The sequence below is a fragment of the Pseudogulbenkiania ferrooxidans 2002 genome, from assembly GCF_000174355.1.
Classification (GTDB): Bacteria; Pseudomonadota; Gammaproteobacteria; order Burkholderiales; family Chromobacteriaceae; genus Pseudogulbenkiania; species Pseudogulbenkiania ferrooxidans.
The window spans coordinates 495,169-550,492 of record NZ_ACIS01000001.1 but is presented as its reverse complement, the minus strand read 5'-3'; the positions used below and the strand labels follow the sequence as shown (position 1 = coordinate 550,492).

Here is a 55,324-nt window from a genome sequence, read left to right as displayed (position 1 = left end):
GAAGATCGACACCGTCAACAGCCCGGAAATCCTGGTGCGGCTACAGGAACTCAAGACCGACATCGCCGTCTGCCAGGCCTTCCCTCCGCTGGCCGGCATCGAGATGGAGCCGCTGCTGGAAGGCAACGTGCTGTGCGCCATGCCGGCCTCGCACCCGCTGGCCAAGAAAGAGATGATCGTGCCGGAGGACCTGCACGAGCAGGATGTCATCGGCTGGCTGCCGGAAGGCCCGCTGTCGCGCGGCATGGAGGAGGTTTATTTGCCCGACCGCTCGATCCGTCCGCGCTACACCATCCGCACCCACACCTCGCATACCCGTTACGCCATGGTGGCGAGCGGCTTCGGCATCTCCATCGTCGAGCCGTTCGCCGCGCCGGTGTGGCTGCCGCACGGCGTGGTGGTGCGCCCGTTCCAGACCGAGGTGCGCTACCAGTACGTGCTGGCCTACCCGAGCACCGGCATCCGCTCCGACATCGCCCACGATTTCCGCGAGGCCGCGCTGACCGTGGCACGCGAACACGACTTCGGCCACGTCACGCGCAAGGATTCGGCACAGCCCGTCTGATGCCCGGCGCCGGATGGCCTGAGCCGGCATGGCTCAGGCTTGCTTCAGCACCACGCTACCGACCGAGTAGCCCGCCCCGAACGAGCAGATCACCCCCACATCATTAGTTCGTAGCCGATCTTTATGTAAATGGAAAGCGATGATCGAGCCGGCGGAGCTGGTATTGCCGTAGCGGTCCAGGATCACCGGCGCCTCGTCGGGACCGGCCTCACGGCCGAGCACGCGCCGCGCGATCAGCTGGTTCATCGCCAGATTGGCCTGGTGCAGCCAGAAGCAGCGCACGTCGTCGGGCCGGATCGCCAGTTGTTCCAGATGAGCCACGATGTGCTCACCGACCATCGGACAGACTTCCTTGAATACCTTGCGACCTTGCTGGTGGAACAGCTTGTCCGGCCGGCCGATGCCGCTTTCGTCGCAACGGTTGAGAAAGCCGAAGTTGTTGCGGATGTTGTTGGAAAAGGCGGTGGCCAGGCGCGTCCCCAGCACTTCGTAGACGTTGGCCGAAGCCGCCAGGTCGGCACGCTCCAGCAGCACCGCGGTGCAGGCATCGCCGAAGATGAAGTGGCTGTCGCGGTCGCGGAAGTTGAGGTGGGCCGAGCAGATTTCCGGGTTCACCATCAGCACCGCGCGCGCCTGCCCGCACTGGATGGCATTGACCGCGCTGTGGATGCCGAACGTCGCCGAGGAGCAGGCCACGTTCATGTCGAAGGCGTAGCCCTGGATGCCGAGCGCCCGCTGCACCTCGATCGCCAGCGCCGGGTAGGGCCGCGGCAGGTTGGAGCAGGCAGCGATCACCAGGTCCACGTCTTCGGCCAACCTTCCGGCCTGGGCCAGCGCCTCGCGCGCGGCGGCGAGCGCCATCTCGGCCTGGAGCGACAGGGCCTCGTTGCCCCGCTCGGGCAGGCGCGGCGCCATGCGCGCCGGGTCGAGCACGCCCGCCGCGTCCATCAGGAAGCGCTGGCGGATGCCCGAGGCCTTCTCGATGAACTCGGCGCTCGACGCCGCCAGCGGTTCGACCTCGCCGGCGGCAATGGCCTCGGCCTGCTCGGCGTTGAAATGGGCGGCGTACTGGTTGAAGGCCGCGACCAGCTGTTCGTTACCGACCGCATGGGGCGGGGTAAACAGGCCCGTGCCGCTGATGACCACCTTGTGCATTGCTCACTCCCAGCCGGCGGCAGTGGCCGGCGCATCAAAATCAAACAAATGTTCGACTGATGATACACCAAGCAACCACGGATCATTAAGAAACACATGCCAGCCTCACTAAAACCAAGTAAAATAGTCAAGTTATAGCCGGTGTCGACGAAACGGTTTCTGCCCGTGCCTCAATGCAGATGAGCAAACTTGGCCGACCAGTAGTTGACTAAATTACTCGGAAATTAGGTATAATCCGGATAACCATTCCCAACGGAAACTGAGATCATGCGTTTGACCACCAAGGGACGCTTCGCCGTCACCGCCATGCTGGATCTGGCCTTGCGCCATGGCAACGGCCCCGTCACGCTGGCGGGGATCAGCGAACGGCAGAGCATCTCGCTTTCCTACCTGGAACAGCTGTTCGGCAAGCTGCGCCGCGCCGAACTGGTGGAAAGCGTGCGCGGTCCGGGCGGTGGCTACACCCTGGCCAAGAGCGCCGAACAGATTTCGGTGGCGGACATCATCACCGCCGTGGACGAGCCGGTGGACGCCACCCAGTGCGGCGGGCGCGAGAACTGTCACGACAACCATCGCTGCATGACCCACGACTTGTGGACCAACCTCAACGCCACCATTTTCGATTACCTGTCCAAGGTGACGCTGTTCAGCCTGGTAGCCGAGCAGCACGCCAAGGATGTCAACGTCATGCAGGACAAGCGCGAAGCCACGCCACAGCGGGCTCGCGTCACGCCGACCGGCGCCATGTGAACCGGACGCCTTTTGTGGAGATATTAAGAATGAGTCAGCTCAAGCTTCCGATCTACCTCGACTATTCCGCCACTACGCCGGTCGACCCGCGCGTGGCGGAACAGATGGTGGTCTACCTGACCGAGAAATTCGGCAACCCGGCGTCGCGCAGCCACAGCTTCGGCTGGGAAGCGGAAGCCGCGGTGGAACAAGCCCGTGCTGACGTGGCCGCGCTGGTGAACTGCGACCCCAAGGAAATCATCTGGACCTCCGGCGCCACCGAGTCCGACAACCTGGCGATCAAGGGCGCCGCCCAGTTCTACAAGAGCAAGGGTAAGCACATCATCACCGTCAAGACCGAACACAAGGCCGTGCTCGACACCTGTCGCGAACTGGAACGCCAGGGCTTCGAGGTGACCTACCTCGGCGTCAAGGACAACGGCCTGATCGACCTCGACGACTTCAAGGCGGCGCTGCGCCCGGACACCATTCTGGTATCCGTGATGTACGTCAATAACGAGGTCGGCGTAATCCAGGATATTCCACAGATCGGCGAGATCTGCCGTGAGAAAGGCATCGTGTTCCATGTCGACGCCGCCCAGGCAACCGGCAAGGTCGATATCGACCTGAGCCAGCTCAAGGTCGACCTGATGAGCTTCTCCGCCCACAAGACCTATGGCCCGAAAGGCATCGGCGCGCTGTACGTGCGCCGCAAGCCGCGCGTGCGCCTGGAAGCGCAGATGCACGGCGGCGGCCACGAGCGCGGTTTCCGCTCCGGCACGCTGGCGCCGCACCAGATCGTCGGCATGGGCCAGGCCTTCCGCATCGCCCGTGAAGAGATGGCGACCGAGAACGAGCGCATCCGCATGCTGCGCGACCGCCTGTGGAACGGCATCAAGGATATGGAAGAGGTCTACATCAACGGCGACATCGACGCCCGCGTGCCGCACAACCTCAACGTCAGCTTCAACTTCGTCGAAGGCGAATCGCTGATCATGGCGGTGAGGGACCTGGCGGTATCGTCCGGCTCGGCCTGCACCTCGGCCAGCCTGGAGCCGTCCTACGTGCTGCGCGCACTGGGCCGCAACGACGAACTGGCGCACAGCTCGATCCGCTTCACCATCGGCCGCTTCACCACCGAGGAAGAGATCGACTACACCATCAAGCTGATGCGCGAGAAGATCGGCAAGCTGCGCGAACTGTCCCCGCTGTGGGAAATGTTCAAGGACGGCGTCGACCTCAACAGCATCGAGTGGGCCGCTCACTAAGAACCCGTTCACGATCTGTCGCGAGCGGCCCTCAGCGGGGTGAAGAGCAGCGCAGGAACCGGAATGTACTGGAGTACATGAGGATTTCGAGCAGCACATGAGCCCCGATCAGGGGTGCGCAGCAAGATCGTGAGCAGGTTCTAAACCAGATTACCGGCGGGAGGCAGTCCCTCCCGCACGCAAGGAGAACTACACCATGGCATACAGTGAACAGGTCCTGGACCATTACGAGAACCCGCGCAACGTCGGCTCCTTCGACAAGGGCGACGACAGCGTCGGCACCGGCATGGTCGGCGCCCCGGCCTGTGGCGACGTGATGAAGCTGCAGATCAAGGTCAACGAGAACGGCGTGATCGAAGACGCCAAGTTCAAGACCTACGGCTGCGGCTCGGCGATCGCCTCGTCCTCGCTGGTGACCGAGTGGGTCAAGGGCAAGACGCTGGACGAAGCCATGTCGATCAAGAACACCGAGATCGCCGAAGAGCTGGCGCTGCCCCCGGTGAAAATCCACTGCTCCATCCTGGCCGAAGACGCCATCAAGGCAGCAGTGAGCGACTACAAACAGAAACACGGCAAGTAAGCGGATGGCAGGCTCCGCCTGCCCTCTGCCCCATCGGCAGGAACGACTATGGCAATCACTCTTTCCGAACGTGCGGCCGACCATGTCCGCAACTTCATCGCCAAGCGCGGCAAGGGCCTGGGCATCCGCCTCGGCGTGAAAACCTCGGGCTGCTCGGGCATGGCCTACAAGCTGGAGTTCGTCGACGTCGCCAGCGACGAGGACGTGACCTTCCAGAGCCATGGCGTGACGGTGTTTACCGACGCCAAGAGCCTGGCCTACCTCGACGGCACCGAACTCGACTACGCCAAGGAGGGCCTCAACGAGGGCTTCCAGTTCAACAACCCGAACGTCAAGAACGAGTGCGGTTGCGGCGAGAGCTTCAACGTCTGAGTCACCTTGAGAGCCATGCTGCCGGAACCGACCTTCGTGGTCGGTTTTGTCTGAAAAGCAGGGCGCTGTTTGCGAGATGCCATGAACTTCGACTTCAAGCAGGACCATTTCAGCCTGTTCGGGTTGCCGCGCCGCTTCGCGCTGGACGCGGGCCAGCTCGATAGCGCTTGGCGCACCGTGGCGGCGCAGGTCCATCCCGACCGTTACGCCAGCGCCGGCGACGCCGAGAAGCGCGCCGCCCTGATGATGGCGACACACGCCAACGAAGCCTACCGCACCCTGAAATCGCCGCTGGCGCGAGCACGCTACCTGCTGCTGCTGACCGGTGTCGACACCCGGGAAGACACCAATACCAGCATGCCGGCCGATTTCCTGATGGCGCAGATGGAATGGCGCGAAGCGATCGGCGAGGCCAAGGACGACCACGACGTGGAAGCGCTGGAGAAGCTGGCGCGCGAACTGCATCGCGACGCCGCCGCCCTGCAACAGCAGCTCGGTGTGGCGCTGGACGACGCCGGCGATCTGGACGGTGCCGCTGTCCTGGTTAGAAAATTGCGCTTTCTGGAAAAACTCGAACAGGAAATCGGCGACGCCATCGAAAGCCTGCTGTTCTGACCCCACAGGTTGGCCGAAGCCGCCTCTACAACACGATTGACCACCATGGCCCTCTTGCAAATTGCCGAACCCGGCCTCTCCGCCGCACCCCATCAACACCGCCTCGCCGTCGGCATCGACCTCGGCACCACCAACTCGCTGGTGGCCACCGTGCGCAGCGGCGCGGCCGGCGTGCTGCCGGATGAGCACGGCCGCAGCCTGCTGCCCTCGGTGGTGCGCTATCTCGACGGCGGCGACGTGGCGGTGGGCTTTACCGCGCAGGCCGAGCAGAGCCGCGACCCGCACAACACCATAGTGTCGGTGAAACGCTTCATGGGACGCGGCCTGGCCGACATCAGCGAAGCCGCCGCCCAGCCCTACCGCTTCGTCGACGCGCCCGGCATGGTGCAGCTGATCACCCGCGCCGGCCCGAAGAGCCCGGTGGAGATCTCCGCCGACATCCTGCGCGCGCTCAAGCAACGCGCCGAAGATTCGCTCGGCGGCGAACTGGTGGGCGCGGTGATCACCGTACCGGCCTACTTCGACGACGCCCAGCGCCAGGCCACCAAGGACGCCGCCCGCCTGGCCGGACTTAACGTGCTGCGCCTGTTGAACGAACCGACCGCCGCCGCCATCGCCTACGGTCTCGACAATGGCTCGGAAGGCATTTACGTGGTATACGACCTGGGTGGAGGCACCTTCGACGTCTCCATCCTGAAACTGACCCAGGGCGTGTTCGAGGTACTCTCCACCAGCGGCGACTCGGCACTCGGCGGCGACGATTTCGATCACCGCGTGTACTGCTGGACCCTGGCCCAGGCCGGCCTGTCCGGCCTCAATGCGCACGATTCGCGCCTCTTGCTGACCTGCGCGCGCGAAGCCAAGGAAGCGCTCACCGAGCACGCCAGCACCCGGCTGACCGCGCTCCTGTCCGACGGCCAGGCCATCGACCTGACGCTCGACCAGGACACCTTCCGCGACATCACCAAGACCCTGGTCGACAAGACCCTGCTGCCGGTGCGCAAGGCGCTGCGCGACGCCCGCATCGGCGTCGACGACGTCAAGGGCGTGGTGATGGTGGGCGGCGCCACGCGCATGCCGCACATCCAGAAGGCGGTGGGCGACCTGTTCGGCCAGACCCCGCTCACCAACCTCGACCCGGACAAGGTGGTGGCGCTGGGCGCCGCGATGCAGGCCAACGTGCTGGCCGGCAACAAGCAGGACGACGACTGGCTCTTGCTCGACGTGATCCCGCTGTCGCTCGGCATCGAGACCATGGGCGGGCTCACCGAGAAGATCATTCCGCGCAACAGCACGCTGCCGATCGCGCGCGCCCAGGAATTCACCACCTTCAAGGACGGCCAGACCGCGATGTCGATCCACGTGCTGCAGGGCGAGCGCGAACTGGTGAGCGACTGCCGTTCGCTGGCGCAGTTCGTGCTGCGCGGCATTCCGCCGATGGTGGCGGGGGCGGCGCGCATCCGCATCACCTTCCAGGTGGACGCCGACGGCCTGTTGGCGGTGTCGGCACGCGAACTGACCTCGGGGGTGGAAGCCCACATCGAGGTCAAGCCGTCCTACGGCCTGTCCGACGAGGACATCACGCGCATGCTGACCGACTCGCTGGCGCACGTGCAGGACGACATCGAGGCGCGCAAACTGCGCGAAGCCATCGTCGACGCCGAAAGCCTGGTCGACGCCACCCGCGCCGCCATCGCCGCCGACGGCGACCTGCTCAGCGCTGACGAGCTGGCCGGCATCGAGGCCGGCCTCGGCACGGTGGCCGACGCCATCGCCGGCAACCGCACCGTGGCGATCAACGAAGCCGCCCACCAGCTCAACCGTCTCACCGAAACCTTTGCCGCCCGCCGCATGGACCGCAACGTACAGCGCGCGCTCAAGGGTCACAACATCGCCGAATTGTAAGGATCACCCATGCCAAGAATCATCGTGCTGCCCCACGTCGACCTGTGCCCGGAAGGCGCCGTGATCGAGGATGCCGAGAGCGGTAAGAGCATCTGCGACGTGCTGCTCGAGAACCACATCGAAATCGAGCATGCCTGCGAAATGTCCTGTGCCTGCACCACCTGCCACGTGGTGGTGCGCGAGGGCATGGGGTCGCTGAACGAGGCTGACGAGCTGGAAGAAGACATGCTGGACAAGGCGTGGGGGCTCGAAGCCAACTCGCGCCTGTCGTGCCAGGCCATCGTCAGTGACGAGGACCTGGTGGTGGAGATTCCGCGCTATACCATCAACCTCGCCCGCGAGAACCACTGAACGCTTGTGAATAAATCTGCTGCGCGTCCCTGATCGGGGCTCATGCGCACTGCGTGCGAATCTATCGCTCAGCGATCAGGAATCCTCATGTGCTCCAGTACATTCCGGTTTCTGCGCTGCTCTTCACCCCGCTGAGGGTCGCGCGCAACGATTTCTTTTACAAGCTCTGAGGAGAGCCGAACCATGAAATGGACCGACATCCACGACATCGCCATCGAACTGGCCGATGCCCACCCCGAGGTGGACCCGACCGCGATCCGCTTCACCGACCTGCACAACTGGGTGGTCGAGCTGCCGGAGTTTGACGATGACCATCAGCGCGGCGGCGAGAAGGTGCTGGAAGCGATCCAGCAAGCCTGGATCGACGAAGTGGCCTGATAGCTTGTGAATACATCCGCTGCGCTCCCCGATCCCAGTCCTGTCATGCTCGCCGTACCGCTTGTACGGCGGCGCTTCTCGCACTGGCCTCATGGCGCGGCGATGACCGCCGGGAATCCCTGTGGGACGATTTCGTTCACCAGCCCTGAACTTTCCCCAAACGCCCTGCCTTGCCGCGGGGCGTTTTTGTTTCCACAATGAGGAGTGCACCTGTCATGAAAGAGACTCCCATGTTCACCCTGGTCATCGGCAACAAAAACTCCTCCTCCTGGTCGCTACGCCCCTGGCTGGTGCTGAAGATGCTGGACGAGCCGTTCAATGAACAGCTGATTCCCTTGTTTCAGCCCGATACCAAGAGTCGCATCCTGGCCGCCAACCCGTCCGGCAAGGTCCCGGTGCTGCTGGACGGCAAATTGCGGGTATGGGATTCGCTGGCGATCTGCGAATATCTGGCCGAATGCTTCCCGGCGGCCCAGCTGTGGCCGCAGGACCTTGCCGAGCGCGCCCTGGCCCGCTCGGTCGCCGCCGAGATGCACTCCGGCTTTGCCGCGTTGCGCCAGCACCTGCCGATGGACATCGTTGCGCGCCACTGCGGTTTCGTCGTGCCCGAGGAGGCGGCGGCCGACATTCGCCGCATCGTCGAGCTGTGGGAGGAATTGCTGCACCGTCACCAGGACAACGGGCCGTTCCTGTTCGGCCATTTCACCATTGCCGACGCCATGTACGCCCCGGTGGTGACACGCTTTGTCAGCTACGACGTGGAGTTGCCGGCACGCTCCCAAGCCTACGCCGACCACATCCTGGAGCTGCCGGCGATGCAGCAATGGTACGACGATGCCGAAGCGGAAGTAGGAACACCTCTCGCCTGACGCCGCCCCTGCTCCGTCCGCCGGGACCTCGCCAGCGGCGGTATCCGGCCGTGACCGCATGCCTCGCAGGCTCTAGAATGGCGCGTGTTTGCCCGACGGTACGCCCGCCATGACCCCAGCCCCACCTCCCCCTTTCATCATCGGCATTGCCGGCGGCAGCGGCAGCGGCAAAAGCACCGTGACGCGCCGCCTGGTCGAGGCCATCGGTCGCGAGCACGTGGCCCTGCTGGTGCAGGACAACTACTACCGCGACCAGCCGCAGCTCTCGGCAGAGCAGCGCGGCCAGACCAACTACGACCATCCCGACGCGTTCGACTGGATGCTGCTGCGCGCGCATCTCACCACGCTGGAGCAGGGCCGCCCGGTCGCCATGCCGCACTACGACTTCGCCAGCCATCGCCGCGCCGAGCGCAGCCAGGCTGTCGCCGCGGCACCGGTGATCGTGCTGGAGGGCATCCTGGCCTTGCACGACGCCGTACTGCGCGAGTGCATGGCACTCAAGCTGTTCGTCGATACCGAGGACGACATCCGTTTCATCCGCCGTCTGGAACGCGACATCGCCGAGCGCGGTCGAACCCTGCAGCAGGTCGTCGCGCAGTACCTGACCACGGTGCGGCCGATGCATCGGCAGTTCGTCGAGCCGACCCGGCGCTTTGCCGACGTCATTCTGCCGCACGGTGCCAACGACCCGGCACTCGAACTGATCGCCGCGCGCGTCGCTGCGGTGCGATGCTGAGCCGCCACGGTTCCCGGATTCTGGAGAAAGCGATGCCCCGTTACCTGTTGCTTGCGCTGACGGTCCTGCTCGCCGGTTGCGCCACGCTCAACGAGCAGGAATGCCGCAGCAAACCCGCCTCCGAGCTGGGACGGGAAGACGGCCGCCAGGGCTACGGACTGTGGCGGCTGGACAAGCACGTCGAGGCCTGCGCCCGCTTCGGCCTCGGCATCGACCGCCAGGCCTACCTGGCGGCCCGCGAGCAAGGCTTGCGCGAGTACTGCACGCCGGACAACGGCGAGCGCGTCGGGCGACGAGGCGAGCGCTACGAGAACGTCTGCCCGGCGGAGCTGGAAGGCGCTTTCCTCAAACGCTACTACCCGGCCTACCTGGAGTACCGCCTGGATTACCGCGACGATTTCTGGCCGGGCTTCCCCTGGCACCGCCATCCGCGCTGGTGAGACCCGCGCATCGGCCTGGCGCCATGCCCGTGACGCGCCGCCCCCGGCTCAGGTGCCATCCGGTGTGCAGGGCTGGATCGCGCGCGGCGGGATCGGTACCGACAGCACGATCGAGGTGCGCGTCTCGCCGAAGTGGTTGATGCGGCCGATGAAGGCCTCGAGGTGGCGGGTGTCGCGCGTCACCACCTTGATGATGTAGGAGTCGCTGCCGGTGACGTGGCAGCATTCCAGCACCTCCGGCGCGGCGCGCAGCGTGTCGAGCAGGCGGTTCTTGTAGGGTTGGGCGCAGTTGATGCCGATCAGCGCGGAGAGTCCGTAACCGACCTGCTGCGGCGCCACGTCGGCGTGGTAGCCGGTGATCACGCCAGCCTCTTCCAGGCGCTTGACGCGCTCGGTGACCGCCGGCACCGACAGCGCGACGCGGCGCGCCAGCTCGGTCAGGGTGAGTCGGGCATCCTGCTGCAGGGCCTCGAGAATGGCCCAGTTTTTCCGGTCCAGTTCCATGACGATTTTCTCCCCCTTTTCATTTTAGCCTTATATTTTCAGGCAGCCATTGCTAACTTCCTGTGTTTCGCCATGTTAGCGCGGCACTGCCGCGGGCACACTGAGGCGTAGTGAAAACCAGGGAGGAGACCAGCATGGAGAGCAGTTTGGGCTTGGCCGCCAAGGCGGTGCTGATGGGGCTGGCGATTGCCGCCCCGGTGGGGCCGATCGGCCTGCTGTGCATCCAGCGCACCTTGCAGCACGGCCGACTGGCGGGCTTCGTCAGCGGGCTGGGCGCGGCCTGCGCCGACGGGCTGTACGGCGCGCTGGGTGCCTTCGGCCTCGCCGTGCTGTCGGCTTATCTGAACGGTCTGCAGCAGTGGCTGAGCCTGCCCGGCGCGGTGTTCTTGGGCTGGCTCGGCTGGCGCACCTTGCAAAGCGGAGCGGCCACCACCAGCGCCGCCGCGCTGCCGGGAGGGCGGCTGCCACGGCTGTTCCTCTCCACCTTCGCGCTGACGCTCGCCAACCCGATGACCATCGTCGCCTTCAGCGGGGTGTTCGCGGCGTTGGCGGCAAGCCGCAGCGCGCTGTCGGCGACGGACGCCTGGAGCATGATCGCCGGAGTCTTTACCGGCTCGGCACTGTGGTGGGGGCTGCTGGCCATGGTTACGGGTCGGCTCGGAGAGCGGCTCGGCACGCCGCAGCGGCGCTTGATCAGCCGGCTGGCCGGGGTCTTGCTGCTCGGCATGGCGGCGTGGCAGCTGCTGCGCTGGCTGGGCGGGTTGCGCTGAACTGTATGGCCGAAAACGGCGGCGAGTGTGTCTTGCCAATGTGCTGCACCGTCCCCACTCTTCTTGAGAACCTGTTTACGATCTGCTGCGCGTCGGCGATACCGCGTTAAACACGTCTTCGGAATGCTCATTTACCCCTTGTAAACTCCGCTTCCCCAGCCGTTTTTGCCTTGTCGCGCTCTAGCTCGCGAGATCATAAACAGGTTCTGAGAACGGGTTCCCTGGAGTTTGGCTGCCGGGAACATCCTCACAGGACAACAGGAGAGATCATGCAGGAAGCCTTCTACCGCGACCCTTACCAGACCCGGCTGGAGACCCGGGTACGCCGCCACGACGAACAGGGCGTGGTGCTGGAAGAGACACTGTGCTACCCGCTGGGCGGCGGCCAGCCGGGCGACTGCGCCACGCTGAGCACGACGGACGGAATGGTGCTGACGGTGCAGGACACGCGCCGCGACAAGGCCACGCGCGACATCGTGCACCTGGTGGCGGCCGATGCCCCAAGGTTGGCCGAAGGCACCCCGGTGACGCTGGAGCTGGACTGGTCACGGCGCCACCGCCACATGCGCGTGCATACCTGCCTGCACCTGCTGTCGGTGGTGATCAAGGCCGGCGTCACCGGCGGCAACCTGACCACCGAGTCGGGCCGGCTCGACTTCGACCTGCCGGAAGGCATGGTGCTGGATCGTGACGAGATCGAACGCGAGCTGAACCGGCTGATCGCCGAGGACCGCGCGGTGAAGGTGGTGATGACCTCGGGCGAGGCGCTCAAGGCGCAGCCGGAGCTGATCAAGACCATGTCGGTCACGCCCCCGCTGGAACTGCCGGAGATCCGCCTGATCGAGGTCGATGGCGTCGACCTGCAACCGTGTGGCGGCACCCACGTGGCCCGCACCGGCGAGATCGGCCCGGTCGTGGTCAAGAAGATCGAGAGCAAGGGGGCACGCAACAAGCGTGTGGTGGTGGCGCTGGCGGAGTGAAGCACCCAGCCCGCCGCGAGGGCGGCCAGACGGCGCCGTCCACGCCGTTAGCTGGAACCCTCCCGGCTCAGGCCTGCCGCCGTTGAGCCCCGCCGCACTGCCGGGCACTCACGGCGTCCAGCAAGGCGTCGAGCTCGGCCAGCCCCTCCTCCCACTGGTGATGGCCGGATGCCACGTTGATGTGGCCGCCATGGCGCAGCCACACCAGCGGCGCCTGCCACAGGCTGGCGAGGCGCGCCGAGCGCAGCGGCAGGCAGAACGGATCGCTGTCACTGGCGACGATGCGCGCGGCAAACGGCAGCGGTGCCACGGGCAACGGCGCAAAGGGTAGCAGTGCCGGCGGGGCGCTGGCGCGTTCGACGTCCGCCGGGGCCACCAGCAACGCACCGGCCAGCTTGTGCGGGTGGCGCCGGGCGTAGTGGGCGACGGTGACGCAGCCCAGGCTGTGCGCGATCACCACCACCGGGCGGCGGCTCGCCTCGACGGCGCGGTCGAGCCCGTCCAGCCAGTCTTCCAGCCGCGGCGTGTTCCACTCCTCATTGTCGACGCGGCGCGCGCCGAGGCTGTGCTGCCAGTGGCTTTGCCAGTGCTCGGGAGCGGAGTTGTTCCAGCCGGGCTGGATGATGAAGTCGAAGTCGGCGTAGTCGTGGCGCATGGTGCGGGCCCGAGGAGGAAAGGCGATGAGGCGACTATATCGCAGCTTCTATATTTCTAAAAATAATGAATATTTGTTTTTTAATAACAAATTAAAATTTAAACATCCAGCCATCTCCACTCCTGCCTGCAGGCCGACGGGCCATCGCCCCCGGTGGCTCCCACAACACATTGGGCATAACTCTGCGCCGGAAAGCGTCTGCGACACACAGCGAAACTTCCGGCAAAACCCCGACGGAGCAGGACAGTCGCCATCTTGCACGATGCCATTCAGGGAAAAATCAGTTAAAAGAAAAATCGAGGTGATTTTTAAGCATAATCGTCTAACTTACAGAGGGTGTTGCGCGCCCACCCCCCATCCGTAGCCCACAGCGCCACCACGTCATCGCTAACCAAGTTGAACGAAAGAGATAACCATGAAGCCGAAAAACCTTATCCCGGCCTTCTCTTTACTGGGGATTACGCTGCTGTCGGTACCGGCGGCACATGCCGCGGATGCGGCAGCAACAGGATGGTATGGGGGGATCAGCGTCGGGCAATCGAAAGCCCAGGACTTTAGCGCCAGTGATTTTGACTCCACCCTCGCCCAAGGCGGACTGACGGCAAGCGGCACCTCGGTGGACGACACCGACACGGGCTGGAAGCTGTTCGCCGGCTACCAGTTCAACCGGTATTTCGCAGTGGAAGGCGGTTATCTTGACCTCGGCCGCTTCGATGCCCACACCACGGTGACGGCGGTCGATGGCTCCCCCATTACCCCGACTTCGGTCGACGCCAGCGTGAAGGTGAAGGATGGGCTGTTCATCGACGCGGTCGGCATCCTGCCGATCACCGAACAGTTCTCGGCATTCGGCAAGCTCGGCGTCTACAGTCTGAAGACCGAAATCTCGGCCTCGGCAGGAGGTCGTTCGGCCAGCGACAGCGCGCGTAACAGCGATCTGACCTATGGTCTCGGGGTGAACTACGCCTTCACCAAGGAATTGGCGCTGCGCGCGGAATGGGAGCGCTTCCACAAGGTTGGCGACTCCGACAAGACCGGCCAATCCGATGTCGATCTGCTGTCGCTCGGGCTGACCTACCGCTTCTACTGAGCCCCTCGGGCGTAAAAAGGCCGGGCTTGACCCGGCCTTTTTACGCCAATGCCCTGTGTTACGACACCCGCTCCACCTTCCCGCTGCGCTTGCCGCCCATAAGCCGCCGCACCCGCTCGCGCAGGCCGTCGAGGTAGGTGTACACCACCGGCAGCACCAGCAGCGTCAGCAGCGTCGAGGTCACCATGCCGCCGATGATGGCGTGCGCCATCGGCGCGCGCGATTCCGAGCCCTCCCCCGCGCCCAGCGCCAGGGGCAGCATGCCGCAGATCATCGCCAGGCTGGTCATCATGATCGGGCGCAGCCGCACCCGCCCGGCCTCGACGATGGCGTCCTCGCGCGCCATGCCCTCGCGCCGCGACTGGTTGATGAAGTCGACCAGCAGGATGCCGTTCTTGGCGGCGAGCCCCATCAGCATCACGATGCCGATCACCGAGAACATGTTGAGCGTGGAGCCGAAGGCGAGCAGGCCAAGGAACACGCCGACGAAGGCCAGCGGCAGCGCCACCATGATCGACAGCGGCAGCGAGAAGCTGCGGAACTGCGCCACCAGGATCATGTAGATGAAGATCACCCCCATCGCCAGCGCCTGCACCGCGAAGCCCAGCGATTCCTGCATGTCCTGGCGCTCGCCCTGCTGCGCCAGCGTCACCCCCGGCGGCAGCTTGAGCGACGCCGTGAGCTTGCCGATGTCGGCAAACACCGAGCCGGTGTCGCGGCCGGACACGTTGGCGGTCAGCGTCACCTCGCGCAGCAGGTCGACGCGGTCGATCTGGCGCGGGCTCTCGGCGTTGCGGGTGGCGGAGACGGTGGAGAGCGGCACCATCGGCTTGTGCCCTTGGGCATCGGCGGGGCCGGCCACGGTCAGCACGTCGAGCAGGCCCTCGCGGCGCTGCTCCTTCGGCACCTGCAGGCGCACGTCGTAATTCTCGCCGTCCGGCGCCTCCCAGGTGGTGACGACGTTGCCGGCCAAGAGCGTGGACAGGCTCTCGCCGACGGCGGCGAGGTCGATGCCGAGGCTGGCGGCGGCGTCGCGCCGTACTTCGACGTTGAGCGCCGGGTCGGCCTCGCTCAGGCTGGACTCGATGTCGCTGACGCCGGGAATGGCGACGAGCCGGCGTTGCAGGTCGGCCGCGGCCTGCTCGAGCTGGGCGAGGTCGCTGCCGCGCAGGCCGATGTTGACCGGCTTGCCGCCACCGCCCTTCTTGCCCAGTTCCTCGATCGACAGGATCTGCACCCCGGCGAGCCGGCCGCTCTCGCGCCGCGCCCCGTCCATCAGCGCGAACAGGTCGCGCTGACGCTGCTTCTTGCTGCCGACGTTGACGATGAGCCGCCCCTCGTTCTTGCTGGCCCCGAAGCGGCCGCCGCCGACGGTGATGTTGACCGACCTCACCTCGGGCAGGCGGCGCAGCGTGCTCTCCAGTTCGCGCGCCTTGCCCTCGGTGTAGGCCAGCGAGGAGCCGGGGGCGGTCTTGAAGCTCAGCGCAAACTCGCCCTTGTCCTCGCGCGGCAGGAATTCGCCGCCGATCACCGGCACCAGCGCGAAGCTGCCGACGGTCAGCGCCAGCGCCGCCGCCAGCACCGTCTTGCGGTGACCCAGCGCCCAGCGGATCACCCCCACATAGCCTTCGGCCAACCTGTCGAGCGAGTTCTCGAAGCCGTCGAGCAGGCGCCCGAGCGGGCCCTTGTGGCGGACGCCGTGGTGGTGCGGGTCGTGCCAGAGCGAGGACAGCATCGGGTCGAGGGTGAAGCTGACCAGCATCGAGATCAGCACCGCCACGGTCACGGTCAGGCCGAATTCGTGGAAGAACTTGCCGATGATGCCACCCATGAAGCCGACCGGCAGGAACACCGCCACCACGGTCAGCGTGGTGGCGAGTACCGCCAGGCCGATCTCCTCGGTGCCCTGCAGCGCTGCCTGGAAATGGCCCTTGCCCATGTTGGCGTGGCGCACGATGTTCTCGCGCACCACGATGGCGTCGTCGATCAACAGCCCGATCGACAGCGACAGCGCCATCAGCGTCATCAGGTTGAGGGTGAAGCCCAGCGCCTGCACCGCGAACAGCGTGCCGATCAGCGACACCGGCAGGGTCAGCCCGGTGATCACCGTGCTGCGCCAGCTGCCGAGGAACAGGAACACGATCAGCACCGTCAGCGCCGCACCCTCGATCAGCGTGGCGCGCACGTCGGCCAGCGAATTCTTGACGTCCTGCGACTTGTCGTAGGTGTAGGTGACCACCGTGCCGGGCGGCATCTGGCCGCGCTCGGCGGCGATGACCCGCTTCACGCCGTCCGCCACCTCGACCACGTTGGCGCCGCGCGCGGCGCGGATTTCCAGCCCGACCGCGGGCTTGCCGTCGATCAGCGACACGCTGGAGGGTTCGGCCTCGGCATCGCTGACCTCGGCCACGTCGGCGAGCCGCACCGGGTTGCCGTTCTTCCAGGCCAGCGGCAGCGCGGCGAAGTCGGCCGGCGACTTGAGCTTGCCGGCCACCCGCACTGACAGCTCGCGGCTGCTGGTGCCGACGTCGCCGGCCGGGTAGTCCTGGTTGGCCTGGCGCAGCACCGCCGCCACCTCGGGCAGCGACAGCCCGGCTGCCTCGAGCCGGTAGGGGTCGAGGTCGATGCGCAGTTCGCGCTTGGCCCCGCCCACCAGCTTGGCCTCGCCGACGCCGGACACGGTCTGCAGCCGCTTCTTCAGCACGTTGTCGACCCAGGTGGTCAGGGTGCGCGGGCTGACCTCTGGCGAGCTCAGCGTGATCGACAGCAGGGGCTGGTCGTTGGGGTTGAACTGCGACACCGTCGGCGTGGAGATTTCGCGCCGGAAACGCCCCTGCACCGAGCCCACCCGGTCACGCACGTCCTGCACCGCGACGTTGGGATCGGTGGAGAGCTCGAACTCGACCACGATGGTGGAGCTGCCTTCGAAGGAATAGGAGCGGATGTGCTTGATGCCGCTGATGGTGTTGATCGCCTCTTCCAGCGGCCGGCTCACCTCGCTCTCCACCACCTCGGGCGAGGCGCCGCTGTAGGTGGTACTGACCACCGCCACCGGGAAGCGGATGTCGGGAAACTCCTCCACCGGCAGACGCCAGGCGGCGAACAGTCCCAGTACCAGCAGTGCCAGCATCAGCACCGTGGCGAAGTAGGGGTTGCGGATACTGACGCGGGTCAACCACATGGCGGCGTCCTCAGCGTGCGCCGGCGAGCGTCACCGCATCGCCCGGGTTGACGCCCAGCAGGTTGGCGGCCAGCAGCGTCTCGCCCGGCTTGACGCCGGCGACGGCGACGCGCCCGGCGCCCTCGGCCAGCAAGCGCACGCTGACCGGGCGCTTGACGATGCGACCGTGCTCCAGCAGCAGCACCCACGGCTTGCCGCCCAGATCGTGCAGCGCCGCGAGCGGCAGGCTGACGGCATCGTCGACCTCGTTGAGCACGATGCCGCCCTTGGCGAACTGGCCGGCGCTGAGCCGGCCGTCGCGGTTGGCCACGCGCAGGTAAACGGTGAAGCTGCGCGTGCCGCCCGCCGCGACCGGGTTGAGCCGCACCAATTCGGCGTCGAATTCTTCGGCCAACCCTTCGACGCTGAAACGGGCATGCTGGCCGACGTGCAGCTTGCCGACCAGCCGCGCCGGCACGCTGGCCGCCAGTTCCAGCACCGACAGGTCGGCGATGCGGAACAGCGGCGTATTGCGCTGCGCCAGCTCCCCCGGGTTGATGGCGCGCTGGTACACCACGCCGTCGATTGGTGCGCTGAGGCGGGTATCGCCCAGCGATTTGCGCGCGCGCGCCAGCTGCGCCTCCTGGGCTTTCAGCTCGCCGACGCGCACCTGGAAATCGCTCTCCACTTCCTCGAACGCCAGGCGCGAGATGAAGCCCCTATCGTACAGCTCGCGCTGCTTGTCGCGCTTGACGCGCGCCAAGCCCAGCCGTGCCCGGCTGTTGGCGAGTTGCGCCTCCTGCTCGGCCACGCTCTGCGCCAGCGTCTCGTTGTCGAGCCGCGCCAGCAACTGGCCGCGCCGCACCCGTTCGCCCTCGCGCACCGCCACCTCGCGCACCACCGCCTCCACCTCGGCGGCGACGGTGCTGCTGTCGAGCGCGTTGAGGGTGCCGGTGAAGGCCAGGGTGTCGGCCAGCGGTGCCACCTTGGCGACCAGCACGTCGCCCGCGGCCAGTTCGCGTGCCGGCGGCGCCTTGGTCCCCTCCTCCTTGGCGGCGGAGGACGAGGACTCGTTGCAGGCGGTCAGCGCCAGCAAGGACAGGATGAGGAGCAACGGGGTTGGTTTCATGGTCGGGTCCGGATCAGATGGCCTGGCTCGGCTTCATGCCCTTGGGCAGCAGGATCCACAGGCTGCCCGGCTGTTTCATGCGCCCGGCGTACATGCCGGCCTCGGTGCCGAAGCCCCAGAAGAAGTCGGCGCGGATCGGCCCGCGGATCGCCCCGCCGGTGTCCTGCGCGTGCACCAGCCGCACCAGCGGCTGGTTCGACAGCGGCCAGGTGGTGGACAGGTAGACCGGGGCACCGAGCGGGATGTAGCGCGGATCGACGGCGATGCTGTAGCCGTCGGTGAGCGGCACGCCCAGGGTGCCGAGCGGCCCGCCGTCGGCGTGCGCCAGCGGCTTGAAGAACACGTAGCTCGGGTTGACGTTGAACAGCTCCTGCTGGCGCCCCGGATGCGCCTTGATCCAGTCCTGGATGCCCTGCATCGAGGCGTCGGCCAGCGTCAGTTCGCCGCGGTCCACCAGCCAGCGGCCGATCGACTGGTAGGCGTAGCCGTTCTGCTCGGCGTAGCCGACGCGCAGGAAGCTGCCGTCCTCGAGCTGGATGCGGCCCGAGCCCTGCACCTGCAGGAAGAACAGCTCGACCGGGTTTTCCACCCAGGCCAGCACCGGGGCGCTGGCGACGCCCTGGCCCTGCTCGATCTCGGCGCGGGTGTAGTAGGGCCGCAGGCGCTGGCCCTCGAGGCGGCCGCGCAGCTTGTTGGTACGGCCGTCGCTGGGGAAGTCGGCCGGCCGCACCTCCACCTCCCCGGGACCGGCCACGGTCGCGCCGGCACGCAGCGTCAGCTTGTTGCCCGGCCCGCGCCGCGCCACCAGCACGCTCTTGGCGCGCTCGGCGGGCGGCACGTCCAGCGTCAAGAGATCGGCCGGCACGCCGTACAGCGGGTACGGGGTACGCGCCGTCTTGACGCGGCTGCCGTTGAGCAGCGGCTCGTAGTAGCCGGTGATGAGCCCGCTGTCGCGCTCGCCGTCGCGCAGCTTCCAGGCCTTGAAATGGGTTTCGAAGAAACGGCGCACCGCGGCGGCGTCGTTGGCCGGAACGGCGGCGGCGGTACGGCACACGCCGCTCCATTCCGGCTTTTTCGCCACCGCCTTGCAGCTTTGCTGCAACGCCGTCAGCGACTCGGCCGCGGCTTGCTGCTGCCACTGCGGCAGTTCGGCCACGCTGGCGGTTTCGAAACGAACCGAGGTATCCGCCGGGCGCGGCGCCACGGCGCACGCCGCCAGCAGCAGTACCGGCAACAACAGACTGAGTTTTCTGGAAATCACGCTTGCGACTCGATGAATGACGGCCGACCGCCACCTTAGCCGGGGCGGGCGGCTCGTAATAAAGGGAACACGTCGACCCCGATTGTAACCGTCCCGGGGCGCCATGAGCAGGAGGGAGGGTAGACCCGCGGCGGGGGCGGCGAGTTCAGGCCGCTGGCCGAGCGTCGTCCGGCGCGCCAAAACACGGCTTGCAGTACGGATAACTTCAGCTAGAACAGATGTTAGCAGCACCCATTCAATGCCATAAGAATAATTCGTTTGCCATGGCGCCGGTCCTCCGGCCGCCATTCCTTCCCTCCAAGGGGGCAGCATGCGCAAGAACCTTCCGGTCACCGAGCAGGAGTTGTTTCTCGACCCGCGCCGGCCGATCGTCACCAAGACCGATCTCAAGGGCCGCATCACCTACGCCAACCCCGCCTTCGTCGAGATCAGCGGTTTTGCCGAGGCGGAGCTGATCGGCCAGCCGCACAACGTGGTGCGCCACCCCGACATGCCGCCGGCGGCGTTCCAGGACCTGTGGGACACCATCAAGGACGGCCATCCCTGGCAGGGCCTGGTGAAGAACCGGGCCGAGGCCGGCGGCTTCTACTGGGTCGATGCCTACGTCACCCCGCTCACCGAGCACGGCCGGCACGTCGGCTACATGTCGGTGCGCGCGGCCCCGGCACGCGACAAGGTGAGTGAAGCCGAGCGGCTGTACCGCGAGATCAACGCCGGCCGCGCCACCTTTCCGGGCACCCGGCGCCAGCACCATGCCTCCTGGCTGACATGGCAGCTGGCGATCCTCGCCGCGACGGTGCTGCTGGGCGCGGCCTGCGCCTGGCCCGCCTCGCCCCTGCTGCGCGAGGGCGGGCTGTTGCTGGTGCTGCTGGCCAGCGGCACGGCGACGCTGCTGCTGCAGCAACGGGTACGGGCCACGCTGCGGCGCGCCGACGCGGCGCTGACCGATTTCGGCGAAGGCAACTTCAAGGCCCCGATCGCCGAGCAGGGGCCGCGTGAGTGCGCCGTGCTGCTGCAGCGTCTGGAAACCACCCGCATCAACCTGCGCGCCATCCTCGCCGACGTGGTGTCGGCCACCGAGCGCATCGGCCAGGACGCCCAGCGCATCGGCGAGCAGGCCGAGACGCTACGCGCGCGCGCCAAGGACGAGAGCAATGACATCGCCCAGGTGGCCGCCGCGCTGGAGCAGCTCACCGTCTCGGTCAACGAGATCGCCGATTCCATCCGCCTCGGCTCCGAGCACGCTGCCACCGCGCGCCAGTTGGTCCAGGCGGGCAACGAGCGCATGCAGCACTCGCTGCAACGCACCGACGACCTGCGCGGCGTCATCGCCCAGGCACGCGACACCATCGCCACCCTGCACGCGGCCGTGGCGCGCATCGGCTCGGTCACCGAGCTGATCCGGGACGTCGCCGACCAGACCAATATGCTGGCGCTCAACGCGGCGATCGAGGCGGCGCGGGCCGGCGAGCAGGGACGCGGCTTCGCCGTGGTGGCGGACGAGGTCAGAAAGTTGGCCGAACGCACCAGCAACAGCACCGCCGAGATCAGCGCCTCGATCGGTCAGGTGCAACTGCACGCCCACGGCGCCCTGTCCTCGATCGATAGCGCCAGCCAGGTCACCGGCCAGGCCAGCGCGCTGATCGGCGAGACCTCGGCCAGCCTGGGCCAGATCGAGCAGGCCAGCCTCGGTGTCGCCGACAGCGCCCGCGACATCGCGGCGATGCTGAACCAGCAGTCGCAGGCCTCCAACGAGGTGGCGCACAACATGGAGAAAGTCAGCGCCATCACCGAAAGCAACGCGCACAGCGTGGAACAGGCGGCGGACGCGGTGGGCAAGCTGTTTGACACCACCAAGGCGCTGAAGAGCCTGGTGGCGCATTTCGAGAAGTCGCTCTAAGAACCTGCTCGCGATCTGTCGCGAGCACCCCTCGGCGGGCTGAAGAGCAGCGCAGAAACCGGAATGTGCCAGAGTACATGAGGATTCCCGATCGCTAAGCGAATCCCTGCACGCAGGGCACATGGGCCCGGATCAAGGGTGCGCAGCAAGATCGGGAAGGGGTTCCAAGGGAATGGCACCGGCCAGAACGGTGCCGGCACGGCGCGTCACATGCGCAGCAAGGCGCCGACCTTGATCACCGCCTGGGTGCGGCTGGAGACCTTGAGCTTGCGCAGGATGGCCGAGACGTGGGCCTTGACGGTGCTCTCGGCGATGTTGAGTTCGATCGCCACCACCTTGTTCGACTTGCCGCCGACGATGTAGTCGAGCACGCAGCGCTCCTGCTTGGTCAGCAGCGCGAGGCGGCTGGCCAGGTCCTGCAACTGTTCGGGACTGCTGCCGGGCACCCCGGTGTCGCGGTCGGCCAGCGACGGCGGCAGGTAGATGTCGCCGCCCAGCACCGCGTTCACCGCCTCGGTCATGCTGTCGCGCGAGAAGGACTTGGGAATGAAGCCGGAGGCGCCCACCGACATCGCCGCCTCCACGGTGCTGTGGCGCTCGTCGGCCGAGACCACGATCACCGGCAGCGTCGGCGCCTGCTGGCGCAGCCGGGCGAGCCCGGCCAGGCCGTCCATGCCCGGCATGTTGATGTCGATCATCGCCAGCTCGATGGCCGGGTTGCGGCGCACCGCGTCGAGTGCCGCGTCGAGCGACTCGCACTCGACGATCTCGCTGCCCTCGCCCAACGCGGACGACACCACCAGTCGCATGGCCTCGCGAAACAGCGGATGGTCGTCCGCAATCAGCACCGTGGCTTCCATCTTGAACGGCTCCTGGAGCCCTCGGCCTTCCGCGCGGGGGCGGCGCGCGGCGTGGCGACGGGCTCGAAAACAAACCGGCGGGGCGTGACGCCCAGCCGGCTCGGAATCATTTCAGACTCAGAATCCATTCGACGATGTGATGGATATCCTCGTCTTTGAGCTGGGCTTGCGGTGGCATGCCGGCGCTGCCCCAGACACCGCTGCCCCCTTCCTTGACCTTGAGGGCCAGCTTGTCGGCTGCGCCCTTCTCGCCATCATAACGCTCGGCCACGTCCTTGTAAGCAGGACCGATCACTTTTCGCTGGACGCTGTGACAGGCGAAGCAGCCACTTTTCTTGGCCAGCGACTCCCCGGCGGAGGGCTCGGCCGAGGCCAGAGCGGGCAACAGGACCAGGCCCGCGACGACGATATGCAATGCTTTCAACATGATTCTCTCCTGCCGGCGGCACGCCAGGGCGCGCCGCCGGCGACTACTCGATTACTGGCTCAGCTTGAAGACCCACAGGCTGCCGCCCTGGGTGATGGTATTGATCTTCTTGGCCACTTCGCCGCCCCACAGCGGTACCGCGCCACCCCAGCCGGAGACGACGGCGACGTACTGCTGGCCGTCCATCTCCCAGGTGATCGGGCTGCCGACGATGCCGGAGCCGGTCTGGAACTTCCACAGCTCCTTGCCGGTTTGCGCATCGAACGCCTTGAGGAAGCCTTCCGGCGTGCCGGTGAACACCAGGTTGCCGGCGGTGGTCATCACGCCGCCCCACAGCGGAGCCGGGTTCTTGTATTCCCACTTGATCTTGCCGGTCTTGGGATCCATGGCGCGCAGCACGCCGATGTGGTCTTCATAGAGCGGCTTGATGGTGAAGCCGGCGCCGAGGTAGGCCGCGCCCTTCTTGTAGGTGATCGGCTCGTTCCAGATGTCCATGCCCCACTCGTTGCTGGGCACGTAGAACATCTCGGTATTCGGACTGTAGGCCATCGGCATCCAGTTCTTGCCGCCCAGGAAGGACGGTGCCGAGAACACCGGCTTGCCCTTGCCGTCGGCGCCCTGCGAGGCGGGGTCGAACGGGTTGCCCGGACGGCCTTCGTCGTTGTAGATCGGGCGCTTGGTCTTCAGGTCGAAGCCCTTGGCCCAGGTGATCTTGGAGACGAAGGGGTAGGCACCCAAGAGGTCGCCGTTGGTGCGGTCGGCCACGAAGAAGAAGCCGTTGCGGTCGGCCTTGGCGCCGGCCTTGATCACCTTGCCGTCCTTCTTCAGGTCGAACGGGATGAATTCGTTGACGCCGTCGAAGTCCCAGCCGTCGTGCGGAGTGGTCTGCAGGTGCCACTTGATCTCGCCGTTGTCGGGGTTGAGCGCCAGCGTCGAGGCGGTGTAGAGGTTGTCGCCCTTGCGCGTCCACGAGTTCCACGGCGCCGGGTTGCCGGTGCCCATGAAGATGGTGTCGGTTTCCGGATCGTAGGTGCCGCCGAGCCAGGTGGCGCCGCCGCCCTGCTTCCACTGATCGCCTTCCCAGGTGGCGTTCAGCTTGCCGGTCATGGTGCTTTCCTTGCCGTTGAGCGTGCCCATGTGGCCTTCGATCACCGGACGCGACCACACCAGCTCGCCGGTCAGCGCATCGCGCGCCTCGACCTTGCCGACGATGCCGAATTCGCCGCCGGAGACGCCGGTGATGAGCTTGCCCTTCACGACCATCGGCGCGGCGGTGTAGGAATAGCCTTCCTTGTATTCGCCAACTTTCTTGGTCCACACCACCTTGCCGGTGTGGCGGTCCAGCGCCACCAGGCGCGCATCCAGCGTGCCGAAGTAGACCAGGTCGCCGTAGATGGCCATGCCGCGGTTGATGACGTCACAGCACGGCATGATGCCGTCCGGCAGGCGGGCGTTGTATTCCCACAGTTTCTTGCCGGTACGAGCATCGACGGCGTAGGCGCGGGAATACGAGGCGGTGGTATAGATCACGCCGTCGTACACCAGCGGCTGGGCTTCCTGGCCGCGCTGCTTCTCGCCGCCAAAGGAAAAGCTCCAGGCCGGCACCAGCTTCTTCACCGTCTTGGCGTTGATCTGGGTGAGCGGACTGAAGCGCTGCGCCTGCGGGCCCATGCCGTAGGACACCACGTCCTGCGTGGTCTTGCTGTCGTTGAGGATGTCCTTGTCGCTGACAGCGGCCGTGGCGAGCGGCGCCAGCATGGCCGAAGCCAGCAAGGTGGAAAGGGTGGTCAGACGCCACGTGCGCGTCGGCATGCTGTTTCTCATCTGGCTCTCCGATTTTGTAGTGGTTGCCGGGTCTGAAAGCGCTCCGGTCCCCCTGAATTCTCGGCAGCACCTCCCTAATCGCCAATTCGACTTAAGTCGCAGAAACGCCCCCGGGGCATGCGACTTAAGTCGAATGGACGCCCGGCAACGGCCGGGCCAATCTTCAAGCACCCCTCCCACCCGTTGAAGAAACCGCCATGCCCGCGCTCCCCGTCCGCCTTGCGTTCTGTCTTGCCGCCGGCCTGCTGGCCCTGCCGGCGGCGGCCCAGACCACGATCCGCCTCACCTACCTGGAAGAGGCCCGCGTTGCGACCAATCCGCTGGCCAACATCGAACCGGTACCCGACGACCTGGGACGCGCCGGCGCCGAGCTGGCGATCAGCGACAACAACACCACCGGCAAATTCCTGCAGCAGCGCTTCGAGCTCGCGCGCATCGCGGTGCCGACCGGCGCCAGCGGCGCCGACATGCTGGCCAAGGTGCAAAAGAGCGGCGCCGGCTTCGTGGTGCTCAATGTCAGCGCCGGCGCCATCGACCGCCTGATGGCGCAGCCCGCCGCAGGGCGCTACCTGTGGTTCAACGCCGGCGCCCCGGACGACCGCCTGCGCCAGAACCAGTGCCGCGCCAACCTGCTGCACACGCTGCCGGGGCGCGCGATGCAGGCCGACGCCCTGGCGCAGTACCTGGCGACGCGGCGCTGGAACAAGTGGTTCCTGGTGAGCGGGCCGCGCCCGGAAGACCAGCTCTACGCCGCGGCGGTGCGCCGCGCCGCCAAGCGCTTTGGCGGCCGCATCGTCGGCGAGAAGGTGTGGAAGTACGGCCACGACGCGCGCCGCACCGCGCAGGGCGAGGTGCCGGTGTTCACCCAGGTGGGCGACTACGACGTGCTGATCGTGGCCGACGAGAGCGGCGACTTCGGCGACTACCTGTCTTACCGCACCTGGCTGCCGCGCCCGGTGGCCGGCACCCAGGGGCTGGTGGCCGGCGGCTGGCATGCCGCCGCCGAGCAGTGGGGCGCGGTGCAGTTGCAGAACCGTTTCCGCCAGCAGAGCCACCGCCCGATGCAGCCGGTCGATTACGCCGCCTGGGCGGCGGTGCGCAGCGTCGGCGAAGCGGCCAGCCGCACCGCCAGCGGCGAGACCGCCAAACTCTCCGCCTACATCCGCGGGCCTGAGTTCCAGCTCGCCGGCTTCAAGGGCCGCACCCTGTCGTATCGGCCGTGGAACGGCGAACTGCGCCAGCCGATGATGGTGGCGCAGCCGCGTTCCTTGGTGAGCCTGTCGCCGCAGGACGGCTTCCTGCACCCGCGCACCGACCTCGACACCCTGGGTTTCGACGCCCCGGAAGTGAAATGCCCGGGCCATTGAGCTGCCCCGCCACCCAAGGAACCGCCATGCCCCACCCTCTTTCCCGTCTCGCCGCCCTGCTCCTGGCCTCGTTCGCCGCGTCGCAGGCCATGGCCGCCAACGTCTACGTCTCCAACGAGAAGGACCATACCCTGTCGGTGATCGACAGCAGCACGCTGCAGGTGGTGAAAACGCTGAAGGTGGGCAAGCGCCCGCGCGGCATCACCTTGTCGAAGGACGGCAAGTCGCTGTTTATCTGCGCCAGCGACGACAACACGGTGCAGGTGATGGATCTGGCGAGCGGCAAGATCACCCACAACCTGCCTTCGGGCGAGGACCCGGAGCAGTTCGCGCTGGCGCCGGACGGCAAGTCGTTGTACATCGCCAACGAGAACAGCAACGTGGTGACCATCATCGACGTGGCGAGCCGCCGCGTCACCGGCCAGGTGGACGTCGGCGTGGAGCCGGAGGGCATGGCGGTGAGCCCGGACGGGCGCTGGGCGGTGAACACCTCGGAAACCACCAATATGGTGCACTGGATCGATACCGCCACGCGCAAGCTGGTGGACAGCACCTTGGTCGACCAGCGCCCGCGCTACGCGCGCTTCTCCGCCGACGGCAAGCTGCTGTGGGTGAGCGCCGAGGTCGGCGGCACGGTATCGGTGATCGACGTCGCCAGCCGCAAGCGCATCAAGACCATTTCCTTCGCCATCACCGGCATTCCCAAGGACCGCATTCAGCCGGTGGGCATCCGCCTCACCCGCGACGGCCGGTACGCCTTCGTGCCGCTGGGGCCGGCCAACCACGTGGCGGTGATCGACGCCAAGACCTTCCAGCCGGTGAAGTACCTGCTGGTGGGGCGGCGCGTGTGGCATGCCGAACTGTCGGCCGACGAGAAGCAGCTGTGGGTCACCAACGGCATCAGCAACGACGTCTCGGTGATCGACACCGCCGCGCTCAAGGTGCTCAAGTCGATCCCGGTGGGACGCTACCCCTGGGGGGTGGCGGTGAGCGGATCATGAGCGCCGCGCTCGCCATCGAGGCGCTCAGCCACCGCTACGGCGAGCGGCTGGCGCTCGACCAGATCAGCCTGACGGTGGAGGCCGGCCAGTGCTGCATCCTGCTGGGCCCCAACGGCGCCGGCAAGAGCACGCTGTTCGGCCTGCTCTCGAGGTTGCTGGCGGTGAAATCGGGCCGCATCACGGTGTTCGGCCAACCTTTGCAGGCCGCGGCGCTGTCGCGCGTCGGCGTGGTGTTCCAGCAGTCGACGCTGGACCTCGACCTGAGCGTCGAGCAGAACCTGAGCTACTTCGGCGCGCTGCACGGCATGCACGGCAAGGCGCTGGCCCAGCGCATCGGCGAGGAGCTGGAACGGCTCGACCTCGCCGCGCGCCGGCGCGACCGCGTGCGCGACCTCAACGGCGGCCATCGCCGCCGCGTGGAGATCGCGCGCGCCCTGCTGCATCGCCCGGCGCTGCTGCTGCTCGACGAGCCCACCGTGGGACTCGACCTGCCCTCGCGCCAGTTCCTGATCGGCCACCTGCACCGGCTGGTGCGAGACGAGGGGCTGGCGCTGTTGTGGGCCACCCACCTGATCGACGAAATCGACGCGCAGCACGACCACGTCGCGCTGCTGCACCGCGGCCGCCTGCTCGCCAGCGGCGCGGTGGCGCCGCTGCTGGGCGCGTCAGGCTGCGACAACCTGGCGAGCTGGTTCGACCTACGTACCGGAGCGGTGTCATGAAGACCAAGTGGATCGTGTTGTGGGCCATCATCGTGCGCGAGCTGCGCCGCTTCCTGCAGCAGCGCTCGCGCTTCTTCGGCGCGCTGGTGCGGCCGCTGATCTGGCTGATGGTGTTCGCCGCCGGCTTCCGCGCCGCGCTCGGCATCGCCATCACCCCGCCTTACGAGACCTACATCACCTACGACGTCTACATCGTGCCGGGGCTGGTGGGCATGGTGCAGCTGTTCAACGGCATGCAGAACTCACTGTCGATGGTGTACGACCGCGAGATGGGCAGCATGCGCGTGCTCTTGACCTGCCCCGAGCCGCTGCCCTTCCTGCTGTTTGCGCGGCTGTTCGCCGGCATGTGCGTGTCGCTGGTGCAGGTGTACGCCTTCTTGCTGATCGCGCGCCTGTCCGGGGTGGACCTGCCGTGGAGCGGCTTTGCCAGCGTGCTGCCGGCGCTGGTGCTGACCGGGCTGATGCTGGGGGCCGCCGGCATGGTGCTGTCGTCGCAGGTGCGCCAGATCGAGAACTTCGCCGGGGTGATGAATTTCGTGGTGTTTCCGGTGTTCTTCCTGTCCTCGGCGCTGTATCCGCTGTGGAAGATGCAGGAGGCGAGCGAATGGGTGTACCAGCTGTGCCGCTTCAACCCGTTCACCGACGCGGTGGAGATGATCCGCTTCGCGCTGTACGGCCAATGGCAGGTCGAGGCGGCCAATCATACCGTGCTAGCCACGGCGGTGTGCCTGACCCTGGCGCTGCTGGGTTACCGCCCGCGCCAGCGCGCTTGAGAGCAGATCAACATGTCGACGATGCGTGACGATCTCGAGGCGGCGATGCCCGCCGTGACGCCGTCCTGCGCGCCAGGCGATGGCGTCACCCGCGCGGACAGGACGGCAAGTGCGGCAAAACGTTCACAGCGGAGCGGGCACGGCGTCGACCAGCGGCAGGCCGGCTTCCTGCCAGCCGTCGCTGCCGTCCGGGTACCAGTACACCGCCCGGTAGCCATAGCTCAACGCCCGGCGCGCCGCGTTCCACGACATCCAGCAGTCGCGCAGGCAGTAGAACACCAGCGGCCGGTCGAGGTCGCCGCCGGACAGCCGTTCCAGCTGGCGGCGGAAATACTGCTCGATGGCGGGCTCGAGCTCGCCGTAGCCGACGTTGGGCAGCCACACGCTGCCGGGCAGGTCACGGCGCGGCGTGGCCGGCACCCAGCGGCTGCCGCCCGCGGCGTCCGGCACCCGGTTGGCGGCCATGACGTCGAGCAGCAGCGGGTGGTGTATCGCGATCAGCGCCTGCAGGGTTTGGCTGTCGAGCACCGTGGCGCCGGGCAGCTTGGCCGGGGTCGGGGCGCGGTAGTGCTGCAGGCGGTAGCCGTCCGGCAGCGGCACCGGTTCGGCAGCGACGGCGATGGTGGAGCCCAGCGACAACAGCAGGGCAACGCTGAGACGGGACAGGCTCATGGCAGCTCTCCGGCAGACGGTACACTGCAGCATGGCGCGGCGCGCGCGCGCGCGCTATTCGACTTTCGTTTTACGCGGCGAAGGTTCAAGATGAGGTGCGAACGTCCGCAGAGACGTCATCACGACTACAAAGCAGAGTGGAGACAAATGGGTTTCAATCCGCCTTCCCGGGTGCGACGCGGCCATGGTTACAGCGCCGACCCCGATCAGGTCGCCGACGAACTCTACCAGCAGCTGTGGCAGCCCGACTGCTCGCTGGTGCTGCTGTTCGTCGCCCCCGACTACCAGCTCGACAAACTGGCCGCCGCGCTGACGCGCCGCTTCGGCGACATCCCGGTGGTGGGCTGTACCACCGCCGGCGAGATCAGCCCGGACGGCTATCGCTGCCACTCCATCGTCGGCGTGAGCTTTGCCGAACCGGATTTCTTCGTCGAGGTGCAGGCCATCGGCGACCTGCCCCGCTTCGACCTGTCCGACGCGCTGGGCACGGTGATGAGCGCGCGCTATTCGCTCGGCCAGAAAGCCGGCTTTCCGCTGGAGCGCCATGCCTTCGCTCTGCTGCTGGTGGACGGCCTGTCGGCGCGCGAGGAACAGCTCGCCGGACGGCTGGCGCGCGCGCTGGGCGACATTCCGATCTGCGGCGGCTCGGCCGGCGACAACATGCGCTTCGAGCGCACCCACATCCTGGTGGACGGCCAGTTCGTCAGCGACAGCGCGGCGCTGGTGCTGATCGCCACGCCGCACCCGTTCGAGGTGTTCAAGTCGGAGCACGCCATCCGCAGCGGCGAGCGCGTGGTGGTGACCGAGGCCGACGCCGAAGCGCGCCTGGTGACCGAGATCAACGCCGAGCCGGCCGCCGCCGAATACGCGCGGCTGTTGGGCGTGTCGCCCGAGCGCCTCACCCCGCTGTCGTTCGCCGCGCACCCCCTGGTGCTCAACGTCGGCGGCGTGCCCTACGTGCGCTCGATCCAGCGCATCAACCCCGATCTGAGCCTGAGCTTCTTCTGCGCCATCGACGAGGGCATCGTGCTGTCCGGCACGCGCGCCACCGACATCGTCGACAACCTGGCGCGCACCTTCCGCGACCTGCGCAGCCGGCTCGGCGAGTTCCAGATCGTGCTGGGCTTCGACTGCATCCTGCGCACCCTGCCGCTGCTGCACTCCGACGCCATCGCCCGTCTCTCCCGCCTGCTCGCGGCGAACTCGGTGGTGGGCTTCTCCACCTACGGCGAACAATACCAGGCGATGCACGTCAACCAGACCTTCACCGGCATCGCCATCGGCTATGGCACGCAACATGAGTGAGATGGCACCGAGGTCCAACGGCGCCGAGCGGCTCTACGCGCTGGAACTGGAAAACGCCAAGTTGCGCAAGATCAACGAGGCGCTGATGCGCCGCGTCGAGCAGGGACTGGCCGACAACGGCAACTCCTTCACCTTCTTCCAAGTCGCCGCCGAGCTGGAGACCCGCATCCAGGAGCGCACCCGCGCCCTGGAGAAGGCCATGGCCGACCTCGAGGCGTCCAACTTCGCGCTGCAGGAGGCCAAGCTCGCCGCCGAGCTGGCCAAGAACCAGCTCAACGTGGCGGTGGAGACCATCGCCGACGGCTTCGCGCTGTGGGACAGCGACAACCGGCTGATCCACTGCAACCGCAAGTTCGGCGAGATGTTCCCGGCGCTGCGCCCGATCATCGCCCCCGGCCTGCCGTTCGAGACCCTGATCCGCGCCGCGGTGGCGGCGCACCTGATCCGCGACGCCGAGGCCGACCCGGAGGACTGGATCGCCCAACGCCTGGCGGTGCAGCAGGCGCCGCAGGACAGCCTGATCCTGGCGATGAGCGACGGCAGCTGGCAGCGCGTCAGCGAGCGCGCCATCGCCGGCGGCGGCCGGGTGGCGATCTACACCGACATCACCGAGATCAAGCGCCAGGAAATGCTGCTGCGCGAGCGCGACCTCGCGGCGCATTCGCAGCTGCTGCACGCCACCATGAACAGCATCCGCCAGGGCTTGGCGGTGTTCGACCGCGACGGCCGCCTGATGGAGTGGAACCCGCGCTTCGTCGAGCTGACCCAGCCGGCGCTGGCGCAGCTCGACGAGGGCGGCGGCGTGCACCTGGCGGAGTGGTCGCGCTGCTGCCCGCTGGGCGGCACGCTGGAATACACCACGCCGCAGGGCCTGACACTGGAGGTCCAGTACAACCCGATGCAGGGCGGCGGCTTCGTGATGAGCTACACCGACATCAGCGAGCGCAAGGCGGCCGAACAGGCGCTGCGCGACAGCGAAGCCAAGATGCGCCTGATCACCGACGCCATGCCGGCGCTGATCGCCTACGTCGACAACCAGCAGATCTACCGCTTCACCAACAAGGGCTACGAGAGCTGGTTCGGCGTGCCGCAGTCCGAGATCAACGGCCGCTCGATGCGCGAAGTACTCGGCGCCCAGCTGTTCGACGACCGCAAGCATTTCGTCGAGCTGGCGCTGTCGGGGCAGGCCTCGGTGTTCGAACTGGAGCTGCCGGCGCCGCGCCAGCACATCGAGTTCGCGCGCGCCACCTTCATCCCGCACTTCGCCGGCGACGGCAGCGTGCTGGGGTTCTTCGCGCTGATCCAGGACATCACCGAGAGCCGGCGCGCCGCCGAGGCGCTGCAGCAGGCCAAGGAACAGCTGGAAGTGCGCGTGGCGGAGCGCACCGAGGAACTGTCCGTGGCCAACGGCCGGCTGCGCGAGGCGATCCGTGCCATCGAGGACGCGCAGCAGAGCAAGACGCGCTTCTTCGCCGCCGCCAGTCACGACCTGCTGCAGCCCCTGAACGCGGCGCGGCTGTTCCTCGCCGCGCTGGCCGGGCAGGAGCTGGCGCCGTCGGTGCGCCCGCTGGTGGACAAGACCGGCACGGCGCTGGAGTCGGTGGACGACCTGATCAACACCCTGCTGGAAATCTCGCGGCTGGACGCCGGCGCGGTCGAGGCCGAACCGCGCCACTTCCCGGTGGCACAACTGCTGGAACAGGTGGCCGAGGAGTTCGCGCCGCTGGCCGAGGCCAAGTCGCTGCGGCTGCAGCTGCACTCCAGCCCGGCCATCATCCACAGCGACTGGGTGCTGCTGGGACGGGTGCTCCGCAACTTCCTCTCCAACGCCATCCGCTACACCCGCGAAGGCGGCATCCTGCTGGGCTGCCGGCGCCAGCCGGACGGCCTCCTGATCGGGGTGTGGGACCAGGGGCTCGGCATCCCGTCCGACAAGCTCGCCCTGGTGTTCCACGAATTCCAGCGCCTGCCCGAACACCACAGCCTGTGTCCGAAAGGCATGGGCCTCGGGCTCGCCATCGTCAGCCGCCTGGCGCGCCGGCTCGACCACCGCCTGGTGGTGCGCTCGCGCTTCGGACGCGGTTCCTTGTTCGGCGTGGTGGTGCCCTACGGCGAGGCCGACGCGGTCGGCCCGGCGCCGCAACCGGACCCGCCGCCGGCCCTGGCGGCCCCGGCGCAGCGCCAGGGCGCCACCATCCTGCTGATCGACAACGAAACCAGCATCCTCGAGGGCATGAGCACGCTGCTCGCCGACTGGCGCTACCGTCCTCTGGCGGCGGCCTCGGCGAGCGAGGCGATCGAACTGCTCAAACGCGAGGCGGTGCAACCGGACGCGATCCTCGCCGACTACCATCTCGACCACGGCGCCACCGGCATCGAGGCGATCCGCGCCGTATGCCAGCACCTGGGCCGCGCGGTGCCGGCGGCGCTGATCACGGCCGACCGCAGCGACGAGGTACGGCAGGAGGCGGAAGCCGGCGGCTGGGCCTGGCTGGGCAAGCCGGTGCGGCCGGCGCGCTTGAGGACGCTGCTGGCGCATCTGACGCAGCCGGCGGGGGAGTGAGGGGGGCGGTGCCCGTTACCGAAGGGCGGCTTCGTGGCCTATGTAGGCTTTTTCTAAAGCGCTGGTGCGTGTGTGTGGGGCTGATACTGCCTGCTTCAGCCATCCGATTGTTTCTTCCGATGTCGTTGGCGAGTGTGGGTGCCGGTTCCACCAGGTCTCCTTGCCCGAGTTGTTGCTTACCAGTCTGGGTTGGGGGAGGTGTGGGGTTTGCCGGTTCCGCCCGGCGAACGGGAAGGGGAAATTTGCGTCGCCAAATTCCCCCTACACCCCCAAAGGCGACCCCCGCCCGCCGTGTGATCCCGCCGGGGCCCGGTCATGGCAAGGCGCGGCTGGAACTAGCCGGGCGCTAACGTCGCCCGGCGTCGAACTGCCAGCCGCTTAAGACCTTGCCATGCCCACCCATCGGCACGGCAGAAGGGGGGGCCGCTACTGGCGCACTAAGCCTGTCGCTTTGGAGTGGCAATAACACAACCGGGGGCAGGTCCCGTCAAGGTTGGCCGAAGAGCTACAAACAATGATTTCGACCACGCCGCAGAGGACATCCCGTCTCCCCTTTGCCTGTTTTCTTCAAATCCAAGACATGACCGATGTCCCCATCCGCCCTTCCTGCCGCGCCGGCGGGATGGGGGATGGCGAGGTTTTAAGCCGTGCGCTGTCTGAGCCGTTCGTCGTTAGCGAACGGCGAGTTTGCACGGCGCCTCGCCAGCCGCCAGCCCGACGGATACCAGCGGCGGGGGGCTTGCCGGTTCCGCCCGGCGGACGGGAAGGGGGACCCACTACTGACGCATTGGCCGAGCTGATTTGGATCGGTGAATCGGTGAAAAGGCAACCCTGGAGGGGTTCCGGCAGGGTTGATTGAAGAGCTACAGACAATGCCTTCGGCCAACACAGCAGAGGATATCCCCGTCTTCTCCTTCACCTGTTATCCCCAAAGCCAAGACATGACCGATGTGCCCCATCGGCCCTTCTGCCGCGCCGCCTGGATGGTGGATGGCGAGGTTTTAAGCGGCGGGCTGTCCGACGCCGGGCGACGTTAGCGCCCGGCTAGTTTCCGCCGCGCCTCGCCGGCCTCCAGCCAGACGGGATCAAGCGGCGGTGGGCTCGCCTTTGGGGGTGAAGGGGGAGTTTGGCGACGCAAACTTCCCCTTCCCGTCCGCCGGGCGGAACCGGCCCCCACACACTCTCCAGCCTCCTTCAGTGCCCAAAACTAGCCGATGCGCCCCATCCGCTCGCCTCGGGCGGGACCGGCCAACCCCACGCCTCCAACTACCCGCACGGGCAGTGCGACGTCCACGCGAAGAGATCGGCAAACACAACAGGTTGGCCGAAGCCGCTTTTCCAGGCCTGGCTCCAGCCCCATACACCACGGCCCATCTCGCCCCCTCCCCCCTCTGCGACCAAAGTCGAATGGCTGAATGCCCCTCCGATTCGCACAATGAAACCACTGCTAGGCTGTACACCCAACAGACCAGCGTCTCACCAAACCGGAGGAACGTCATGTTGCAACAGACCCTGAACTCGATCCAGAACACCATCCCGCTGCGCAGCCAATACGATAACTTCATCAACGGCAAGTGGGTCGCCCCGGTGCGTGGCCAGTACTTCACCAACCTGAGCCCTATCACCGGCCAGCCGCTGTGCGAAGTCGCCCGCTCCACCGCCGAAGACGTTGAACTCGCACTCGATGCCGCCCACGCCGCCTTCGACCGCTGGGCCCGCACCTCCCCGACCGAGCGCTCCAACACCCTGCTGCGCATCGCCGACCGCATGGAGCAGTACCAATCCTTCATCGCCGCCGTGGAAACCGCCGACAACGGCAAGCCGCTGCGTGAAACCAACGCTGCCGACATCCCGCTCGCCGTCGACCACTTCCGCTACTTCGCCGGCTGCGTCCGTGCCCAGGAAGGCTCGATCGGCGAGATCGACGACAACACCGTCGCCTACCACTTCCACGAGCCGCTGGGCGTCGTGGGCCAGATCATCCCGTGGAACTTCCCGCTGCTGATGGCGGCCTGGAAACTCGCCCCGGCGCTGGCCGCCGGTAACTGCGTGGTGCTGAAGCCGGCCGAGCAGACCCCGATGGCGATCATGGTGCTGATGGACCTGATCGGCGACCTCTTGCCGCCGGGCGTGCTCAACGTCGTCAACGGTTTCGGCCTGGAAGCCGGCAAGCCGCTCGCCACCAACACCCGCATCAACAAGGTGGCCTTCACCGGTGAAACCAGCACCGGCCGCCTGATTATGCAGTACGCCTCCGAGAACATCATTCCGGTGACGCTGGAACTGGGCGGCAAGTCCCCCAACATCTTCTTCGAAGACGTGATGAGCGCCGACGACGCCTTCTTCGACAAGGCGCTGGAAGGCTTCGCCATGTTCGCCCTGAACCAGGGTGAAGTGTGCACCTGCCCGAGCCGCGCCCTGATCCAGGAATCGATCTACGACGCCTTCATCGAGCGCGCCGTGGCCCGCGTCAAGGCCATCAAGCAGGGCAACCCGTACGACATGAGCACCATGATCGGTGCCCAGGCTTCGTCCGAGCAACTCGACAAGATCCTGTCCTACATCGACATCGGTCGCCAGGAAGGCGCCCAAGTGCTGGCCGGCGGCCAGCGTGCCCAGCTGGGCGGCGATCTGGCCGGCGGCTACTACGTCGAGCCGACCATCCTCGCCGGCCACAACAAGATGCGCGTGTTCCAGGAAGAAATCTTCGGCCCGGTGGTCGCGGTTACCACCTTCAAGAACAAGGAAGAAGCGCTGCAGATCGCCAACGACACCTCCTTCGGCCTGGGCGCCGGGGTGTGGACGCGCGACGGCTCGCTGGCCTACCGCATGGGTCGCGAGATCAAGGCCGGCCGCGTCTGGACCAACTGCTACCACTTGTACCCGGCGCACGCCGCGTTCGGCGGCTACAAGAAGTCCGGTATCGGTCGTGAAACCCACAAGATGATGCTCGACCACTACCAGCAAACCAAGAACCTGTTGGTGAGCTACAGCCCGAACGCACTGGGCTTCTTCTGAGAATAGGGCATCTTCCTGCATGGCAGGCCGATCTCGACGTGGCGGTGCTCGCGGCCACCCTCTCCGCGCAGCTTCCCGCTTCGACCTCGGCCTGCCCATGACGGGGATTCCTCTTCTTGGGCATCAAACCTGCGGGGCGGCAGCCATGCCGCCCAGCGCGAGGAATACCATGGTCAATCGCGTTGACATCACCCCCGCCGCGGCCGCCATGGTCAGCAAACTGACCGAGCGGCACGGCCCCCTGCTGTTCCACCAGTCCGGTGGCTGCTGCGACGGCAGCGCCCCGATGTGCTACCCGCAGGGCGATTTTCATCTCGGCGCCCAGGACGTCCACCTCGGCGAGATCGCCGGCGTGCCGTTCTACATGAGCGCTTTTCAGTACGAGTACTGGCAGCACACTCACCTGACCATCGACCTGGTTCCCGGTCGCGGCTCGAGTTTTTCGGTGGAGGCACCCGAAGGGGTACGTTTCATCACCCGCTCGCGCCTGTTCAGCGAGGCCGAATTGGCCGAGCTGGCGAATAGTTCTTCACCACCAGAGCAAGGAAGCACGACATGAAACCCGCCACCCTCCGCATGCTGACGCTGGCCCTCGCCGGTAGTCTCACCCTCCTCGGTACCGCTTACGGTCACGGCAACGTCACCCCGCAACCGGTGGACACCGGCAATCTGAAGAAGCTCGGCAGCGAATGGCTGGACAGCAACCCCTACCGCGGTGATGCCGACGCCATCCGCATCGGGCATTCCGCCTTCGCCCAGAACTGCGCGCGCTGCCACGGCATCGACGCCATCTCCGGCGGCATCGCGCCGGACCTGCGCCAGCTGCCCGCCGGCGAAGAAGGCGACGCGGTGTTCCAGGGCCGCATCCGCCACGGCTCGATCCGCAACGGCGTGACCTACATGCCGCCGTTCGAGGGCATCCTGTCGCAGGAAGCCGCCTGGGCCATCCGCTCCTGGCTCGATACCGTGCATCAGGAATGACATCATGAACCGCCGCCATTTTCTGACCGCTCTGCTCGTGGCCCCGCTGCTGCTGACGCAGCAGGCCCGCGCCGCCAATCTGGACGATATCCGCGCGGGCGGAGTGCTCAGGGTGGCGGTGTACCGCGACTTCCCGCCGTTCTCCTTCGTCAAGGACGGCGAACTCACCGGCATCGACGTCGATCTGGCGCGCGCCATCGGCAAGAAGCTCGGCCTGGCGGTCAACTTCATGCCGATCACCCCGGCCGACGACGTCGACGGCGACCTGCGCAACGCCGTGTGGAAGGGCCACTACCTCGGCGGCGGCACCGCCGACCTGATGCTGCACGTGCCGTTCGACCCCGAACTGGCGCGCCGCAACGACAACGCCTACCTGTTCAGCGCCTACTACAGCGAAAACCTCGCCTGGGCCGGGGGCAACGTCCCCGGTTCCACCCTGCAGATCGGCCAGGACAGCATAGCGGTGGAAAACGACAGCCTGGCCGACCTCTACCTGTCTTCGTTGCAGGGCGGCCGGCTGCGCAGCCAGCTGCAGCACTACCCCAGTGCCCAGGGCGCGGTGGCCGCGCTGCGCGAGGACAAGGCCGGCGCGGTGTACGGTACCCAGAGCGAACTGGAATGGGGATTGCCGCGCGGCGAGTGGCGCCTCGGCCAGCCGCAGGCGCCCGGCCTGATCAAGGCCCGCTGGGAGGTCGGCATGGCCACCAAGGAAAGCCTGCGCGACCTGGCCTGGGCGACGAGCGACATCGTCACCGAGCTGCGCCAGTCGGGCGAGCTGGCCCGGCTGTTCGCCCGCTACCAGGTCAGCTACCGCGCGCCCGACGAGCACTGAACCCCGGACCCCGCCATGCCGCCCCTTGCCCGCCACCTCCCCGCCCTGCTCGTCCTGCTGGGCACCAGCCTGCCGCTGCACGCCGCACCGCAAGCCGACCCGCTGCATTCGGTGATGTGGGACGTGATGCACAAGACCGTGCTGGGCGACCAGCCGGCGGTGTTCGACGAGCGCGTCAAGGTGACGCTGCCGCAGCAGGTCGAAGACGGCCAGCGCGTGCCGGTCAGCGTCGACGCCAGCGCGCTCGGCCGGGTCGAGGAGATCGTGCTGTTCGCCGACTACAACCCCTTGCCGCTGGCGCTGCGCTTCCAGCCGCTGCGGCTGCAGCCGGTCTTCGCCGTCGCCATGCGCGTCAACCAGGCCACCCCGATCCGCGCCGCGGCGCGCGACGCCCAGGGGGTCTGGCACGTCGGCGGACAGCTGGTCGACGCCCCGGGCGGCGGCTGCGCCCTGCCCACCCCGACCCGCGCCAGCACCGACTGGGCCAACCTGCTGGGCAAGATGTACGGCCGGGTCTGGCGCGAGGGCGCCACCCACCGCATCCGCCTGCGCGTGATGCACCCGATGGACACCGGGCTGGTCGGCAATACGCCCAAGTTCCACCTGACGCAGCTGCGGCTCAGCGACAGCGCGGGCCAGCCTCTGGCGCATCTCAGCCTCGACGCGCCGCTCGCCGAGAACCCGCTGTTCACCTTCCAGCTCGCCCTGCTCAACGGCGACAGTCTGCGGATCGACGCCCAGGACAGCGACGGCAACGCCTTCGGCGGCCGCCTGCCGGTGCTGCCATGATAAGGCACCGCCTGCGCCTGCTCGCCGCGCTGCTGGCCGGACTCGGCGCCGTGGCCGGTGCCCGCGCCGCCGAGTATCCGATCACGCCGCAGGCGGTCGCCCCCGACAGCTGGGCGGTGATCGCCGACACCGGCTACTTCACGCCGCAGAACGGCGGCTTCCTGGTCAACACCGCCTTCATCGCCACCGCCGAGGGCGTGGTGGTGATCGGCAGCGGGCCGTCGCGCGCCTTCGGCCAACAGTACCGCCGCGTCATCGAGCGCACCGCCGGCAAGCCGGTGCGCGAACTGGTCATCACCCACAAGCACCCCGACCACTTCCTCGGCAACCAGGCCTTCAGCGACGTGCCGATCCGCGCCGACGAAAAAACCACGGCCATGCTCAGGAACGAAGCCGAAGGGTTGGCCGAAAACCTCTACCGCCTGGTCGGCGACCGCATGCAGGGCACCGAACCGTTGCTGCCCAACGCCCCGCTCACGCCCGGCGTGCGCGAGATCGGCGGGCACACGCTCGAATTCATCGCGGTGCCGGGCCACACCCAGTCCGACATCGCGGTGTTCGACCACACCAGCGGCGTGCTGTACGCCATCGATCAGGTGTTCAACGGCCGCACCCCGACCCTGCCCAACGCCAGCCTGCCCGACTGGCTGGCCGCGCTCGACCGCCTCGAAGCGCTGCCATTCAAGACGCTGGTGCCCGGCCACGGCGCGGTGACGCACGACGCCGCGCCGATCCGCGCCACACGCCGCTACCTGCAGTGGCTCGACGCCACGCTCAAGGACGCCGCGCGGCATGGCCTGACGCCGACCGAGGCGATGGCGCTGCCGATCCCGGCCGAGTTCGCCGGCTGGGCCGAGGCGCGCGCCGAATGGCGCCGCAGTGTCGGCTTCCTCTACGCCCGCTACGAACTGGCCGAACTCCCCGCGCTGGCCGCCCCCGACCAGCCAACCGATTGACTCCTCCTGCCCGTGCATTGTCATTCAGGGCATTCGACCCGCCACCTGGCGGGTCTTTTTTTGCCGGCCCGCGCCGTAGGATGGGTGGAGGCGCTCGCACCGCACCCCATCAAGCCACGCCCCCGATGCGACAAGGAATGCTACGGAACCCCCGTCCGACTAAAGTCGCATTCTCATGCGGCTCCCGTCCTCCTTATAGTGAAGTGGCCATCCGGCAATTCAGTTCTCAATTTGGAGGATTCACCATGCGTACCTGGACCACCCCGAAAGTGATCGAAGTCTCCCTCGGCTGCGAGATCAACTGCTACATGTGCGCCGAGCGCTGAGACAAGGACCCGACCCCATGTTGCGCGTCATCATTCTCGGTGCCGCGGCCGGCGGTGGCCTGCCGCAATGGAACTGCGCCTGCGACGTGTGCCAGGCGGCCCGTCTCGGCCACCGCGCCACGCCGCAGACGCAATCATCGATCGCGGTATCCGCCGATGGCGCGCACTGGGTCCTGATCAACGCCTCGCCCGACATCCGCCAGCAGTTCGCCGCCACCCCGGCGCTGCAGCCGCAGAGCTTCCCGCGTTCGAGCCCCTTGAGCGCGGTGCTGCTCACCAACGCCGACGTCGACCACATCGCCGGCCTGCTGTCGCTGCGCGAGAGCCAGGCCTTCCCGGTGTACGCCAGCGGCCGCGTGCAGCGCGTGCTGGAAGCCAACGCCGTGTTCAACGTGCTCGACCGCCAGCAGGTGGCGCGCCGCACCCTCACGCTGGATCAGCCGCAACCGGTGCTCGACGCCAACGGCGCCGACACCGGGGTGCGCGTCGAACCCTTCACCATCCCCGGCAAGGTCGCGCTGTGGCTGGAAGACCCGCACGCCGCCAACTTCGGCAGCGTGCCGGAAGACACCATCGGCCTCGCCCTGAGCGCGGTGGGCTCGCGCAGCCGGCTGTTCTATCTGCCCGGCTGCGCCGCGCTGCCCGACGACATCAAGGCGCGCCTGCGCCCCGAGGACAGCCTGCTGTTCGACGGCACCACCTTCACCGAGGACGAGATGATCACCTGCGGTGTCGGCCACAAGACCGCCTCGCGCATGGGTCACCTGCCGATGAGCGGCGAGGGCGGCGCGATCGCGCTGTGGCAGGACGTGCCGCTGGCACGCAAGCTGTTCATCCACATCAACAATACCAACCCCGTCCTGCTTGCCGACAGCCCGGAGCGCGCCGCCATCGTCGCCGCCGGCTGGCAACTGGCCCGTGACGGCATGGAGTTCTGCGTTGAATAAGCCCCTTACTGCCGTGCTGTCGCCGGCCGAACTGGAAGATGCGCTGCGCACCATCGGTCACGAGCGCTATCACAACCGCCATCCCTTCCACCACCTGCTGCACGGCGGCAAGCTGAATTTCGGCCAGGTGCAGGCCTGGGCGCTCAACCGCTACTGCTACCAGGCGGCGATTCCGCGCAAGGACGCCGCGCTGATCAGCCGCATCCACGACCGCGAACTGCGCCGCGAGTGGGTGCAGCGCATCCTCGACCACGACGGCTACGGCGACGAGGAAGGCGGCATCGAACGCTGGCTGGTGCTCACCGACGGCCTCGGCCTGTCGCGCGACTACGTCATCTCGCGCCAGGGCGCGCTGCCCGCCACGGTGTTCGCGGTGGAAGCCTACGTCGACTTCGTGGCGCGCCACCCGCCGGTGGTCGCCGTCGCCTCCTGCCTCACCGAACTGTTCGCCCCGGCCATCCACAAGGAGCGCATCGTCGGCCTCCTGGAAAACTACGACTTCATCGACGACAAGGTGCTGGCCTACTTCCGCCGCCGCCTCTCCCAAGCGCCGCGCGACGCCGACTTCGCGCTCGACTACGTCAAGCGCCACGCCACCACGTTGGCCGAACAACAGGGCGTGCTGGACGCGCTGACCTTCAAGTGCAACGTGCTGTGGGCGCAGCTCGACGCGCTCTACGCCGCCTACGTCGCGCCGGGCATGATCCCGCCGGGCGCCTTCGACCCGAGCCGGCCGCCATGCTGACCCTCGAGAGCACCGTGCGGCTCGCCCCCGGCACCCGGCTGCAGCACGACAAGGTGCGCGAACGCTGGGTGCTGCTGGGGCCGGAACGCATGCTGATCGTCGACGACATGGCGCGGCTGATTCTGGAACGCAACCGCGGCCAGAGCATCGGCGCGCTGTGCGCGAGCCTGGCCACCGAATACGCCGCGCCGCTCGACACCGTGCAGCAAGACGTGCTGGCCCTGTTCACCACCATGAGCGAGAAAGGGTTCCTGCGCCATGACTGATACCGCCCTGACCCCGCCGCTGGCCGTCCTGCTGGAACTCACCCACCGCTGCCCGCTGCGCTGCGCCTACTGCTCCAACCCGCTGGCGCTGACCCCGGCCAGCGCCGAGCTCAGCACCGCCGAGTGGTGCGCCATCCTCGACGAAGCCGCCGAGATGGGCATGCTGCAGGTGCATTTCTCCGGCGGCGAGCCGATGGCGCGCGCCGACCTGCCCGAGCTAGTGGCGCACGCCAGCCGGCTCGGCCTCTACAGCAACCTGATCACCTCCGGCGTGCTGCTGAACGAAGCCAAGCTCGCGGTGCTGGCCGAGGCCGGCTTGAACCACGTCCAGCTCAGCTTCCAGGGGCTGGACGAAGCCGTGGCCGAGCCGCTCTCCGGCTTCAAGGGCGGCGTCGCCAAGAAGCAGGCCGCACTGGACCTGGTGCAGGCCGCCGGCCTGGCGCTGACGCTGAACTTCGTCATCACCCGGCAGAACGCCCACGAACTCGACGCCATGCTCAGCTACGCCGAAGCGCGCGGCATCGCCCGCGTCGAGGTCGCCAACACCCAGTACTACGGCTGGGGGCTGCAGAACCGCGCCGCGCTGATCCCGAGCGAAGCCCAGCTCGACACCATGACGGCGCTGGTGACCGAATGGCGCGAGCGGGTCAAGGGCCGCATGGTGATCGACTACGTCATCCCCGACTACTACGCGCGCCGCCCCAAGGCCTGCATGGGCGGCTGGGCGCAACGCTTCCTCAACGTCATGCCGGACGGCACGCTGCTGCCCTGCCACGCCGCGCAGACCCTCACCCACCTCGACTTCCCGCGCTTCCCGGCCAGCACGTTGGCCGAAGCCTGGTTCGACTCGCCCGCCTTCGCCGCCTACCGCGGCACCGCCTGGATGCCGGAGCCGTGCAGCGGCTGCGACAACAAGGAAAAGGACTGGGGCGGCTGCCGCTGCCAGGCGCTGGCGCTGGCCGGCGACGCCAACACCCTCGACCCGGTGTGCGAACGCTCGCCCAAGCACGAGCAGGTGGTCACGCTGGCGCGCCGCGAAGCCCAGTTGGGTGACGTGCCGCTGCAACTGCGGCGCTTCTCGTACGCCATGACCGAGGCCTAAACCGGCACGCCCTCCTCGGCGCAAACAGCGACAGCCCGGCTTTCTCGGAAGCGGGGCTGTCGCCATTCCGCGTCACCCTCACCGACCGCTTCGGCCAACCTATTGAGCATTCCTCGCGCCCCAGACGAAGCCACGCCGCCACATGCCGCCAAACCGCGATGCGCGGTTGGCACACCTCCGCCCCCGGCCTACGCTGAAGCTATCCGGCTCGACCTGAGCCCATACCAGACCGCCAGCGAAGGGACATACGCGTGACCAAACAGCCTTACCCCCTGGCCCAGGTGTATGGGCTGCTCGAACCCGGCCCGGTGGTCCTGGTCAGCACCGGCGACGCCCGCCACGCCGACATCATGGCGATGTCGTGGCACACCATGCTGGAGTTCGAGCCGCCCCTAGTCGGATGCGTGATCAGCCGCCGCAATGCCAGCCATGCCCTGCTGACGGCGAGCGGGCAATGCGCCATCAACATTCCCACCGTCGATCTTGCGGAGCAGGTGGTCGCCTGCGGCAATAGCTCCGGGCGGACGGTCGATAAGTTCGCCACCCTGCCCCTGACGCCGGCCCCCGCCTCGCGCATCGCCCCGCCGCTGATCGCGGAGTGCTACGCCAACCTCGAGTGCCAGGTCGTGGATACCACCCTGGTGGAGAAATACGACTTCTTCGTCCTCGAGGTGCTGGCGGCCTGGATCGACCCGACGCGCCCCGCGCCGCAGACGCTGCACCACCGTGGCTACGGGAGCTTCATGGTGGCCGGCGAAGTCATCCAGCTGCCGTCTAAAATGAGGTGACAGGCACCGCTGCTCCCCGGCGCTGGCCTATGCTCGCTACAGCAGCTCGCCAGCACCGCCCAGCCCGGACGAATCGCGTCTGCGACGTTATCATCGAGGCCAGACGGCGGCACCCCCTCCCCATCGGCACGGTTTCCCGGACAATCCCCGCATGACTCACCTCGAAACACTGAACCAGTCCCTGTTCCTCACCCTCAATGGGGCTCCCGATAGCCCGTGGTGGCGTATCGCCGCCGCCACCGTTCTCGCCGACGACCTGATCCTGCTGATCCCGCTGCTGCTGCTTGGCCTGTGGTTCTGGGGTAACGATGCGCGCCGCAACGTCGCCCTCAAAGCCTGCCTGGTCGCCTTGCTGGCCCTCGGCTTCAACCAGCTGATCGGGCTGATCTGGCCGCATCCTCGTCCCTTCGCCCTGGGGCTGGGGCACGCCTTCATCCCGCACGCCGCCGATTCGTCGTTTCCCAGTGATCACATGACCGTGTTCGCCAGCATCGGCATCGCCTTGTTCCTGGGCCGGGAAAAACCGCTGGGCACGCTGGTCCTGCTGACCAGCCTGGCCGTGGCCTGGGCACGCATTTACCTTGGCGTGCATTTTCCACTCGACATGCTCGGCGCCGTTGCGGTGAGCGGCATCAGCCAAGCCGTGGTGACACCGTTCTGGGCCTGGGCCGGCGACCAGATCACCCGGCTCGCCCTGCGGCTCTACCGCACGCTCTTCGCCTGGCCCATTGCCACGGGCTGGATCCGGCGCTGACACCGGCGGCAGCACATCAGACAGAACGCACAAGGAGAGGGAGTGAAAGGACAGTCATTCGATAAGCGGCTGGGTTACGCACTGCGCGGACTGGTGCTGGCCGTCGGGAGGGAAAAAAGCCTGCGCACCCAGTTGCTGGCCGCCACCGCCATCCTGATCGTGCTGCTGCTGGTGCGCCCGGCGGCGCTGTGGTGGGCCATTCTGGCCTTGGCGGTAGGCTTGGTACTGGTGGCGGAGCTGGCCAATACCGCACTGGAGACGTTGACCGATCACCTGCACCCCGAGCGGCACCCGGAAATCGGCGTGGCCAAGGATATCGCCGCCGGCGCCGTGCTGCTGGCCAGCCTCATGGCGCTGCTGGTCGGGATCGCCTTCCTGCTGAGCTGCCTGGGCGCCTGATGGCGGACCTCTGCATCTCCCGCTACCGACAGCTCACGCCCCGGCCCAGCCAACCACGATGCCGTCGGCTGGGCCGGGCAGGCCTTGCTTAGCGTGCCGCCTCGCCGACGAAGATCTCGACGCGGCGGTTCTTGGCACGACCCGCCGCAGTGCCGTTGCTCGCGATCGGTTCGCTCGACCCGCGGCCGTCGATGCTGATGCGGTTCATCGCCACGCCGCGCGCCACCAGGTAGCTCCGCGTCGCGCTGGCGCGGTTCACCGACAGCGGACCATTGATGGCATCCGAACCGGTGCTGTCGGTATGGCCGATGATCTTCACCGTGGTCACCGGGTTCTGATTCAATGTGGTGGCAAAGCGGTCCAGGATCGGGCGCATATTGGACTTGATGTCGTAACGGCCGGAATCAAACGACACGTCGCTCGGGATATCGAGCTTGAGCTGGTTGTCGGCGGTCTGGCTCACGCTCACGCCGGTCCCCTTGGTCGCCTGCTCCATCGCCGCCTTCTGCTCCTGCATGTGCTTCGACCACAGATAGCCCCCGCCCGCCCCCAGCGCCGCACCGACGGCGGCGCCGGTCGCCGCGCTGCGGCCGGTATGCCCCCCCGCCGTCAAACCGCCAATCACCGCCCCGGCGGCCGCGCCGATGGCGGCACCGGTGCCGGTATCGCGTTGGGTTTCGTTCATGTTGGCGCAGCCAGAAAGAGCGCTGACACCGAATGCGACAGCCGTAAGGGTAACGATGATCTTCTTCATGTGAGGCCCTCCATCGAGTCTTGCAGAATGTTCAGTAGAGAAAGTACCGCCGAGTAACATCGGTTTGATGCGAGCAGGAGCGGGTGGTTCGCCCGTCTGTGTCTGTAATCATAGTACGGCTGCAAGACATTGCTCTGTCATGGCAGACTCCGCGCCCATGCGACCGAGCCGCCACACGCCGCCCATGACAGGCGGTGGGCACCGGGCGTCCCACCCTCAGCGCACACAACTCCCTCTGCCAGGCCCTCGGTTGCGACAGGAAACAATGCGTCGCCAGCCGCCCTCACGCCGACCAGACCCGGGGGCAAAGCGCATTGCCAATATCGCCGCATCGCCGGTACGCTCGCCATGAACCGCGCCCTCCCGCCCCTCCGTCCCTGGGCGAGTAGGCTACAGTCAGGATACGATCCAACCCGACGGCAGCGAAGACAGCAGGCCTCTTCGCCCCAGGCCGGTAACGGGCCTCCGAGGCCGGATTCGGGCGGATGCGGGAACAACGAGGATGTCATGCGACAGGAGTTGCACTGCGCGATGAATACGAGAATGGAACATCGACGGCACTGGCCGCTGTTCGCGCGCCGCAGCCTGCTGGTCGCGGCGCTTGGCGGCGTGCTGGCGGCGCTGGCCAACCCGTTCTGGGGCAACCCGGTGGCTCAGGTGCTGGTGGGCTGGAATGCCGCTTCGCTGATCTGGCTGCTCGCCGTGGGCTGGCTGATCGGTCACGCTGGGCCGCAGGACGTGCGCCATCATGCGGCCGAGCTCGACCCCAGCTGGATGATATCCCTGGGGATGGCCATCGCCGCCCTCACCGCCAGTGTCGGGGCGATCTTCTTCCTGCTCGCCGGCGTCAAGGGGCTGCCCGGGGGCGGGCGTCTGCCGCACGCCCTGGCGGCCATGGTCACCATCGCCACCGCCTGGGTCAGCCTGCATACGCTCTATGCGCTGCATTACGCCCATCTCTACTACGCCCACAGCGGCGACCGCACACCCGGCAGCGGCATCGACTTCCCCGGCACCCGGCAGCCCACCTTCGGCGACTTCTTCTATTTCTCGTTCACCATCGGTGCCACCTCGCAGACCTCCGACGTCGCCATTACCGCTTCGCGCGTGCGCAAGAGCGTCCTCATTCACGCCTGCCTCAGCTTTGCCTTCAACACCACCCTGCTGGCCCTGACCATCAACCTGGCGGCCGCATTGTTCTAAGCGCCCCGCCCATTGCGCCATGCAGCCGTGTTCCGCGTCCCATGCACCATCCCAGAGGGTGCAATCACGGCCTCGAGCCACATTTCGCCCCCATCCCTCCACGCCAGAACGGCAAAGAAAAAGGACCTATCGCTTTCGCGATAGGTCCTTTCCGATCTGCCTTGGTAGGCCTTCCGGGGCTCGACCCAGGGAGCAAAGGATTATGAGCGGCGTATCAGGGGCGCGTTACCGAAATCGACCCGACCGATTAATATTAAAATCAAGTACCTAGCCGCAACCAAGGGCAACCGAACCGAGGCAGAATGCAGGCACCACTGCCTCCATTCTGCCACCCAGGTCCTCCTAGGGCCCTCCTTAACATAGAGAGCGCGGCAAGTCCCCACCCTTCTTCTTGGTCACCTGTCCGGTGATGATCTGCACCTCACAACGCCTACGGTGATTTACCACCACGGGTTGAGGATGAGCTTCCTTCGGTGCGTCTGCCGTTCCTTCAAGATCACCCGCTCCCAAACCTGCGCCGTCTCCGCCGAGGAAGGCTGCGGGCTTATCACGCTGGTCGAAACCATCGTCCGTACCCTGCCCAACGAAAAAAAGCGGAGTTTCACCCGTGAAGCCAAGCCAGGGAACGTCTCCTCAGGCGCCTGGGAAGCCGCGTCCCCAGGGCTATGGAAAACGGTGAAGTCAGCGGCGGCCACAATTCTGAAAGAGAGCTGGGAGTTTGTCTCCAGCAAGCTGTCCAGTCTGGCCGACCGCCTGCTTGGGTGGTGGTAGGGCATAAAGACATCCCAGGAGCGGAATGTCTTTTTTTGTTGAAAAAGCCCCTAGTTTGCCGGTTCTTATCCTAGAGGCTGAGTGGTAGCCATAAGAACGCGTAAACCATGGTGGGGCATGACGAGACCCATCTGCGGGCAGGCTGTATTACCTCATGACAGGGTTTTGTTCAGCGCTTCCTAAACGGGCTTCGGGACGCCGCTATCCGGCAGGTGCTTTTTTTCTGCGCGTTTAATGTGCAGACCCAATCCGGCCAGCAGCATCGCCACGAACGCCAGCGTCGCATAACCGGCCTGCAGTGAGCCGGTGCTGTCGCGGATCAACCCCATCAACAGGTTGCCTAGTGTGCCTCCGAGGCCGAACGTCACCATGCAGAGTCCACCAATCTGCATGGTCGCCGTCGACGAGTAGTGCTGGTTGACCCAGCCGGCCACAATTCCCCACATCGGGAAATACATCAGGCCATAGCCGAAACTCGCGATCAGCGCTGCGTTCGCCGGGTCGTAGGCGAAGGCCAGCAGCCCAAGTGCGAAACAGCCGAAAATCAGCAGCAGAGCACCGGCATGGCCCTTCCGGTCGGCCAGCTTGCCGATCACGAAACCGGCAACCATGCCGGTGAAGCCGACGATCGACCAGCAGTACCCCCCGAGGGACGCCGGCAGGCTGAGTTCCTCCAGGTAGCTGTTGAGCCAGTTCGAAAACGGCATCGTGCTGAACCCCACCAGAAAGCAGATCAGACAGGCAAACAGTGCAGTACGCTCGGTCAGGATTGTGCTCAAAAGCCTCGAAACTGGAATCGCTGCGTCACCGCTGTCCGTGCGGTCCGATATCGGCGCTTTCAGCCCGCGTAGCAGTAACCCGGTCAACCCGACTACCAGCGAACCCGTCAACCCTGCAACTATCCAGCAGCTTTCCCAGCCCCAAGCGGGCACGACCCAGAGCAGCAGCTGGCCGCTGAGGGCGTAGCCCCAGGCAGTACCACTCGAGGCACAGGACAGATAGGTGGAACGCTTATGCGGCTGGGCGCAGCGGCTGACGATCTCGACAATTGAACCCCAGCTCATGGCGGCGCTCGCGGCAAGAAAGACCAACGCGACAACCATTACCAGTGGGTCCCGAAGTTGTGACATCGAGAACAGCAGCAGCGTCGATACCGTACCGGTCGCCAGTGCCAGCGTTGCGGTTTTCAGCCGGGGCCCGACAAGCCCCAGCAGCATCGCCCCCCCAAGGTAGGCCATCTGCGTCAGCGCACCGACCAGCGCCAGGTGCCAGTGATTGATCGCTATGGATTCGCGCATCAGCGGCACCAGCGCCGCAAACAGGAACAGGCCAAAGCCATGGCTGATCACCTGATTCATTCCAAACACTATCGCCATGCGCATTGCGAATTTTCCTTACAGGCTCGGAAGGGGGTTCTGCATCTCAGTGACAACCCGGCAACCTTAAGCGCTTGCCATCATTCGGTAAATCGATAAATATTGAAAGTTACATTCAATAATGTTGAATTCTGAACATGGCAGATATCCCGATTCCACTGATGCGCACCTTTGTCGTCGTTGCCGATACGCTCAACCTGACCACGGCGGCGAGCCGGCTGCACCGGGCGCCCTCGACCATTAGCATGCAATTGAACCGGCTTGAGGCGCTGGTGACGGCGCCATTGCTCGAGCGCGGCCAGTACGGCGTCAGACTGACGGCAGCCGGCGAGCAGCTCCGCACCCATGCCCATCAACTGCTGAGCCTGCATGACCGCATTCTCGGTTCATTCCAGAACGCCAATATCACCGGCAAGGTACGCCTCGGCACCCACGACCTCTATGCGACCCGAGCGCTGACCCCGCTGCTGGAGGCCTATATGCTCTCGTATCCCGAAGCCTGGCTAGAGGTCACCTGCGACCACCGCCCCCACTATCTTGCCTCCCTCGTCAACGAAGGCCAGCTGGATCTGGCGCTGGTCGAGATGCCCGCACTGTCGGACGGAGGCCTGCGTCTCTGCCGCGACCAACTGATCTGGGTGCGGGCAGAAACACATCCGGTTCACCAACGCACCCCCTTGCCGCTGGTGCTCTTTCCGGAAGGCTGTTACTACCGGGAGACGGCAACCCGGGCACTGCAGCTGAGCGACAGGCCCTATCGAGTCGCTTTCACCAGTCACAGCCGCGGTGGGGTACTTGCGGCCGTGAAGGCCGGCATCGGGGTCGGCATTACGCCGCGAACGACAGTCGAGGAAGGCCTGGTGATCATCGAAGGGGAACTGCCCTCTCTGCCCCAGACCGATACCACCCTATTCATAGCCGACAACGTCAATGAAGCAACCACGCTGCTGGCGCAGACGATCAAGAGGAGCCCGCTGTTCCAGCGGGACAGTCGAAACGGCCCGGCCTGAGCAGGCTGGCGACCTGGATAGTCTAAAATGTTGTGCATAAGCGTCCGGTAGATGACCCAACGCTGTGAATTGTTTAAAACGCCCGCAGAAATGGAGGGCAAGGTTACGAACAAGCTAGGGGCGGTTGACGTTTCATATCGGTAGCCATTAGAACGCGCAAGCCATGGCAATTACACTTTCGTAATTTCGTTTCAGCTTGGCGAATAGAAATGCCACGGCTCGGTAATGCTTCAACCGGGCAAAGGCGTCATCAACCAAGCGCCGGCAGCGATACAGCCCTTGATCCTGATCGGCGTTCCATTTGATTGAATTCCGTTTTCTTGGAATTACAGGACGCGCACCCTGAGCCGCGATCCGCAGGCGGAGGTGCTCGCTGTCGTAACCTTTGTCGGCCACGATCACTTCAGTTGCTGGCAACTGGGTGATCAACTCCAGGGCGGCGGTACAGTCGTTGACCTCGCCTTCGGTAATTTCGAATGAGACAAGTGCCCTCCTCAACCACCGCCCCAGCCAATCGCAATACGGTCAGAGCTTCTTCTGGCAACCATCAGGAATTAGCTCACCAGCCCGTTGAGATATCCCCAATCGAGATCAATCCGGCAACCGTCCTGCCCATGGTGGGTGACATTGACGTGAACGGCAATGCGTACGATGAATGCCTGAACGAGCACTTGTTCATGAGTCTCTCGCATGTTCGGGCCGAACTCGCTGTGTGGCGAAAGGATTACAACGAAGCAAGACCACACAGCTCGCTGGACTATCAAACACCCTCGGCATTTGCGGCAGGCTTCCGCATGGGAGAACAAGCGGGGCAGGCGCAAAAGCAGGAATTTTTAACCGACGTTACTGAGTAGGCCTTGGCCCTAATCCTGGGGGCAGGTCACCCCCCACAAGCCCTACAATCCCCCTACAACTTCTACAGACAAAACAAAACGGCTTACGGAATTAACCGTAAGCCGTTGATTTTCGTGGTGGGCCCTCCGGGGCTCGAACCCGGGACCAAAGGATTATGAGTCCTCTGCTCTAACCGACTGAGCTAAAGGCCCTGTGGGGGCGCATTATAGCAGAATATCGGTTACTGGTTGCCCGGCTCGTTGTCGAGGAAACTGCGCAGGCGCTCCGAGCGGGTCGGGTGGCGCAGCTTGCGCAGCGCCTTGGCTTCGATCTGACGAATACGCTCGCGCGTCACGTCGAACTGCTTGCCCACCTCTTCCAGCGTGTGGTCGGTGTTCATGTCGATACCGAAGCGCATGCGCAGCACCTTGGCCTCGCGCGGGGTCAGCGTTTCCAGCACTTCCTTGGTGGCGTCCTTGAGACTGGAGTACATCGCCGCGTCGGACGGTGCCAGGTTGTTCTGATCCTCGATGAAGTCGCCCAGGTGCGAATCGTCGTCGTCGCCGATCGGGGTTTCCATGGAGATCGGCTCCTTGGAAATCTTCATGATCTTGCGGATCTTGTCTTCCGGCATTTCCATGCGCTCGGCCAGTTCCGCCGGATCCGGCTCGTGCCCGGTCTCCTGCAGGATCTGGCGGCTGATGCGATTCATCTTGTTGATGGTCTCGATCATGTGCACCGGAATGCGGATGGTGCGCGCCTGGTCCGCGATGGAGCGGGTAATCGCCTGACGGATCCACCAGGTGGCGTAGGTCGAGAACTTGTAGCCACGGCGGTATTCGAACTTGTCCACCGCCTTCATCAGGCCGATGTTGCCTTCCTGGATCAGATCGAGGAACTGCAGACCGCGGTTGGTGTACTTCTTGGCGATGGAAATCACCAGACGCAGGTTGGCCTCGATCATTTCCTTCTTGGCGCGGCGCGCCTTGGACTCGCCCGCCGACATCTGGCGGTTGATTTCCTTCAGGTCCTTGATCGACAGCATGGCGCGGTCCTGCAGTTCGGCCAGCTTGGTCTGCTTCTCGATGATGGCGTACTTGAAACGGGTCAGCGCCTCCGACCACGGCTTGCCCGAGCTGATCTCGTCTTCCACCCAGTCGGTGTTGATCTCGTTGCCGGGGAAGTACTTGATGAAGTGGGCGCGATCCATGCGCACGCGGGTCACGCAGATGTCCTGGATATCACGCTCGTAGGAGCGGATCTCGTTGACACGGCTGCGCAGCGACTCGCACAGGCTTTCGATCTGGCGCGTGGCGAAGCGCACCTTCATGAACGACTCGGTGATCGCGCCTTGCAGCTGGCGGTACTCTTCGCTCTGGTTGCCCTGCTTGCGCAGCACCACCACCAGTTCCTCGAACAACGCGCGCACCAGCGCGAAGTGCTCCAGCGACTGCAGCTTGAGTTCTTCCAGGTTGGCGTTGGAGATGGCTTCGGCGTCTTCTTCCTCGGCTTCCTCCTCTTCCTCTTCCTCGTCCAGCACCTCGTCGGGGTCGACCGGCTCGGCGAACGGCACTTCTTCCTCGACCTCGGCGTTCGGATCGATGAAACCGTCCACTACTTCGTCGACACGGATGTCGCCGGCTTCGACACGCTCGAGCAGGGCCAGCACTTCGGAGATGGTGCCCGGGCAGGCCGAGATCGCCTCGATCATGTGCTTGAGGCCGTCTTCGATGCGCTTGGCGATTTCGATCTCGCCTTCGCGCGTCAAGAGTTCGACCGAGCCCATTTCACGCATGTACATGCGCACCGGGTCGGTGGTGCGACCGAACTCGGAGTCGACCGAGGACAGCGCCGCTTCCGCTTCTTCCACCGCGTCTTCGTCGGCAACCGCCGGCGTGGCGTCGGACATCAGCAGCGTATCGGCATCCGGCGCCTCGTCGTAGACCTGAATGCCCAGACCGGTGATCATCGTGACGATGTTCTCGATCTGTTCGGTATCCGACACGTCTTCCGGAAGATGGTCGTTGATCTCGGCGTAGGTAAGGTAGCCGCGCTCCTTGCCCAGCGCGATCAGCAAACGCAGGCGTTTGCGCTGATCCTCAAGACTCATCGATTCCTGCTCGTTGTCTTGCATATCTTTCTGATTTTCGGGAGAGGCCGCCATTTCGCTTCCTGCTTGAAAAAAGCCGAAAAAAAACAGTTAAGTTTACCATAACCCCGTGACGAGCCCCAGCACCACTAGCCTTGCCGGGTCAGCAAGGCGCGCAGCAACTGGGTTTCCTCAGGTGTTAGACCTTCATTCCTTGACTTTTGTTTTAGCCTTTCCAGTTCGGCTTCACGCAACAATTTAAGCAGTTTGACGTTGCCGTCCTGAAACTGCTGACGTGCCTCCTCGCCGGTGTCGGCAAACTCGTCGGGGTCTTGCATAGCCTGCTGCAATACGCTGTCCACCAGCCCTTCGAAAGGGGTGCCGCGAATGCTTTCCACCAGCCGGGCCGTATTGGGCTCCTGCGGCATCTCGTGCACTCGTTCGGCCAACATGGCAAAACAGGCCAATTCGTCGGACAGCGCCACGCTGTCGGAGAGCGTCACATCCTCCGCCCAGCGCGGGTTCATCAGCAGCCACTTGATCTGCTTGCGCACGATCGGCGTGTTGATGTAGCGGTTCGACTCGTTGGGCAGACGGTATTCGCGCCTGCCCTTGCGCTCCGGCTTTTTCAGCCCCATCAGCATGTCGAATTCGTCGACGTCCACGCCGGCCAGTTCGGCCAACCTTTTCTTGATGATGAGCGCCAGCGCCGGTGCGGCAATCTGGTTCAGGAGCGGCATGGCCTGACGGATCAGGTCGGCCTTGCCCTCCGGGGTATTCATGTCGGCGCGCCCGGTCAGCTCACGGGTGAGATAGACCGACAGCGGCAGACTTTGCTGCTCCAGGCATTCCTCGAACGCCTCGCGACCAAACTCGCGGATGTAGCTGTCCGGGTCGTGCTCCTGCGGCAGAAACAAGAAGTTCAGCGCCTTGCCGTCGACCAGCTGCGGCAGGCTGTTTTCCAGCGCACGCCACGCCGCCTTCTGCCCGGCCTTGTCGCCGTCGAAGCAGAAGTACACCTGGTCGGCATGGCGCAGCAGTTTCCGCACGTGCTCGCCAGTGGTGGCGGTGCCGAGCGTCGCCACCGCGTATTCGACGCCGTACTGAGCCAGCGCCACCACGTCCATATAGCCTTCGACCACCAGAACGCGGTTTTTCTCCCGGATCGCCTGGCGCGCCTCGTACAGGCCATACAGCTCGCGCCCCTTCTCGAACAGCGGCGTCTCCGGCGAGTTGAGGTATTTCGGCTCGCCCTTGCCCAGCACCCGCCCGCCGAAACCGATGATGCCGCCCCGCTGGTTGCGGATCGGGAACATCACGCGGTCGCGGAAGCGGTCGTAGCGCTTGCCCTCGTCGCCCGCGATCACCAGCCCGCTCTCCACCAGTTTCTCGTCCTGGTAGTCAGTGAAAATCGCCTGCAGGTTCTGCCACTCGCCCGGCGCGTAGCCGAGGCCGAAGCGCGCGGCGATCTCGCCGGTCAGGCCCCGCCCCTTGAAGTAGCCGATCGCGGCGGGCGAGGACTTGAGCTGCTGCTTGTAGTACGCCGCCGCGCGCTGCAACAGGTCTTCCAGCGTCACCTTGCGCTCGCGCGCCTCGCGGCTGGCCTGCGGGTTGGCCGAACGCTCCGCCGGCACCGGCATGCCGAGCCCTTCGGCCAACAGCCGGATGGCATCGACGAAGCTCAGTCCCTGGTACTCCATGACGAAGCCGATGGCCGAGCCGTGGGCGCCGCAGCCGAAGCAGTGATAGAACTGCTTGCTCGGGCTAACGGTGAACGAAGGGCTTTTTTCCTTGTGGAAGGGGCAGCAGGCGAGGAAGTTCTGGCCGGCCTTCTTGAGCGGGACGTAACGATCCACCACGTCGACGATGTCGACGCGGGACAGCAGCTGATCGATGAAATCCTGCGGAATCAACGACAGGTTCTCGCGTCAGCCAGGCAGCACCACCGAACAGCTTGCGAACAGAGCACGCGTGCGGGCACCTCAGCCGGCCAGCTTGGCTTTGATGCGGGCGGAGACCACGGCCATGTCGGCACGGCCGGCCATCTGCGGGCGCAACAGCCCCATGACCTTGCCCATGTCCTGCATCGAGGCGGCACCGCTCTGCACCACGGCGGTGTCGATCAGCGCATCGATTTCGGCTTCGGTGAGCGGCTGCGGCAGGTAGCCAGTCAGCACGTCCATTTCCGCCTTTTCCTTGTCCGCCAGGTCCTGGCGGCCCGCAGCCTCGTACTGGGTGACCGAATCACGGCGCTGCTTGAGCATCTTGTCGACCACAGCAATGATGCCGGCATCGTCGAGTTCGACGCGCTCGTCCACTTCCTTCTGCTTGATCGCCGCCATCAGCAGGCGGATGGTGCCGAGACGCTCGGCGTCCTTGGCCTTCATGGCCGTTTTCATGTCGTCACTGATGCGCAGTTTGAGGCTCATGTCTTGCTCGCGGAAAAAGACGAAACCAT

At 66.1% G+C, this 55,324-nt stretch carries 54 protein-coding genes, 1 tRNA gene and 2 pseudogenes (1 of these 57 cut by a window edge); 40 read left to right on the top strand and 17 right to left on the bottom strand.

The genetic code is table 11. The features are described from left to right. A protein-coding gene (locus FURADRAFT_RS02715) for a LysR substrate-binding domain-containing protein (RefSeq protein ID WP_008952570.1) crosses the window boundary here: on the top strand, window positions 1–565 show its 3' portion. Its footprint begins 368 nt before the window's first position; 565 of the gene's 933 nt are visible here — the last part of the coding sequence; the start codon falls outside the window, past its left edge; it ends in the stop codon at window positions 563–565. Window positions 566–598: 33 nt separating this feature from the next. On the opposite strand, the gene FURADRAFT_RS02710 is transcribed toward FURADRAFT_RS02715, so the two are convergent. Further along, window positions 599–1,720, bottom strand: coding sequence for a beta-ketoacyl-ACP synthase III (locus tag FURADRAFT_RS02710; protein WP_008952569.1), 1,122 nt, complete (start codon window positions 1,718–1,720; stop codon window positions 599–601). A 267-nt stretch (window positions 1,721–1,987) separates the two neighbouring features. Here FURADRAFT_RS02710 and iscR point away from each other — a divergent pair, with 267 nt between their 5' ends. From iscR to FURADRAFT_RS02655, 11 genes are all read left to right on the top strand, one after another. Further along, window positions 1,988–2,470, top strand: coding sequence for a Fe-S cluster assembly transcriptional regulator IscR (gene iscR, locus FURADRAFT_RS02705; RefSeq protein ID WP_008952568.1), 483 nt, complete (start codon window positions 1,988–1,990; stop codon window positions 2,468–2,470). A gap of 29 nt (window positions 2,471–2,499) precedes the next feature. Continuing rightward, window positions 2,500–3,717, top strand: a complete 1,218-nt coding sequence (locus tag FURADRAFT_RS02700; RefSeq protein ID WP_008952567.1) for an IscS subfamily cysteine desulfurase — start codon at window positions 2,500–2,502, stop codon at window positions 3,715–3,717. Between the two features lie 196 nt (window positions 3,718–3,913). After that, the gene (gene iscU / locus FURADRAFT_RS02695; protein WP_008952566.1) at window positions 3,914–4,297 is read left to right on the top strand and encodes a Fe-S cluster assembly scaffold IscU; all 384 of its coding nucleotides are present in this window, start codon (window positions 3,914–3,916) and stop codon (window positions 4,295–4,297) included. A gap of 48 nt (window positions 4,298–4,345) precedes the next feature. Then, entirely contained in the window at window positions 4,346–4,669 is a 324-nt protein-coding gene (gene iscA / locus FURADRAFT_RS02690) for an iron-sulfur cluster assembly protein IscA (RefSeq protein ID WP_008952565.1), read from the top strand. Window positions 4,670–4,750: 81 nt separating this feature from the next. Then, window positions 4,751–5,284 carry a Fe-S protein assembly co-chaperone HscB gene (gene hscB, locus FURADRAFT_RS02685; protein ID WP_008952564.1) on the top strand — a complete coding sequence of 178 codons (534 nt, stop codon included), beginning with the start codon at window positions 4,751–4,753 and terminating at the stop codon, window positions 5,282–5,284. Window positions 5,285–5,329: 45 nt separating this feature from the next. Further along, window positions 5,330–7,189, top strand: coding sequence for a Fe-S protein assembly chaperone HscA (hscA, locus tag FURADRAFT_RS02680; RefSeq protein ID WP_008952563.1), 1,860 nt, complete (start codon window positions 5,330–5,332; stop codon window positions 7,187–7,189). Window positions 7,190–7,198: 9 nt separating this feature from the next. Continuing rightward, window positions 7,199–7,540: an ISC system 2Fe-2S type ferredoxin gene (gene fdx / locus FURADRAFT_RS02675; protein WP_008952562.1), complete on the top strand. Its 342-nt coding sequence runs from the start codon at window positions 7,199–7,201 to the stop codon at window positions 7,538–7,540. A gap of 183 nt (window positions 7,541–7,723) precedes the next feature. Then, the gene (iscX, locus tag FURADRAFT_RS02670) at window positions 7,724–7,918 is read left to right on the top strand and encodes a Fe-S cluster assembly protein IscX (protein WP_008952561.1); all 195 of its coding nucleotides are present in this window, start codon (window positions 7,724–7,726) and stop codon (window positions 7,916–7,918) included. A 215-nt stretch (window positions 7,919–8,133) separates the two neighbouring features. After that, window positions 8,134–8,787, top strand: a complete 654-nt coding sequence (locus tag FURADRAFT_RS02665) for a glutathione S-transferase family protein (protein WP_008952560.1) — start codon at window positions 8,134–8,136, stop codon at window positions 8,785–8,787. A 109-nt stretch (window positions 8,788–8,896) separates the two neighbouring features. Continuing rightward, the gene (udk, locus tag FURADRAFT_RS02660; RefSeq protein WP_008952559.1) at window positions 8,897–9,523 is read left to right on the top strand and encodes a uridine kinase; all 627 of its coding nucleotides are present in this window, start codon (window positions 8,897–8,899) and stop codon (window positions 9,521–9,523) included. A 32-nt stretch (window positions 9,524–9,555) separates the two neighbouring features. Beyond that, window positions 9,556–9,963: a DUF2799 domain-containing protein gene (locus FURADRAFT_RS02655; protein WP_008952558.1), complete on the top strand. Its 408-nt coding sequence runs from the start codon at window positions 9,556–9,558 to the stop codon at window positions 9,961–9,963. A gap of 48 nt (window positions 9,964–10,011) precedes the next feature. Here FURADRAFT_RS02655 and FURADRAFT_RS02650 read toward each other — a convergent pair whose 3' ends face one another. Further along, window positions 10,012–10,467, bottom strand: coding sequence for an Lrp/AsnC family transcriptional regulator (locus FURADRAFT_RS02650; RefSeq protein WP_008952557.1), 456 nt, complete (start codon window positions 10,465–10,467; stop codon window positions 10,012–10,014). A 134-nt stretch (window positions 10,468–10,601) separates the two neighbouring features. Between FURADRAFT_RS02650 and FURADRAFT_RS02645 the strand changes: the two genes are divergently transcribed. Both FURADRAFT_RS02645 and FURADRAFT_RS02640 read left to right on the top strand, forming a co-directional pair. Further along, window positions 10,602–11,237: a LysE family translocator gene (locus FURADRAFT_RS02645; protein WP_008952556.1), complete on the top strand. Its 636-nt coding sequence runs from the start codon at window positions 10,602–10,604 to the stop codon at window positions 11,235–11,237. Between the two features lie 269 nt (window positions 11,238–11,506). Further along, on the top strand, window positions 11,507–12,217 hold the full coding sequence (locus FURADRAFT_RS02640) for an alanyl-tRNA editing protein (protein ID WP_008952555.1): 711 nt from the start codon (window positions 11,507–11,509) through the stop codon (window positions 12,215–12,217). A 67-nt stretch (window positions 12,218–12,284) separates the two neighbouring features. Here FURADRAFT_RS02640 and FURADRAFT_RS02635 read toward each other — a convergent pair whose 3' ends face one another. Further along, window positions 12,285–12,872 carry an RBBP9/YdeN family alpha/beta hydrolase gene (locus FURADRAFT_RS02635; protein ID WP_008952554.1) on the bottom strand — a complete coding sequence of 196 codons (588 nt, stop codon included), beginning with the start codon at window positions 12,870–12,872 and terminating at the stop codon, window positions 12,285–12,287. Window positions 12,873–13,287: 415 nt separating this feature from the next. Here FURADRAFT_RS02635 and FURADRAFT_RS02630 point away from each other — a divergent pair, with 415 nt between their 5' ends. After that, the gene (locus FURADRAFT_RS02630) at window positions 13,288–13,962 is read left to right on the top strand and encodes an outer membrane beta-barrel protein (RefSeq protein ID WP_008952553.1); all 675 of its coding nucleotides are present in this window, start codon (window positions 13,288–13,290) and stop codon (window positions 13,960–13,962) included. 58 nt (window positions 13,963–14,020) lie between these two features. Here FURADRAFT_RS02630 and FURADRAFT_RS02625 read toward each other — a convergent pair whose 3' ends face one another. From FURADRAFT_RS02625 to mltA, 3 genes are read right to left on the bottom strand one after another with little or no spacing between them, the layout of a single operon-like run. After that, the gene (locus tag FURADRAFT_RS02625) at window positions 14,021–17,143 is read right to left on the bottom strand and encodes an efflux RND transporter permease subunit (protein ID WP_008952552.1); all 3,123 of its coding nucleotides are present in this window, start codon (window positions 17,141–17,143) and stop codon (window positions 14,021–14,023) included. 10 nt (window positions 17,144–17,153) lie between these two features. Next, complete coding sequence (locus FURADRAFT_RS02620) at window positions 17,154–18,251, bottom strand: efflux RND transporter periplasmic adaptor subunit (protein ID WP_008952551.1); 1,098 nt, start codon at window positions 18,249–18,251, stop codon at window positions 17,154–17,156. A gap of 13 nt (window positions 18,252–18,264) precedes the next feature. Further along, window positions 18,265–19,512 carry a murein transglycosylase A gene (gene mltA / locus FURADRAFT_RS02615; protein ID WP_008952550.1) on the bottom strand — a complete coding sequence of 416 codons (1,248 nt, stop codon included), beginning with the start codon at window positions 19,510–19,512 and terminating at the stop codon, window positions 18,265–18,267. Between the two features lie 310 nt (window positions 19,513–19,822). On the opposite strand from mltA, the gene FURADRAFT_RS02610 reads away from it, so the two are divergent. Then, on the top strand, window positions 19,823–21,412 hold the full coding sequence (locus tag FURADRAFT_RS02610; RefSeq protein ID WP_008952549.1) for a methyl-accepting chemotaxis protein: 1,590 nt from the start codon (window positions 19,823–19,825) through the stop codon (window positions 21,410–21,412). Window positions 21,413–21,618: 206 nt separating this feature from the next. Here the strand turns inward: FURADRAFT_RS02610 and FURADRAFT_RS02605 are convergent, their stop codons facing one another. From FURADRAFT_RS02605 to FURADRAFT_RS02595, 3 genes are all read right to left on the bottom strand, one after another. Further along, on the bottom strand, window positions 21,619–22,272 hold the full coding sequence (locus tag FURADRAFT_RS02605; RefSeq protein WP_008952548.1) for a response regulator transcription factor: 654 nt from the start codon (window positions 22,270–22,272) through the stop codon (window positions 21,619–21,621). A gap of 106 nt (window positions 22,273–22,378) precedes the next feature. Next, window positions 22,379–22,699 (bottom strand): c-type cytochrome, encoded by a 321-nt coding sequence (locus tag FURADRAFT_RS02600; protein ID WP_008952547.1) that lies wholly within the window; start codon window positions 22,697–22,699, stop codon window positions 22,379–22,381. Between the two features lie 51 nt (window positions 22,700–22,750). Next, a complete protein-coding gene (locus tag FURADRAFT_RS02595) occupies window positions 22,751–24,511 on the bottom strand; it encodes a PQQ-dependent methanol/ethanol family dehydrogenase (RefSeq protein WP_081455925.1) in 1,761 nt (586 codons plus the stop codon). Window positions 24,512–24,720: 209 nt separating this feature from the next. On the opposite strand from FURADRAFT_RS02595, the gene FURADRAFT_RS02590 reads away from it, so the two are divergent. Genes FURADRAFT_RS02590 through FURADRAFT_RS02575 form a run of 4 tightly spaced genes read left to right on the top strand, consistent with a single transcriptional unit; the run spans window position 24,721 to window position 28,386 of the window. Continuing rightward, entirely contained in the window at window positions 24,721–25,890 is a 1,170-nt protein-coding gene (locus FURADRAFT_RS02590) for an ABC transporter substrate-binding protein (protein WP_008952545.1), read from the top strand. 26 nt (window positions 25,891–25,916) lie between these two features. After that, window positions 25,917–26,891 carry a YVTN family beta-propeller repeat protein gene (locus FURADRAFT_RS02585; RefSeq protein WP_008952544.1) on the top strand — a complete coding sequence of 325 codons (975 nt, stop codon included), beginning with the start codon at window positions 25,917–25,919 and terminating at the stop codon, window positions 26,889–26,891. Next, window positions 26,888–27,613, top strand: coding sequence for an ATP-binding cassette domain-containing protein (locus FURADRAFT_RS02580; RefSeq protein WP_008952543.1), 726 nt, complete (start codon window positions 26,888–26,890; stop codon window positions 27,611–27,613). Before FURADRAFT_RS02585 ends, FURADRAFT_RS02580 begins: the two co-directional genes overlap by 4 nt. Continuing rightward, window positions 27,610–28,386: an ABC transporter permease gene (locus FURADRAFT_RS02575; RefSeq protein ID WP_008952542.1), complete on the top strand. Its 777-nt coding sequence runs from the start codon at window positions 27,610–27,612 to the stop codon at window positions 28,384–28,386. The genes FURADRAFT_RS02580 and FURADRAFT_RS02575 overlap by 4 nt, the downstream gene beginning before the upstream one ends. 123 nt (window positions 28,387–28,509) lie before the next feature. Here FURADRAFT_RS02575 and FURADRAFT_RS02570 read toward each other — a convergent pair whose 3' ends face one another. Continuing rightward, window positions 28,510–29,058 (bottom strand): PQQ-dependent catabolism-associated CXXCW motif protein, encoded by a 549-nt coding sequence (locus FURADRAFT_RS02570; protein WP_008952541.1) that lies wholly within the window; start codon window positions 29,056–29,058, stop codon window positions 28,510–28,512. 147 nt (window positions 29,059–29,205) lie between these two features. On the opposite strand from FURADRAFT_RS02570, the gene nosP reads away from it, so the two are divergent. The 16 genes from nosP to FURADRAFT_RS02490 all read left to right on the top strand — a co-directional run bounded on the left by nosP (window position 29,206) and on the right by FURADRAFT_RS02490 (window position 44,829). Beyond that, entirely contained in the window at window positions 29,206–30,363 is a 1,158-nt protein-coding gene (nosP, locus tag FURADRAFT_RS02565; protein ID WP_008952540.1) for a nitric oxide-sensing protein NosP, read from the top strand. Then, window positions 30,356–32,926, top strand: a complete 2,571-nt coding sequence (locus tag FURADRAFT_RS02560) for a hybrid sensor histidine kinase/response regulator (RefSeq protein ID WP_008952539.1) — start codon at window positions 30,356–30,358, stop codon at window positions 32,924–32,926. Before nosP ends, FURADRAFT_RS02560 begins: the two co-directional genes overlap by 8 nt. Window positions 32,927–34,423: 1,497 nt before the next feature. After that, on the top strand, window positions 34,424–35,944 hold the full coding sequence (adh, locus tag FURADRAFT_RS02555; protein WP_008952538.1) for an aldehyde dehydrogenase: 1,521 nt from the start codon (window positions 34,424–34,426) through the stop codon (window positions 35,942–35,944). A 169-nt stretch (window positions 35,945–36,113) separates the two neighbouring features. Continuing rightward, the gene (locus FURADRAFT_RS02550) at window positions 36,114–36,503 is read left to right on the top strand and encodes a DUF779 domain-containing protein (RefSeq protein ID WP_008952537.1); all 390 of its coding nucleotides are present in this window, start codon (window positions 36,114–36,116) and stop codon (window positions 36,501–36,503) included. Next, complete coding sequence (gene pedF, locus FURADRAFT_RS02545) at window positions 36,500–36,925, top strand: cytochrome c-550 PedF (protein WP_008952536.1); 426 nt, start codon at window positions 36,500–36,502, stop codon at window positions 36,923–36,925. The genes FURADRAFT_RS02550 and pedF overlap by 4 nt, the downstream gene beginning before the upstream one ends. 4 nt (window positions 36,926–36,929) lie before the next feature. Then, window positions 36,930–37,757, top strand: coding sequence for a substrate-binding periplasmic protein (locus FURADRAFT_RS02540; protein WP_008952535.1), 828 nt, complete (start codon window positions 36,930–36,932; stop codon window positions 37,755–37,757). A 15-nt stretch (window positions 37,758–37,772) separates the two neighbouring features. Beyond that, window positions 37,773–38,546 carry a quinoprotein dehydrogenase-associated SoxYZ-like carrier gene (locus FURADRAFT_RS02535; RefSeq protein ID WP_008952534.1) on the top strand — a complete coding sequence of 258 codons (774 nt, stop codon included), beginning with the start codon at window positions 37,773–37,775 and terminating at the stop codon, window positions 38,544–38,546. Beyond that, window positions 38,543–39,502, top strand: coding sequence for a quinoprotein relay system zinc metallohydrolase 1 (locus FURADRAFT_RS02530; RefSeq protein ID WP_008952533.1), 960 nt, complete (start codon window positions 38,543–38,545; stop codon window positions 39,500–39,502). The genes FURADRAFT_RS02535 and FURADRAFT_RS02530 overlap by 4 nt, the downstream gene beginning before the upstream one ends. Beyond that, window positions 39,415–39,828 (top strand): pyrroloquinoline quinone precursor peptide PqqA, encoded by a 414-nt coding sequence (pqqA, locus tag FURADRAFT_RS21340; protein ID WP_081455924.1) that lies wholly within the window; start codon window positions 39,415–39,417, stop codon window positions 39,826–39,828. The genes FURADRAFT_RS02530 and pqqA overlap by 88 nt, the downstream gene beginning before the upstream one ends. A 17-nt stretch (window positions 39,829–39,845) precedes the next feature. Beyond that, window positions 39,846–40,775 (top strand): pyrroloquinoline quinone biosynthesis protein PqqB, encoded by a 930-nt coding sequence (gene pqqB, locus FURADRAFT_RS02520; RefSeq protein ID WP_008952532.1) that lies wholly within the window; start codon window positions 39,846–39,848, stop codon window positions 40,773–40,775. Further along, window positions 40,768–41,520: a pyrroloquinoline-quinone synthase PqqC gene (pqqC, locus tag FURADRAFT_RS02515; RefSeq protein ID WP_008952531.1), complete on the top strand. Its 753-nt coding sequence runs from the start codon at window positions 40,768–40,770 to the stop codon at window positions 41,518–41,520. Before pqqB ends, pqqC begins: the two co-directional genes overlap by 8 nt. Beyond that, entirely contained in the window at window positions 41,514–41,786 is a 273-nt protein-coding gene (gene pqqD, locus FURADRAFT_RS02510; protein ID WP_008952530.1) for a pyrroloquinoline quinone biosynthesis peptide chaperone PqqD, read from the top strand. The genes pqqC and pqqD overlap by 7 nt, the downstream gene beginning before the upstream one ends. Beyond that, window positions 41,779–42,888 (top strand): pyrroloquinoline quinone biosynthesis protein PqqE, encoded by a 1,110-nt coding sequence (gene pqqE / locus FURADRAFT_RS02505; RefSeq protein ID WP_008952529.1) that lies wholly within the window; start codon window positions 41,779–41,781, stop codon window positions 42,886–42,888. The genes pqqD and pqqE overlap by 8 nt, the downstream gene beginning before the upstream one ends. Before the next feature lie 251 nt (window positions 42,889–43,139). Continuing rightward, window positions 43,140–43,676, top strand: coding sequence for a flavin reductase family protein (locus tag FURADRAFT_RS02500; protein WP_008952528.1), 537 nt, complete (start codon window positions 43,140–43,142; stop codon window positions 43,674–43,676). Between the two features lie 151 nt (window positions 43,677–43,827). Then, window positions 43,828–44,430 carry a phosphatase PAP2 family protein gene (locus FURADRAFT_RS02495; protein WP_008952527.1) on the top strand — a complete coding sequence of 201 codons (603 nt, stop codon included), beginning with the start codon at window positions 43,828–43,830 and terminating at the stop codon, window positions 44,428–44,430. A 42-nt stretch (window positions 44,431–44,472) separates the two neighbouring features. Then, window positions 44,473–44,829 (top strand): diacylglycerol kinase, encoded by a 357-nt coding sequence (locus FURADRAFT_RS02490; RefSeq protein WP_008952526.1) that lies wholly within the window; start codon window positions 44,473–44,475, stop codon window positions 44,827–44,829. 88 nt (window positions 44,830–44,917) lie between these two features. Here FURADRAFT_RS02490 and FURADRAFT_RS20930 read toward each other — a convergent pair whose 3' ends face one another. Further along, window positions 44,918–45,514, bottom strand: coding sequence for an OmpA family protein (locus FURADRAFT_RS20930; RefSeq protein WP_328269183.1), 597 nt, complete (start codon window positions 45,512–45,514; stop codon window positions 44,918–44,920). Between the two features lie 612 nt (window positions 45,515–46,126). Here FURADRAFT_RS20930 and FURADRAFT_RS02480 point away from each other — a divergent pair. Then, window positions 46,127–46,786: a DUF1345 domain-containing protein gene (locus FURADRAFT_RS02480; RefSeq protein WP_236261511.1), complete on the top strand. Its 660-nt coding sequence runs from the start codon at window positions 46,127–46,129 to the stop codon at window positions 46,784–46,786. 459 nt (window positions 46,787–47,245) lie between these two features. Beyond that, window positions 47,246–47,557 (top strand): hypothetical protein, encoded by a 312-nt coding sequence (locus FURADRAFT_RS20380; RefSeq protein ID WP_008952523.1) that lies wholly within the window; start codon window positions 47,246–47,248, stop codon window positions 47,555–47,557. A 179-nt stretch (window positions 47,558–47,736) separates the two neighbouring features. Here the strand turns inward: FURADRAFT_RS20380 and FURADRAFT_RS02470 are convergent, their stop codons facing one another. Further along, window positions 47,737–48,915, bottom strand: coding sequence for an MFS transporter (locus tag FURADRAFT_RS02470; RefSeq protein WP_201441908.1), 1,179 nt, complete (start codon window positions 48,913–48,915; stop codon window positions 47,737–47,739). Between the two features lie 155 nt (window positions 48,916–49,070). On the opposite strand from FURADRAFT_RS02470, the gene FURADRAFT_RS02465 reads away from it, so the two are divergent. After that, entirely contained in the window at window positions 49,071–49,943 is an 873-nt protein-coding gene (locus FURADRAFT_RS02465) for a LysR family transcriptional regulator (protein ID WP_008952521.1), read from the top strand. Between the two features lie 147 nt (window positions 49,944–50,090). Here the strand turns inward: FURADRAFT_RS02465 and FURADRAFT_RS02460 are convergent. Further along, window positions 50,091–50,426: pseudogene (locus FURADRAFT_RS02460) on the bottom strand (transposase); the annotation flags it as partial. Between the two features lie 152 nt (window positions 50,427–50,578). On the opposite strand from FURADRAFT_RS02460, the pseudogene FURADRAFT_RS21335 reads away from it, so the two are divergent. Beyond that, a pseudogene (locus FURADRAFT_RS21335) lies at window positions 50,579–50,797 on the top strand (integrase core domain-containing protein); the annotation flags it as partial. 115 nt (window positions 50,798–50,912) lie between these two features. On the opposite strand, the gene FURADRAFT_RS02450 reads toward FURADRAFT_RS21335, so the two are convergent. From FURADRAFT_RS02450 to FURADRAFT_RS02435, 4 genes are all read right to left on the bottom strand, one after another. After that, window positions 50,913–50,989 (bottom strand) — tRNA-Ile (locus FURADRAFT_RS02450). Window positions 50,990–51,018: 29 nt separating this feature from the next. Next, the gene (gene rpoD, locus FURADRAFT_RS02445; protein ID WP_008952519.1) at window positions 51,019–52,941 is read right to left on the bottom strand and encodes an RNA polymerase sigma factor RpoD; all 1,923 of its coding nucleotides are present in this window, start codon (window positions 52,939–52,941) and stop codon (window positions 51,019–51,021) included. A 74-nt stretch (window positions 52,942–53,015) separates the two neighbouring features. After that, window positions 53,016–54,779 carry a DNA primase gene (dnaG, locus tag FURADRAFT_RS02440; protein WP_008952518.1) on the bottom strand — a complete coding sequence of 588 codons (1,764 nt, stop codon included), beginning with the start codon at window positions 54,777–54,779 and terminating at the stop codon, window positions 53,016–53,018. Between the two features lie 69 nt (window positions 54,780–54,848). Next, window positions 54,849–55,295, bottom strand: a complete 447-nt coding sequence (locus tag FURADRAFT_RS02435) for a GatB/YqeY domain-containing protein (RefSeq protein ID WP_008952517.1) — start codon at window positions 55,293–55,295, stop codon at window positions 54,849–54,851. Between the last annotated feature and the right edge of the window lie 29 nt (window positions 55,296–55,324).

Coding starts and splice junctions, on each gene's coding strand:
- FURADRAFT_RS02710 (WP_008952569.1), bottom strand. CDS start 1,720: ATGCACAAGGTGGTCATCAGCGGCACGGGCCTGTTTACCCCGCCCCAT.
- iscR (WP_008952568.1), top strand. CDS start 1,988: ATGCGTTTGACCACCAAGGGACGCTTCGCCGTCACCGCCATGCTGGAT.
- FURADRAFT_RS02700 (WP_008952567.1), top strand. CDS start 2,500: ATGAGTCAGCTCAAGCTTCCGATCTACCTCGACTATTCCGCCACTACG.
- iscU (WP_008952566.1), top strand. CDS start 3,914: ATGGCATACAGTGAACAGGTCCTGGACCATTACGAGAACCCGCGCAAC.
- iscA (WP_008952565.1), top strand. CDS start 4,346: ATGGCAATCACTCTTTCCGAACGTGCGGCCGACCATGTCCGCAACTTC.
- hscB (WP_008952564.1), top strand. CDS start 4,751: ATGAACTTCGACTTCAAGCAGGACCATTTCAGCCTGTTCGGGTTGCCG.
- hscA (WP_008952563.1), top strand. CDS start 5,330: ATGGCCCTCTTGCAAATTGCCGAACCCGGCCTCTCCGCCGCACCCCAT.
- fdx (WP_008952562.1), top strand. CDS start 7,199: ATGCCAAGAATCATCGTGCTGCCCCACGTCGACCTGTGCCCGGAAGGC.
- iscX (WP_008952561.1), top strand. CDS start 7,724: ATGAAATGGACCGACATCCACGACATCGCCATCGAACTGGCCGATGCC.
- FURADRAFT_RS02665 (WP_008952560.1), top strand. CDS start 8,134: ATGAAAGAGACTCCCATGTTCACCCTGGTCATCGGCAACAAAAACTCC.
- udk (WP_008952559.1), top strand. CDS start 8,897: ATGACCCCAGCCCCACCTCCCCCTTTCATCATCGGCATTGCCGGCGGC.
- FURADRAFT_RS02655 (WP_008952558.1), top strand. CDS start 9,556: ATGCCCCGTTACCTGTTGCTTGCGCTGACGGTCCTGCTCGCCGGTTGC.
- FURADRAFT_RS02650 (WP_008952557.1), bottom strand. CDS start 10,467: ATGGAACTGGACCGGAAAAACTGGGCCATTCTCGAGGCCCTGCAGCAG.
- FURADRAFT_RS02645 (WP_008952556.1), top strand. CDS start 10,602: ATGGAGAGCAGTTTGGGCTTGGCCGCCAAGGCGGTGCTGATGGGGCTG.
- FURADRAFT_RS02640 (WP_008952555.1), top strand. CDS start 11,507: ATGCAGGAAGCCTTCTACCGCGACCCTTACCAGACCCGGCTGGAGACC.
- FURADRAFT_RS02635 (WP_008952554.1), bottom strand. CDS start 12,872: ATGCGCCACGACTACGCCGACTTCGACTTCATCATCCAGCCCGGCTGG.
- FURADRAFT_RS02630 (WP_008952553.1), top strand. CDS start 13,288: ATGAAGCCGAAAAACCTTATCCCGGCCTTCTCTTTACTGGGGATTACG.
- FURADRAFT_RS02625 (WP_008952552.1), bottom strand. CDS start 17,143: ATGTGGTTGACCCGCGTCAGTATCCGCAACCCCTACTTCGCCACGGTG.
- FURADRAFT_RS02620 (WP_008952551.1), bottom strand. CDS start 18,251: ATGAAACCAACCCCGTTGCTCCTCATCCTGTCCTTGCTGGCGCTGACC.
- FURADRAFT_RS02610 (WP_008952549.1), top strand. CDS start 19,823: ATGCGCAAGAACCTTCCGGTCACCGAGCAGGAGTTGTTTCTCGACCCG.
- FURADRAFT_RS02605 (WP_008952548.1), bottom strand. CDS start 22,272: ATGGAAGCCACGGTGCTGATTGCGGACGACCATCCGCTGTTTCGCGAG.
- FURADRAFT_RS02600 (WP_008952547.1), bottom strand. CDS start 22,699: ATGTTGAAAGCATTGCATATCGTCGTCGCGGGCCTGGTCCTGTTGCCC.
- FURADRAFT_RS02595 (WP_081455925.1), bottom strand. CDS start 24,511: ATGCCGACGCGCACGTGGCGTCTGACCACCCTTTCCACCTTGCTGGCT.
- FURADRAFT_RS02590 (WP_008952545.1), top strand. CDS start 24,721: ATGCCCGCGCTCCCCGTCCGCCTTGCGTTCTGTCTTGCCGCCGGCCTG.
- FURADRAFT_RS02585 (WP_008952544.1), top strand. CDS start 25,917: ATGCCCCACCCTCTTTCCCGTCTCGCCGCCCTGCTCCTGGCCTCGTTC.
- FURADRAFT_RS02580 (WP_008952543.1), top strand. CDS start 26,888: ATGAGCGCCGCGCTCGCCATCGAGGCGCTCAGCCACCGCTACGGCGAG.
- FURADRAFT_RS02575 (WP_008952542.1), top strand. CDS start 27,610: ATGAAGACCAAGTGGATCGTGTTGTGGGCCATCATCGTGCGCGAGCTG.
- FURADRAFT_RS02570 (WP_008952541.1), bottom strand. CDS start 29,058: ATGAGCCTGTCCCGTCTCAGCGTTGCCCTGCTGTTGTCGCTGGGCTCC.
- nosP (WP_008952540.1), top strand. CDS start 29,206: ATGGGTTTCAATCCGCCTTCCCGGGTGCGACGCGGCCATGGTTACAGC.
- FURADRAFT_RS02560 (WP_008952539.1), top strand. CDS start 30,356: ATGAGTGAGATGGCACCGAGGTCCAACGGCGCCGAGCGGCTCTACGCG.
- adh (WP_008952538.1), top strand. CDS start 34,424: ATGTTGCAACAGACCCTGAACTCGATCCAGAACACCATCCCGCTGCGC.
- FURADRAFT_RS02550 (WP_008952537.1), top strand. CDS start 36,114: ATGGTCAATCGCGTTGACATCACCCCCGCCGCGGCCGCCATGGTCAGC.
- pedF (WP_008952536.1), top strand. CDS start 36,500: ATGAAACCCGCCACCCTCCGCATGCTGACGCTGGCCCTCGCCGGTAGT.
- FURADRAFT_RS02540 (WP_008952535.1), top strand. CDS start 36,930: ATGAACCGCCGCCATTTTCTGACCGCTCTGCTCGTGGCCCCGCTGCTG.
- FURADRAFT_RS02535 (WP_008952534.1), top strand. CDS start 37,773: ATGCCGCCCCTTGCCCGCCACCTCCCCGCCCTGCTCGTCCTGCTGGGC.
- FURADRAFT_RS02530 (WP_008952533.1), top strand. CDS start 38,543: ATGATAAGGCACCGCCTGCGCCTGCTCGCCGCGCTGCTGGCCGGACTC.
- pqqA (WP_081455924.1), top strand. CDS start 39,415: ATGGCGCCGCAGTGTCGGCTTCCTCTACGCCCGCTACGAACTGGCCGA.
- pqqB (WP_008952532.1), top strand. CDS start 39,846: ATGTTGCGCGTCATCATTCTCGGTGCCGCGGCCGGCGGTGGCCTGCCG.
- pqqD (WP_008952530.1), top strand. CDS start 41,514: ATGCTGACCCTCGAGAGCACCGTGCGGCTCGCCCCCGGCACCCGGCTG.
- pqqE (WP_008952529.1), top strand. CDS start 41,779: ATGACTGATACCGCCCTGACCCCGCCGCTGGCCGTCCTGCTGGAACTC.
- FURADRAFT_RS02495 (WP_008952527.1), top strand. CDS start 43,828: ATGACTCACCTCGAAACACTGAACCAGTCCCTGTTCCTCACCCTCAAT.
- FURADRAFT_RS20930 (WP_328269183.1), bottom strand. CDS start 45,514: ATGAACGAAACCCAACGCGATACCGGCACCGGTGCCGCCATCGGCGCG.
- FURADRAFT_RS02480 (WP_236261511.1), top strand. CDS start 46,127: ATGGAACATCGACGGCACTGGCCGCTGTTCGCGCGCCGCAGCCTGCTG.
- FURADRAFT_RS20380 (WP_008952523.1), top strand. CDS start 47,246: ATGAGCTTCCTTCGGTGCGTCTGCCGTTCCTTCAAGATCACCCGCTCC.
- FURADRAFT_RS02470 (WP_201441908.1), bottom strand. CDS start 48,915: ATGAATCAGGTGATCAGCCATGGCTTTGGCCTGTTCCTGTTTGCGGCG.
- FURADRAFT_RS02465 (WP_008952521.1), top strand. CDS start 49,071: ATGGCAGATATCCCGATTCCACTGATGCGCACCTTTGTCGTCGTTGCC.
- rpoD (WP_008952519.1), bottom strand. CDS start 52,941: ATGGCGGCCTCTCCCGAAAATCAGAAAGATATGCAAGACAACGAGCAG.
- FURADRAFT_RS02435 (WP_008952517.1), bottom strand. CDS start 55,295: ATGAGCCTCAAACTGCGCATCAGTGACGACATGAAAACGGCCATGAAG.